General features: G+C 39.2%; 42 protein-coding genes (1 of these 42 cut by a window edge). 20 read left to right on the top strand and 22 right to left on the bottom strand.

Annotated elements, in window-relative coordinates; genetic code table 11:
- Both HMPREF3020_RS09510 and HMPREF3020_RS05600 read left to right on the top strand, forming a co-directional pair.
- On the top strand, nucleotides 1-219 hold a 219-nt coding region (locus HMPREF3020_RS09510), incomplete at its 5' end, for a hypothetical protein (RefSeq protein ID WP_218970519.1).
- Between the two features lie 2 nt (nucleotides 220-221).
- Nucleotides 222-1,043 carry a DUF5718 family protein gene (locus tag HMPREF3020_RS05600; protein ID WP_070775821.1) on the top strand — a complete coding sequence of 274 codons (822 nt, stop codon included), beginning with the start codon at nucleotides 222-224 and terminating at the stop codon, nucleotides 1,041-1,043.
- Nucleotides 1,044-1,085: 42 nt separating this feature from the next.
- Here HMPREF3020_RS05600 and birA read toward each other — a convergent pair whose 3' ends face one another.
- Nucleotides 1,086-2,000 (bottom strand): bifunctional biotin--[acetyl-CoA-carboxylase] ligase/biotin operon repressor BirA, encoded by a 915-nt coding sequence (gene birA / locus HMPREF3020_RS05595; RefSeq protein WP_083315436.1) that lies wholly within the window; start codon nucleotides 1,998-2,000, stop codon nucleotides 1,086-1,088.
- 133 nt (nucleotides 2,001-2,133) lie between these two features.
- Here birA and guaB point away from each other — a divergent pair, with 133 nt between their 5' ends.
- From guaB to HMPREF3020_RS05575, 4 genes are all read left to right on the top strand, one after another.
- Complete coding sequence (gene guaB, locus HMPREF3020_RS05590; RefSeq protein ID WP_070775819.1) at nucleotides 2,134-3,597, top strand: IMP dehydrogenase; 1,464 nt, start codon at nucleotides 2,134-2,136, stop codon at nucleotides 3,595-3,597.
- A 64-nt stretch (nucleotides 3,598-3,661) separates the two neighbouring features.
- The gene (locus HMPREF3020_RS05585) at nucleotides 3,662-3,991 is read left to right on the top strand and encodes a hypothetical protein (RefSeq protein WP_049365428.1); all 330 of its coding nucleotides are present in this window, start codon (nucleotides 3,662-3,664) and stop codon (nucleotides 3,989-3,991) included.
- 13 nt (nucleotides 3,992-4,004) lie between these two features.
- Complete coding sequence (gene guaA / locus HMPREF3020_RS05580; protein ID WP_070775818.1) at nucleotides 4,005-5,564, top strand: glutamine-hydrolyzing GMP synthase; 1,560 nt, start codon at nucleotides 4,005-4,007, stop codon at nucleotides 5,562-5,564.
- Nucleotides 5,565-5,640: 76 nt separating this feature from the next.
- Complete coding sequence (locus HMPREF3020_RS05575; protein ID WP_049384780.1) at nucleotides 5,641-6,573, top strand: AEC family transporter; 933 nt, start codon at nucleotides 5,641-5,643, stop codon at nucleotides 6,571-6,573.
- 21 nt (nucleotides 6,574-6,594) lie between these two features.
- On the opposite strand, the gene HMPREF3020_RS05570 is transcribed toward HMPREF3020_RS05575, so the two are convergent.
- The 9 genes from HMPREF3020_RS05570 to HMPREF3020_RS05530 all read right to left on the bottom strand — a co-directional run bounded on the left by HMPREF3020_RS05570 (nucleotide 6,595) and on the right by HMPREF3020_RS05530 (nucleotide 16,468).
- Nucleotides 6,595-6,840: a YgjV family protein gene (locus HMPREF3020_RS05570; protein ID WP_049384779.1), complete on the bottom strand. Its 246-nt coding sequence runs from the start codon at nucleotides 6,838-6,840 to the stop codon at nucleotides 6,595-6,597.
- A 121-nt stretch (nucleotides 6,841-6,961) separates the two neighbouring features.
- A complete protein-coding gene (locus HMPREF3020_RS05565) occupies nucleotides 6,962-7,291 on the bottom strand; it encodes a branched-chain amino acid transporter permease (RefSeq protein WP_014065151.1) in 330 nt (109 codons plus the stop codon).
- Nucleotides 7,288-8,013, bottom strand: coding sequence for an azaleucine resistance protein AzlC (gene azlC / locus HMPREF3020_RS05560; RefSeq protein ID WP_049362213.1), 726 nt, complete (start codon nucleotides 8,011-8,013; stop codon nucleotides 7,288-7,290). The genes HMPREF3020_RS05565 and azlC overlap by 4 nt, the downstream gene beginning before the upstream one ends.
- 9 nt (nucleotides 8,014-8,022) lie before the next feature.
- Complete coding sequence (locus tag HMPREF3020_RS05555) at nucleotides 8,023-8,952, bottom strand: LysR family transcriptional regulator (protein WP_005697769.1); 930 nt, start codon at nucleotides 8,950-8,952, stop codon at nucleotides 8,023-8,025.
- Nucleotides 8,953-9,066: 114 nt separating this feature from the next.
- On the bottom strand, nucleotides 9,067-11,022 hold the full coding sequence (locus HMPREF3020_RS05550) for a site-specific recombinase (protein WP_070775817.1): 1,956 nt from the start codon (nucleotides 11,020-11,022) through the stop codon (nucleotides 9,067-9,069).
- A gap of 146 nt (nucleotides 11,023-11,168) precedes the next feature.
- Nucleotides 11,169-12,221, bottom strand: coding sequence for a ferric ABC transporter ATP-binding protein (fbpC, locus tag HMPREF3020_RS05545; RefSeq protein ID WP_070775816.1), 1,053 nt, complete (start codon nucleotides 12,219-12,221; stop codon nucleotides 11,169-11,171).
- Between the two features lie 24 nt (nucleotides 12,222-12,245).
- Entirely contained in the window at nucleotides 12,246-14,303 is a 2,058-nt protein-coding gene (locus tag HMPREF3020_RS05540) for an ABC transporter permease (RefSeq protein WP_070775815.1), read from the bottom strand.
- Between the two features lie 11 nt (nucleotides 14,304-14,314).
- A complete protein-coding gene (locus HMPREF3020_RS05535; protein WP_070775814.1) occupies nucleotides 14,315-15,352 on the bottom strand; it encodes an ABC transporter substrate-binding protein in 1,038 nt (345 codons plus the stop codon).
- Nucleotides 15,353-15,427: 75 nt separating this feature from the next.
- A complete protein-coding gene (locus tag HMPREF3020_RS05530; RefSeq protein ID WP_070775813.1) occupies nucleotides 15,428-16,468 on the bottom strand; it encodes an ABC transporter substrate-binding protein in 1,041 nt (346 codons plus the stop codon).
- Nucleotides 16,469-16,653: 185 nt separating this feature from the next.
- Here HMPREF3020_RS05530 and udk point away from each other — a divergent pair, with 185 nt between their 5' ends.
- The 4 genes from udk to HMPREF3020_RS05510 are packed head-to-tail and all read left to right on the top strand — an operon-like array spanning nucleotide 16,654 to nucleotide 20,257.
- Nucleotides 16,654-17,295 (top strand): uridine kinase, encoded by a 642-nt coding sequence (gene udk, locus HMPREF3020_RS05525; RefSeq protein ID WP_049372428.1) that lies wholly within the window; start codon nucleotides 16,654-16,656, stop codon nucleotides 17,293-17,295.
- 8 nt (nucleotides 17,296-17,303) lie between these two features.
- Nucleotides 17,304-17,885 (top strand): dCTP deaminase, encoded by a 582-nt coding sequence (dcd, locus tag HMPREF3020_RS05520; protein ID WP_049370185.1) that lies wholly within the window; start codon nucleotides 17,304-17,306, stop codon nucleotides 17,883-17,885.
- A gap of 3 nt (nucleotides 17,886-17,888) precedes the next feature.
- Complete coding sequence (locus HMPREF3020_RS05515; protein WP_070775812.1) at nucleotides 17,889-19,079, top strand: AsmA-like C-terminal region-containing protein; 1,191 nt, start codon at nucleotides 17,889-17,891, stop codon at nucleotides 19,077-19,079.
- Nucleotides 19,079-20,257 carry a sugar transporter gene (locus HMPREF3020_RS05510; RefSeq protein ID WP_070775811.1) on the top strand — a complete coding sequence of 393 codons (1,179 nt, stop codon included), beginning with the start codon at nucleotides 19,079-19,081 and terminating at the stop codon, nucleotides 20,255-20,257. Before HMPREF3020_RS05515 ends, HMPREF3020_RS05510 begins: the two co-directional genes overlap by 1 nt.
- Before the next feature lie 49 nt (nucleotides 20,258-20,306).
- Here the strand turns inward: HMPREF3020_RS05510 and HMPREF3020_RS05505 are convergent, their stop codons facing one another.
- The 5 genes from HMPREF3020_RS05505 to uvrD form a co-directional block, all read right to left on the bottom strand.
- Nucleotides 20,307-21,290, bottom strand: a complete 984-nt coding sequence (locus HMPREF3020_RS05505; protein WP_070775810.1) for a peptide ABC transporter ATP-binding protein — start codon at nucleotides 21,288-21,290, stop codon at nucleotides 20,307-20,309.
- Nucleotides 21,283-22,266 carry a dipeptide ABC transporter ATP-binding protein gene (gene dppD / locus HMPREF3020_RS05500; protein WP_070775809.1) on the bottom strand — a complete coding sequence of 328 codons (984 nt, stop codon included), beginning with the start codon at nucleotides 22,264-22,266 and terminating at the stop codon, nucleotides 21,283-21,285. The genes HMPREF3020_RS05505 and dppD overlap by 8 nt, the downstream gene beginning before the upstream one ends.
- A gap of 8 nt (nucleotides 22,267-22,274) precedes the next feature.
- Nucleotides 22,275-23,171, bottom strand: coding sequence for an ABC transporter permease subunit (locus tag HMPREF3020_RS05495; protein WP_049370181.1), 897 nt, complete (start codon nucleotides 23,169-23,171; stop codon nucleotides 22,275-22,277).
- Nucleotides 23,172-23,183: 12 nt separating this feature from the next.
- Nucleotides 23,184-24,188, bottom strand: coding sequence for an ABC transporter permease subunit (locus HMPREF3020_RS05490; protein ID WP_070775808.1), 1,005 nt, complete (start codon nucleotides 24,186-24,188; stop codon nucleotides 23,184-23,186).
- Between the two features lie 108 nt (nucleotides 24,189-24,296).
- The gene (gene uvrD / locus HMPREF3020_RS05485; protein WP_070775807.1) at nucleotides 24,297-26,474 is read right to left on the bottom strand and encodes a DNA helicase II; all 2,178 of its coding nucleotides are present in this window, start codon (nucleotides 26,472-26,474) and stop codon (nucleotides 24,297-24,299) included.
- 146 nt (nucleotides 26,475-26,620) lie between these two features.
- On the opposite strand from uvrD, the gene HMPREF3020_RS05480 reads away from it, so the two are divergent.
- On the top strand, nucleotides 26,621-27,667 hold the full coding sequence (locus tag HMPREF3020_RS05480) for an ABC transporter substrate-binding protein (RefSeq protein ID WP_070775806.1): 1,047 nt from the start codon (nucleotides 26,621-26,623) through the stop codon (nucleotides 27,665-27,667).
- 55 nt (nucleotides 27,668-27,722) lie between these two features.
- Here the strand turns inward: HMPREF3020_RS05480 and HMPREF3020_RS05475 are convergent, their stop codons facing one another.
- The gene (locus HMPREF3020_RS05475; RefSeq protein WP_070775805.1) at nucleotides 27,723-28,643 is read right to left on the bottom strand and encodes a glycosyltransferase family 8 protein; all 921 of its coding nucleotides are present in this window, start codon (nucleotides 28,641-28,643) and stop codon (nucleotides 27,723-27,725) included.
- Between the two features lie 65 nt (nucleotides 28,644-28,708).
- Nucleotides 28,709-29,518, bottom strand: a complete 810-nt coding sequence (gene fdhD / locus HMPREF3020_RS05470) for a formate dehydrogenase accessory sulfurtransferase FdhD (RefSeq protein ID WP_070775804.1) — start codon at nucleotides 29,516-29,518, stop codon at nucleotides 28,709-28,711.
- Between the two features lie 275 nt (nucleotides 29,519-29,793).
- On the opposite strand from fdhD, the gene fdnG reads away from it, so the two are divergent.
- From fdnG to fdhE, 4 genes are read left to right on the top strand one after another with little or no spacing between them, the layout of a single operon-like run.
- Nucleotides 29,794-32,877 (top strand): formate dehydrogenase-N subunit alpha, encoded by a 3,084-nt coding sequence (gene fdnG, locus HMPREF3020_RS05460; protein ID WP_144049851.1) that lies wholly within the window; start codon nucleotides 29,794-29,796, stop codon nucleotides 32,875-32,877.
- Nucleotide 32,878: 1 nt separating this feature from the next.
- The gene (gene fdxH, locus HMPREF3020_RS05455) at nucleotides 32,879-33,814 is read left to right on the top strand and encodes a formate dehydrogenase subunit beta (protein WP_070775801.1); all 936 of its coding nucleotides are present in this window, start codon (nucleotides 32,879-32,881) and stop codon (nucleotides 33,812-33,814) included.
- Entirely contained in the window at nucleotides 33,807-34,523 is a 717-nt protein-coding gene (locus HMPREF3020_RS05450; protein WP_005696396.1) for a formate dehydrogenase subunit gamma, read from the top strand. The genes fdxH and HMPREF3020_RS05450 overlap by 8 nt, the downstream gene beginning before the upstream one ends.
- Before the next feature lie 60 nt (nucleotides 34,524-34,583).
- The gene (fdhE, locus tag HMPREF3020_RS05445) at nucleotides 34,584-35,492 is read left to right on the top strand and encodes a formate dehydrogenase accessory protein FdhE (protein ID WP_070775800.1); all 909 of its coding nucleotides are present in this window, start codon (nucleotides 34,584-34,586) and stop codon (nucleotides 35,490-35,492) included.
- 55 nt (nucleotides 35,493-35,547) lie between these two features.
- On the opposite strand, the gene rimI is transcribed toward fdhE, so the two are convergent.
- From rimI to HMPREF3020_RS05430, 3 genes are read right to left on the bottom strand one after another with little or no spacing between them, the layout of a single operon-like run.
- Nucleotides 35,548-35,988: a ribosomal protein S18-alanine N-acetyltransferase gene (gene rimI / locus HMPREF3020_RS05440; protein WP_014065130.1), complete on the bottom strand. Its 441-nt coding sequence runs from the start codon at nucleotides 35,986-35,988 to the stop codon at nucleotides 35,548-35,550.
- Between the two features lie 5 nt (nucleotides 35,989-35,993).
- Entirely contained in the window at nucleotides 35,994-36,398 is a 405-nt protein-coding gene (locus HMPREF3020_RS05435) for a DNA polymerase III subunit psi (RefSeq protein ID WP_014065129.1), read from the bottom strand.
- 3 nt (nucleotides 36,399-36,401) lie between these two features.
- On the bottom strand, nucleotides 36,402-36,992 hold the full coding sequence (locus HMPREF3020_RS05430; RefSeq protein WP_070775799.1) for a hypothetical protein: 591 nt from the start codon (nucleotides 36,990-36,992) through the stop codon (nucleotides 36,402-36,404).
- 87 nt (nucleotides 36,993-37,079) lie between these two features.
- On the opposite strand from HMPREF3020_RS05430, the gene rsmC reads away from it, so the two are divergent.
- Complete coding sequence (gene rsmC, locus HMPREF3020_RS05425; protein ID WP_070775798.1) at nucleotides 37,080-38,072, top strand: 16S rRNA (guanine(1207)-N(2))-methyltransferase RsmC; 993 nt, start codon at nucleotides 37,080-37,082, stop codon at nucleotides 38,070-38,072.
- Nucleotides 38,073-38,082: 10 nt separating this feature from the next.
- The gene (locus HMPREF3020_RS05420; protein ID WP_049362176.1) at nucleotides 38,083-38,580 is read left to right on the top strand and encodes a YbhB/YbcL family Raf kinase inhibitor-like protein; all 498 of its coding nucleotides are present in this window, start codon (nucleotides 38,083-38,085) and stop codon (nucleotides 38,578-38,580) included.
- 76 nt (nucleotides 38,581-38,656) lie between these two features.
- Here HMPREF3020_RS05420 and HMPREF3020_RS05415 read toward each other — a convergent pair whose 3' ends face one another.
- Entirely contained in the window at nucleotides 38,657-39,010 is a 354-nt protein-coding gene (locus tag HMPREF3020_RS05415) for a DUF496 family protein (RefSeq protein ID WP_005696407.1), read from the bottom strand.
- Nucleotides 39,011-39,188: 178 nt separating this feature from the next.
- Between HMPREF3020_RS05415 and serC the strand changes: the two genes are divergently transcribed.
- The 3 genes from serC (at nucleotide 39,189) to tpx (ending at nucleotide 41,951) form a co-directional block, all read left to right on the top strand.
- Complete coding sequence (gene serC / locus HMPREF3020_RS05410; protein ID WP_070775797.1) at nucleotides 39,189-40,271, top strand: 3-phosphoserine/phosphohydroxythreonine transaminase; 1,083 nt, start codon at nucleotides 39,189-39,191, stop codon at nucleotides 40,269-40,271.
- Nucleotides 40,272-40,335: 64 nt separating this feature from the next.
- Complete coding sequence (hisC, locus tag HMPREF3020_RS05405) at nucleotides 40,336-41,445, top strand: histidinol-phosphate transaminase (RefSeq protein ID WP_070775796.1); 1,110 nt, start codon at nucleotides 40,336-40,338, stop codon at nucleotides 41,443-41,445.
- Nucleotides 41,446-41,453: 8 nt separating this feature from the next.
- Nucleotides 41,454-41,951, top strand: coding sequence for a thiol peroxidase (gene tpx / locus HMPREF3020_RS05400; RefSeq protein WP_070775795.1), 498 nt, complete (start codon nucleotides 41,454-41,456; stop codon nucleotides 41,949-41,951).
- 38 nt (nucleotides 41,952-41,989) lie between these two features.
- Here tpx and HMPREF3020_RS05395 read toward each other — a convergent pair whose 3' ends face one another.
- Nucleotides 41,990-42,077: the 3' end of a Cof-type HAD-IIB family hydrolase gene (locus HMPREF3020_RS05395; protein ID WP_049385136.1), read on the bottom strand. It continues 698 nt past the right edge of the window; only the last 88 of its 786 coding nucleotides appear in the window; the start codon falls outside the window, past its right edge — the gene reads right to left on this strand; the stop codon is at nucleotides 41,990-41,992.

Genomic DNA, 42,077 nt, shown 5'->3' with positions numbered 1-42,077 from the left:
AAAGAGCAAAAAAGAACGACGCACTGGTTTTTCCTAAGATTCACAACAGCGCGTCGTTGCGTGGGGCGTATTATAGGACTTTCAGAATTCTTTGCAAGTGCTTTTTTACAAAAAAATTCAATTTTTTTATTGTCTGATGATTTAATCATCAAAGTGAATTGTCTTTGTTCAATATTCAAGGTAAATTACCACCAAAGAGTAAGCATTTTAATGAGGTAGTTATGAATTTTGAGCAAATGATTGGTTTCGGTGTAGCAGGTAATTTCGCGGGACATTTAGAACAAGCAGGTGAAGCAGCTGATTTCACTCAAGTTAAAACAGAAAATGCCATTCAACCAAAAGCGATTTTCCCTTTTTATGTGCCAAGCAAAAAGGCGGGCTTTCTTTCTACCTATCCTTTAAGTCACAATCAAATTAATTTTCCACAAGGCGCAGATAATCTGCAAATTGAACCTGAAATTGCACTTATTTGTGAGCTTATCTATGAAGGAAATCAAGTTGAGAAAATTATCCCACGCTATTTTGCGGCCTATAATGACTGCTCTATTCGTCGTCCTAATGCGAAAAAAATCTGTGAAAAGAAAAACTGGGGCGAGGCAAGCAAAGGTATTTCATCCAAACTGATTCCACTTTCTTCCTTTATTAAAGGAAGCGAAATTGATCAATATCGTATCGCTTGTTTCCATAAACGAAATGATGAACTGAATACTTATGGTATTGACAGCCCAGCGGTTGGTTATAGCTATTTCCACCAACAATTATTAGATTGGATCGTGGATAGAATGAATAATCAACCCGATGAAGGACCGATGAATCATATTACCTCTTTATTAGAGCAAGCAAACTATCCGAAACAAGCTATTATTAGTATTGGCGCCACTCGTTATACCGAGTTCGGTGAAACGCATTTCTTACAACCTAATGATCTCAGCATTGTTGTCGTGTATAACGGTGAAAAATATTCTGCTGAGGAAATTGAGCAAATGGCAAAAAATGAAAAATTTGCAGACGACATTTCAGCGCTTATTCAGAAAGTGGTTTAGCATACATATAAAAAGTGCGGTTAATTTTGACCGCACTTTTATTTACTTCCTTCTTAAAGAAACTTCTCCGGCATTAAAATACCGCTCGCCTTCATCAGTTATGACTTTTAAATAACCGCGTTTATCAATTCCCTGCTCTATACCTGAAATTGCGCCTTGTTCGGTAAAGATATTCACTTCATCACCAAAAAATTCATTATAGTTTATCCATTGTTGCATGAATTCCTCGTCAATGCCCTTTTCTTCAAATTGAGCTAATCGAGAATAAATGCGTTGAATCACTTTAACAAGGATCGTCTCACGATCTATATTTGGATCCTGTTCGTTTAATTGTGCATACGGCTGACTAATTTCGGTTGATTGTGGCAATTTTACATTGATCCCAATACCAACGACTAAATTAAGCTGCCCATTCTTGTGATTAATGATCTCTACCAAAATACCCCCTAGTTTTCGCCCTGAAAGCAAAATATCATTTGGCCATTTCACTTTCACATTTAACGCTTCTGCAATGGCTAAACCAATCACTAAACTTAATCCATCCAATACTTTTTTAGGATCGATAGTCCAATAAAAACTAAAAATTAACTGCCCTGCAAACGGTGAAAGCCATTGGCGACCACGACGCCCCCTTCCAGCCGTTTGATATTCTGCGAGGCACAAATCACCTTTTTTTAATTGGTTAATGTGATTCGTTATAAATTCATTTGTTGAAGAAATAGTTCGATGATAATGCACGGAATAAGGTGAAAGTGCGGTCGAAATTGCTTGCGGATTTAACAAAGGCATTTCTGGCACAAGCTGATAAACCTCATTTTCTTCTCGAATATTCAATCCCACTTCTCTCAATAATGCCATTTCTTGCGCCAATCCATTTGGCGTAATATTTAAAAACGACATCAAATCTGACCGCACTTTAGGTTGGCAATCCGATAAACACTCCAATAACGATGGCATATTCATTCCTTCTCATAAAAACCTTGGCAAATCTTACCATAAAAGCGAAAAAATTCATTTTCATCCACATGAAAAATCTGTATAATCCCGGCGCAATATTTTTTGACACAACTTTTAACAGCGAGATATTGCCATGCTTAGAATCAAACAAGAAGCGCTTACTTTTGACGATGTTCTACTCGTCCCTGCTCATTCAACTGTTCTCCCGAACACAGCCAACCTCTCAACTCAACTCACCAAAGAAATTCGCTTAAATATTCCTATGCTTTCTGCTGCGATGGATACTGTCACAGAAACCAAATTAGCAATCTCTTTAGCACAAGAAGGCGGTATTGGCTTTATTCATAAAAACATGACGATCGAACGCCAAGCGGATCGAGTTCGTAAAGTGAAAAAATTCGAAAGTGGTATCGTTTCTGAACCTGTCACTGTTTCGCCAGATTTAACCCTTGCAGCACTTGCCGAAATGGTGAAGAAAAACGGCTTCGCAGGCTACCCTGTTGTAGACGGTGAAAATAACTTGATTGGTATCATCACTGGCCGCGACACGCGTTTCGTAAAAGATTTAAGCAAAACTGTTTCACAATTAATGACTAAGAAAGAAGACTTGGTCACCGTAAAAGAAGGTGCAAGTCGTGAAACGATTTTAGAATTAATGCATAAAAACCGCGTAGAGAAAGTGCTTGTTGTAGATGATGCTTTCAAATTAAAAGGCATGATCACCGTTAAAGACTTCCAAAAAGCGGAACAAAAACCGAACGCATGTAAAGATGAATTTGGTCGTTTACGCGTAGGTGCGGCTGTAGGTGCGGGTCCAGGTAATGAAGAACGTATTGATGCATTAGTGAAAGCTGGCGTAGATGTATTGTTAATCGACTCTTCTCACGGTCACTCAGAAGGCGTATTACAACGTGTTCGTGAAACGCGTGCAAAATATCCAAACTTACCTATCGTTGCGGGTAACGTAGCAACAGCTGAAGGTGCTATCGCACTTGCAGACGCAGGCGCAAGCGCAGTGAAAGTAGGTATTGGCCCAGGTTCTATTTGTACAACTCGTATTGTGACTGGTGTAGGTGTTCCACAAATCACTGCTATCGCAGATGCCGCTGCGGCATTAAAAGATCGTGGTATTCCAGTTATCGCGGATGGTGGTATCCGTTTCTCTGGTGATATTGCAAAAGCTATCGCAGCAGGTGCGAGCTGTGTAATGGTTGGTTCTATGTTTGCCGGTACTGAAGAAGCACCGGGTGAAATCGAACTTTATCAAGGTCGTGCATTTAAATCTTATCGCGGTATGGGCTCATTAGGCGCCATGGCGAAAGGTTCATCAGACCGTTACTTCCAATCTGATAACGCAGCAGACAAACTTGTGCCTGAAGGTATCGAAGGCCGTATTCCATATAAAGGTTACTTAAAAGAAATTATCCACCAACAAATGGGTGGTTTACGTTCTTGCATGGGCTTAACTGGCTGCGCAACCATCGAAGAATTACGTACAAAAGCGGAATTTGTTCGCATCAGTGGTGCAGGCATTAAAGAAAGCCATGTTCACGATGTAACTATTACTAAAGAAGCACCAAACTATCGTATGGGCTAATTGATAAAAGAGCGGTTTATTTAACCGCTCTTTTGAAATATTTTAGGCAACTAAAAGGACTGAAATGAAAAAACTAGCATTACTCATTCCGTTTATCATATCAAGTTGTGCGCTTTTCGGACCAACTTATACGGGAGAAACAACGGCAAGTTCTTTACTAAAATCAGATACTGAACGTAATATCAATCTGGCTTTTAGAGCAATCCATAATTGTACGCCAAAACAAATTCATACTCAGATCAATGATGCAAAAATCAACCCTAAAACATCTACTGTTGATTCAGCATATGAAACTTGGACAGTAAAAGGCTGTAATCAAACTGAAGTATTTAAAATTAAATATATCAGCGATGGTCAAGGTGGAACCTACATCAATATGACCACGTCAAACTAACATAAGGTAAAAAATGACAAACATCCACAATCATAAAATTCTGATCCTCGACTTCGGCTCACAATATACTCAACTGATTGCGCGTCGTGTGCGTGAAATCGGTGTGTACTGCGAACTTTGGGCATGGGATGTAACTGAAGAACAAATCCGTCAATTTAATCCAGACGGTATCATTCTTTCTGGTGGCCCAGAAAGTACGACAGAAGAAAACAGCCCGCGTGCACCTGAATATGTATTTAACGCAGGCGTGCCTGTATTGGGTATTTGTTACGGTATGCAAACCATGGCGATGCAACTTGGCGGTTTAACTGAAACCTCTGATCATCGTGAATTCGGCTATGCCTCTGTTTTAATGGATAATCCAACCGCACTTTTCGCTCATTTAAATGATGGTGACAGCAAATTAGATGTATGGATGAGCCATGGTGATAAAGTAACTCGCTTACCTGAAAACTTCCAAGTTACTGGTACGACTCCAACCTGCCCAATTGCTGCGATGTCTGATGAAAGCCGTCGTTTCTACGGCGTACAATTCCACCCAGAAGTGACCCATACTAAAAAAGGCTTGGAATTATTAATGAATTTCGTGGTGAACATTTGTGGTTGCGAAACCAAATGGACAGCAGAAAACATTATCGAAGATGCAGTAGTTCGCATTAAAGAGCAAGTGGGTGACGATGAAGTGATTCTAGGTTTATCTGGTGGTGTGGACTCTTCTGTGGTTGCATTACTTTTACACCGTGCTATCGGCAAAAACTTACACTGCGTATTCGTGGATAACGGCTTACTCCGCTTACACGAAGGCGATCAAGTCATGGAGATGTTCGGTGATAAATTTGGTTTAAATATTACCCGCGTTGATGCGGAAAGCCGTTTCTTAGCCGAGCTTGCAGGCGTATCGGACCCTGAAGCAAAACGTAAAATTATCGGTAAAGTATTCGTTGATGTATTCGATGATGAATCGAAAAAACTCACTAATGTGAAATGGTTGGCACAAGGTACAATCTACCCTGATGTCATCGAATCTGCAGCAAGCAAAACTGGTAAAGCGCATGTGATTAAATCTCACCACAACGTAGGTGGCTTACCAGACTATATGAAACTTGGCTTAGTAGAACCGTTACGTGAATTGTTTAAAGACGAAGTACGTAAAATCGGTTTAGCATTAGGCTTACCGGCTGAAATGATCAACCGCCACCCATTCCCTGGTCCAGGTTTAGGCGTGCGTGTATTAGGCGAAGTGAAAAAAGAATACTGCGATTTATTACGCCGTGCGGATGCGATCTTTATCGAAGAATTACGCAATAGCGGTTGGTATGAAAAAACCAGCCAAGCCTTCAGCGTATTCTTACCAGTAAAATCTGTCGGCGTGATGGGCGATGGCCGTAAATATGACTGGGTAATCTCGCTACGTGCAGTAGAAACCATCGACTTTATGACCGCACATTGGGCACATTTGCCTTATGATTTATTAGGCAAAGTGTCTAACCGCATCATCAACGAAGTGAATGGCATTTCTCGCGTAGTATATGACATCAGCGGAAAACCTCCAGCAACTATCGAATGGGAGTAACCTAAATCAATTTAAAGGGCAAATTATTTGCCCTTTTCTTCTTTCATAGCACTAATTTCTCTCATCAATATTCACTATGGACATTGCATTTTTACTCGGCACTAAAATTATTGAACTGACACTTATTGTGCTTATTGGTTATGGGTTGGTTAAATCAAAATTATTAAAATCTGAAGATAGCAAGACGCTTTCCGTTATTGGGCTTTATGTCATCAGTCCTGCAGTGATGATTGAAGCCTTTCAAATTGATTACACGCCTGAAATTCTACAAGGTTTACAGCTTTCACTGTTTATGGCGGTGTTTCTTCAGGTTATTCTGATTATTATTGGCAGTCTGTTAAAGCACCTATTAAACCTTGATCCTATTGAACATGCCACTTCCATTTATTCCAATTCTGGTAATTTAATTATTCCGATTGTGATGTCGTTATTTGGCAAAGAATGGGTGATTTACGCCAGCTGTTTTATTGTGGTGCAAACCTTTCTATTTTGGACGCATTGCCGTTTGATTATTGTAGGAAAAGGAAATTTATCCTTGAAGATGATTGCCAAAAACATCAATATTTGGTCAATTCTCGTCGGAGCATTTTTATTTGCTTTTCAAATAAAATTACCAAGTATTATCAATGGCACACTCTCTTCCATCGGTTTGTTTATTGGCCCAAATGCCATGCTTGTTGCGGGTATGCTGATTGCGGCAATACCTTTACGGAGCATCGTATCATCCAAACGCATTTATTTAGTCACACTTTTGCGCTTGTTACTTATTCCGATTGCATTATTGGTATTAATAAAGTTGATTGGGTTTGTACGTTGGGCTGAAAAAGGGGAAATTATTGTGTTGATTAGCTTTTTAGCAACCACGAGCCCATCAGCTTCAACTGTCACACAAATGGCGGTGATTTATAACAACAATCCACAGAAAGCCAGCGCCATCTATGGTGTAACGACGCTGCTTTGTATGTTTACTATGCCACTGGTGATTGCGTTATATCAAATATGGGGGTAAATCGTGGAAAAGTGCGGTCAATTATTTAAGCACTTTTGATGCCGGCTGCTCTTTTTTCAAACGATAAAGTTGATATAAGTTAACGAAAACTAAGAATGCGTTTAGAAGCGCAACTGGATAAGATTTGATGATCAAACTGTAAATGACAAAAAGTACCGCTCCAATTGCATTAACAACTCTCAAGTGAACAATCGATTTAAATAAAAAAGACACAGCCACAAAGAATGTTGCCAAATAGCCTAATAATTCGATGAAATTAAATTCCATAAATCTCTCCGTCAACAATGATTGAGGCGGCATCATAAAAGATTTTGGAATCGAGGAAAAGAGGCGAAATAAAGGCAACCGATTGCAATATCAAGAAATTTTTATTTCGCTCAACATTCGCTTAGATAAAGACTTTTTGCACTAAAAACATATAAAAAATTGTGCCTGCCGAGATAGAAAGAAACATGTTCTTTTTCCAGAAATGTAACCCCAATACCAAAGCACCTGCAATGAAATCGGGCAAACCGTGATAACCACTCAATACATCCACATTTTTATAGCAATACACCACTAACATCCCAAACATCGCCGCAGGCAATACTTTGCCAAGGTAACGAATATAGTCTGGAATCGGGCGATTGGCGGGAAAGATCCAGAATGGCAATAATCGAGTAAATTGTACGCACACAATACAAATCACAATGGTGATAATTTGTTCCATCAATGTCATTTTAGTGCCTCCAATTTAGATGAAAGTTTCGGTCGTCTTACGGTTAATAGAATCCAAATACTAATGAGTGTTGGCACTAAAAAATGCTCTTTCCCAACAATTAATAGCGATGCAAAAGCCACACCTAAACCTAATAATGAGCTTTCATGAGATTTCTCTTTAAGCCAGTTTTCAGCAAAAATCACCAGGAAAAGTGCAGTCATACCAAACTCTACCCCTTTTAAATCAAAAGGAATGATTGAACCAAATAGATTACCTAATCCCGCTCCTACAACCCAATAAAGATGGAGATAAAAACTGACAAAGAACATATACCAGCCTTTATCTAAATGATCGGGAATCTTCGCCATATAGTTAAGGGAAAAACTTTCATCGACTAGGGTACTAATTAAATACCAACGTTTTTTTCCGAGTTGAGCACCATATTTTTCTAACATGGAAATGCCATAAAAAATTTGGCGACCACTTACCATCAGCGTAACCAACGCAACACTTAAAGGCGAAAAAGGCATAACTAAGGCGGCGGCTGCAATAAATTCCACGGAGCCCGCATAAATGAGTGCTGCCATTGCAACGGGGAACCAAACACCGAATCCAAGTGCTTTCATGTAAATGCCGTATGCTATGCCTAAAAATAAAAAGCCGGCAAGCATTGGCATGCTGTAAGGAAATGCCGCTTTTGCTGCGGCTTTGATGGGATTTTCTGTCACTACTTCTGACATATTGACCTACTACAACTCTAAAACAGACAAACCAGGTAAGGTCGAAAAACTTTGTGCTTTTACTGTTTGATGGAAATCTTCGATATAAGCTAAATTAGCATCTTCTTTACGAATCGCGGCATAGAGATTACTGTACAACCCTTCTTCTGTAATTTTACGCGCCACCACATACCCTTTTTCTAAATAAGGTAATGCCGCCCAATAAGGTACGGTAGCAATGCCTCGACGACTCGCTACTAATTGGATCAAGGCGATCGTTAGCTCCGTTGTACGACGTGGCGGATTAATACCTTTTGGTTTCAACACTTGACGATATAAATCTAACATATCATCAGGAACAGGATAGGTTACCCAAGTTTCTTCAGCGAAATCTTCCGCCTGCCAAACCTCTTTATTGGCTAATGGATGATCTTTAGAACAGATTCCCACCATTTCATAAGAAAATAACGGCTTAAATAAAACATCATCATTTTGTTCAACTTCAGACACGATAGCCCAATCTGCACGATGAGATAATAACAATCCAACCGGATCAGTGTGGAAACCAGACACAATATCCAATTCTACCAAGCTCCAATGCTGACGAAATTCATCCATCGCAGGCATTAACCAGTCGAAACAGGTATGACACTCCACTGCAATTCGCAACTGCCCTGCATCACCGTGTTTTACACGTGCAAGTTCACGTTCTGCATCTACCACTTTCGGAAGAATTTCATTGGCAAGACGAATCAAACGATCGCCAGCTGCGGTAAAACGCAATGGATTACTTTTACGCTCAAACAAAGGTAAGCCGAATTGCTCTTCCATTAACTTAATTTGATGAGAAAGTGCCGATTGTGTTAAATAAACACGTTTTGCCGCCATCGAAACGCTGCCTGTTTCCTTCAAAGCAAGCAAGGTTCTTAGGTGACGAAGTTCAAGAAATGTTGGTTTCATTAGAATAATTCATAAAGTTATCGCATTAGATGAGCAACATGATAACGCAAATTAAATTGTGCGAAAAGAAAGTGCGGTCAAAAACGTTGATATTTTTGACCGCACTTAAGTCGATTATTTATCTAATTGAACAGGAAGAAATAAGCTCAATGGTCGTTTTTTCACAATTTGGCAAACTTCATGCCAAATTGGCCACCAGCTCTCAATTTCCGCATTCAAAGAACGCAATGCAACCCAAAGCGTTAATGAAAAACTGACAATTAAATTCACTAAACCAATCAACAATACAAAAGCAATGCATTGTAAAAGCAATGAATAGGTAAAATGTCCGCTCACGGCAATATAGCCCACATTTGCAGATGAAAATGCCACATGACGAATATCTAACGGAAGATGCGTTAAGTACCCCACCACACCGGTAATCCCAAGCAGCATACCAAAGCAAAGGTTACCAATTAGCGAGCCATAATTCTCATGCATATAATTAGCAAATTTAACGCGAGTCTTCTCAGACATTAGTTTTTTCAATAACGGATGCTGAGTTAAACGCATACGCATATTCAAATAATTGCTACGGTTATCAAAATAGCCCGAAATAATCCCTGAACAGAATAACCATACCCCCGCAATGGCGGCAAACCATAAGGTTCCCGCAAAAGGATCAATACTATGTAATTGATACGCGATTTGATCAGCATTCATCAATGGTTCACCTGTTTTATATTGGTAACCAAACGCAATCAATGCGGCTAATCCCATCGCAATGAGCACATTACCTAGCACAGCAATACTTTGAGAACGAAATACATCCACTAATAATTGGGCTAATTTCATATTGACGGTTTTACCTTGAGGCGTTTTCTCAACAGCCTCAGCAAAACGGGCTGCAGTCATGGCTGGCTGTTTGGTTGCAACCGTGAAATGAAGCATAAAGATCACCATGAAACCTAAGCCGTAATTTAAGCCTTCTGCAATGCCTTTCCAGACTTTGTCATCAATGATACTGCCTAGATAGGTTTTAAATAGCGCCATCAATGCAATTAATACACCACCACCTGCGGCAGAATAAAACATTGCCCAATACTCTTTTTTATCTCGAGTAATGTAATGCTCACCATGATCGCCTGCATTCTGCGTAACACTACGAGCCATTAATCCTGAGCTTTGTTTCCATAGTCGCGAAATACTATGACGTTCCGCTGCCGCACGGGCAAAACAACCGGTTAATAATAAGATTCGACGCGGCAAATAGCGATTTGAAACAAAAATCGCCATCAAGGTTTCTAACCGTTCTAAAGTCTGTGAAAGACGTTCCAATAAATACGCTGTATTTAAGGATGATCCCACTACCGCCCCACGTTTCTGTAAGCCAATAATCAATGCCTTACATTGATCAAACATTACCTGCAAATGGCTATCATCAAAAACCGTTGCTTGGCGACGCGCCTCTACCCAATCAACCACTTCATGATGCAATGCCACGAAAGGTGAATCCGCATTCAACAAAGATGGCTCCATTCGCATCAACTCAGGATCCATGTCTTCAGCTGCAATCCAAATTGAAAGCATTTCAATGGCAAATAGCCCTTCACTTTCAATATGATTTTTTAAACGTTCACGATCTTTTTGTTCTGTATAACGTGTTAAAACGCCAAATACGCCTCGCCATGTTTTTAATGGAACAGCATCAATCCAGCGGGCATCATTTTTATCACTGAACAATAAATAAAAAATATCACGTAAATCATTAATATCTTTAAAAGATGGGTTAAAACGCTCATAAATACGCGTTTTCATTTCTTGCCCAAAACCGCCACGCGTAAGAATGCCACTACTAATAAACAAGGGATAAAGACGTAAATCACATAACCAACCGCATAATAATTTCGAAACAGAATAGCCTAATTCTTTATCGTTCTTTAAGATAAACTTAAATAAATGCAAGGTGGGAGAAATTTTTTCTGTAGGGCTGCTACGTAATAATTGGCACAAGCCCTCTACGAGACCAAAGGCATCGTTTTCCGCCACTTTGTTACGCAAAAATTGCGGTAAGATATCGGTTTTAATCATGAGCTTTCCCCCTTCTATCGTTTATATTCAAAAGCGAGACATTATACAGCTCTGTTAGATAAAGTAAAATGAGCGGAAAAGTGCGGTCAATTTTGAAAGGATTTTAAAAGAAAAGGCGTATGCTTCCATACGCCCTTAAATTGATATTATTTCTCTTTCTTCAACAAGAAAATACCTTGTTCAGAGAAGTTCACATAAGCTTGTTTGAGATCAGCATTGAAGTCTTCTGGTTTGGTGTTAATGAGCAATTCTTTGCCTGCCCAAATTGCCACTACTTCCCAGTGGTTACCCATATAGACTGCACTCTTGATTTCACATTGTTGTGCTGCCTCGCCTTCTGCTTTTAAGTAAATCGCTTCAGGACGTACGCCCACTAAGCACTCGCCATCCGGTAAATTGAATTGCGCCGCATTGCTTAATGGCAATTTGTAGCCATTCACGTCAATGGTGCCATTATCTAATTTACCTTCAAAGATGCTTGATTCGCCCATGAAGTTTGCAAGGAATAAAGAATTTGGACGCAAATAAAGCTCTTTTGCTGGCGCTTTTTGCATAATTTTACCTTTATTCATCACAATAACTTCATCGGATACCGCAAATGCTTCGGTCTGGTCGTGAGTCACATAAAGTGAGGTAATACCTAAACTTTGTTGTAATTCACGGATTTTTTCACGCATAGAACGACGTAAGTTGGCATCCAAGTTACTTAATGGTTCATCAAAAAGTAATACTTTTGGTTTTAGCACTAACGCACGTGCTAATGCCACACGTTGTTGTTGACCACCCGAAATCTGATCCACAAAACGATCCTCAAACCCCGCTAAGTCAACCAACTCCAACGCTTCTTTTACACGTTTAGCGCGTTCTTCTTTCCCTACGCCTTGCATACGTAAACCATAGCCTACGTTATCACCGATACTCATATGTGGGAACAATGCGTAAGACTGGAATACGATACAAATATCACGATTTTGAATAGATGATTTGGTTACATCTTCACCATCAATAAAAATTTGACCTGAAGTTGGGTTTTCTAAGCCTGCCACTAAACGTAACACAGTGGTTTTACCACAACCAGATGGCCCTAGTAAGGTCACCATAGTGCCACGTTTAATGGTTAAATCTAAATTATCAATGACTGTGGATTTACCAAAAGATTTAGTGATATTTTTTAATACTAAGAAATCATTATTACTCATAATATTTACCTACAACTTAACGAGTTAATTCATTTTTTTCGCTTTAGAACGGGAAATTCGGGTATCACCCACAATCCAGTCAAAGAATAAAATAATGGCCATCATAACTACTATCAGAATTGAACCATATGCAATTGCAATTCCGTATTCACCATCTTCTACGCGATTTAGAATATAAGATGTAGCAACACGGGTATCTGCTGTAACTAAAAATACAATTGCACTTACTGTAGTCATTGCTCTAACAAAGCTAGTTACAAGCGCTGAAAGCAAGGCTGGTTTTAATAAAGGGAAAACAATAAAACAAATAGTTTTAAAAGAGCTTCCTTTTAATGATAAAGAGGCCTCATCTAAAGATTTATCTAGTTGTCCTAATCCAGCAATAGCCGCTCGCATACCTACAGGCATATTACGCATAACCATTGATAAAATAACAATTAATGCCGTTCCTGTTATATAAATTGGAGCATCATTAAAGGCTAATATATAGGATACCCCTGCCACTGTACCTGGTACGGCAAAACATAACAAAGTTAGGAACTCTAAAGTTTTTTTACCTTTAAATTCCCGTCTTACGGTAATGTAAGCAATAAGCAAGCCAAATAATGCTGTTATTGGAGCTGCTGTTGCAGCAAAAATAACTGTTTGAATTAGAGATGGCCATGCACCATCACTAAAGCCTTGACCAAATAATGTAATATAATTTTTAAGTGTCAAGGTATAATCAACACCCCAGTTCACCGTAAAACTACCGTAAAAAATACTACCATACAGCAGAACATTAAATAGTATCCAGAATGCTAACACAAAAGTAATTGTGTACTTCATTGTTACAGGAAGATCTTGTACATCACCACGATAAGACTTACCCGACACAGTGGTATATGAGCGATTACCAATCCACCAATATTGAATAATAAAGATACCTAATGAGAAAATAAGAAGTATTGTTCCCAATGTACTTGCAGATGCATAATCTAACTGAGAACCGGCAATATAAAAGTAAATTTGTGAAGAAATAACGTCAAAGCTTCCCCCTAAAACTAATGGGGTACTAAAATCAGCTATAGACTGAATTGCAACAACTAAAAAAGAATTTGCTAATGCAGGTTTTAGTAATGGGAAAATGATATTGAAGAAAGTTTGGTAACGATTTGCACGCAAAGTATAAGAGGCTTCTTCAATTGATGGATGAATAGACTTTAAGGCCCCCTCTAATATCATAAAAGACATTGGTGTCAAAGCAAGTGTATGAGCAATAACAATTCCAGTAAAACCATACAACCAATTACTTTCAAATCCTAAATATTCAACTAAATAATGAGTAATATATCCTGAACGACCAAGCATCAATGTTACCCCTAAACCAACAACAAATGGCGGGGTCACAATTGGAAGAATAGAGAATATTTTACCAATAACTGCACTACGCTTTGCAATTCGGGTGGTATAAAGTGCAAATACTAAACCAAACGCAGTTGCAAGAACACCAATTGTTCCTGCTACAGCAAGTGAGTTTAAGATAATACGTATAACATAAGGCTGTTTAACAATATCGAATACTTGCCCTGGTACAAATTCATCTCCTTTGTAAAACATTGAGATAAAAATGGCTAAAGTAGGATAAACAATAAAGAAGAATATGAGTAATACAATGCTTAGCAATGACGCGATAACAAATTTATCGCTTTGCATTACTTTCATTTTAGCAAGAGCATTTGTTGAAATACCAATTAAAGCAATTGTAAGAATAAACTCGGAATAACCTAGACTGAATTTTGTAATACTTGCTGAAATCATTACAAAAGAAAAAATTAAGCAAGCTAAGAAAAATTCGATTTTACCTTGTTGTACCGTCCCTCTTCCTTTATATAAAAAAGAAAATATAGGAATAATAAATAAAGAACCAAACCAAAACCAACTAAAATTTATTGAGCTCCATCCCATAGCTGCGAGGAGCTCATCTTCTGTTGAATCAAAAATACCATAATATAATGCCATAGAAGGCAAAAGGGCAAAGCCTGCCATAGCAAGCATTACCCAAAATAGATTGGAATTGAGAAAATAATACTGCTTTCTCATAAAGCCTCCATTTATTTATTTAATTTAACTTCTCTCACCCAACGATCGATCAAGCCACTACGTACATCTGATGCGCCAAATTTGTTAAAATCATAATTAATTAAATTTAGTTCATTAGATTTCAATGCATAAGGTGAAGATGTTGCATTTACATTTGTAAGAATGTGATGTGATTGTGCTTCTTTCCAGGAAATTTCTTGTGCCTCTTTAGACATAACCCAGTCGACAAATAATTCTGCATTTTTTAAATTTCTAGCATTTTTTATTACACTCACTCCACCAAGTTCATAACCAGTCCCTTCACAAGGAACTACTACTTCAATAGGTGCTCCATTCTGTTTTTCAAAAGAATAGTTTTGTAAAAAACCAATGCCTATTGTTGTTTCACCTCGAGCTAAATTATGAGCAGGTGCAGTTCCAGCTTTAGGATACTGTGAAATATTTTTATCTAATGCTTTTAAATAATTAAATGCTTCATCCTCTCCCCAAAGCTGAACAAATGTTGCTATTGCGGTATATGCAGTTCCAGCACTTTGAGGATCTGAAATTTGAATTTCATTCTTAAATCTAGGATCGAGTAAATCTTTCCAGCATTTTGGAGTTTCAGTAATTCCTAATTTTTTCAATTTTTCTGTATTCACTCCAAAACCCAACACCCCCATATAAACTACGGAGCTGTAATTTCCTTTACGACGTCCAGGATCTTTAAATTGAGGCATAACTTCTGTCAGCATTGGTGATTGATATGCAGTTAGCAAATCCATCTCGGCAGCCTGAGAATGTGTATCAAATGTTCCACCATACCACACATCAGCTTGTGGATTATTTGTTTCAGCCTTTATTTTAGCTAGTGTACTGCCTGAACTATTACGAATAAAACTCGCATCTACATTGTATTTTTTCGCAAAAGATTGCACTTGTTTTTCACACACTGAGTTTTGTGCGCTGCAATATACTACTAACCGACCTTCAGCAATTGCTGAACTAGTAAAAAAGATCCCGCTAAACAAAACAGCTGACAGACTCAAAGATATAGTTGATTTTTTCATTGATTGACTCCTTTTTATGTTTTTAGCTACTGGCTAAAAAATTAGGCGGACATCCCCGCCTAATTCATCTATAAACTATTTCGCTAATTTAACGTCTTGAACCCATTTTTCAATTAAGGCTTTGCGTTGTTCGGTTGCACCGTATTTTTCAAAGTCATAATTGATCAGATTAAGTTTACTTGGATCAAACGCGGTTGGCGATTGTTCCGCTGTGGTGTTGGTTAAGATTTGTAAAGAATCACCTTGTTTCCATGCTAACTCTTGACCTTCTTTAGATAATGCCCAATCCACGAATAATTTTGCGTTATCGATGTTACGCGCACCTTTTAAGATACTCACGCCGCCTAACTCGTAGCCTGTACCTTCACAAGGCACCACTAATTCCAACGGCGCACCTTGACGTTTTTCAAGTGCGTAATCGTGTAAGAAACCGATACCTACCGCCGTTTCACCACGTGCTGCATTACGAGATGGAGTCACACCTGATTTGGTGTATTGCGATACGTTTGGATGTAATGCTTTTAAGAAATCAAAGGCTTTATCTTCGCCCCAAAGTTGAACGAAAGTAGCCAATGCAGTGTAAGCTGTACCCGCACTTTGTGGGTCAGCAATTTGCACTTCACCTTTTAAGCGAGGATCGGTTAAATCTTTCCAGCATTTTGGTACTTCTTTAATACCTAATTTTGCTAAACGCTCGGTATTCACACCAAAACCTAAGATACCCATGTAAATCGCAGAGACATAATGTCCTTTGGTTTTCGCTGGATCACGGAAACGCTCAACAATTTCATCAATGTGTTTAGATTTATAAGGTTCGATTAAACCTAACTCTGCAGCTTGTGCTTGAGGGTCGAATGTACCACCAAACCAAACGTCTGCTTGTGGGTTATTTTTTTCCGCTTCAACTTTTGCAAAAGTACTGCCTGAACCGTTGCGAATAAATGAGGTTTTCACATCATATTTTTCGCCAAAGGCTTTAGTTGTCGTTTCACAAAGAATGTTAGTCGCACTACAATACACCACTAAACGCCCTTGAGCATTAACAGCTGATGATGTCATGAAGCCTGCAGCTAAAAGTGCGGTTGAAATGGAGAGAGAAATTTTATTCATTTTCATCGTACACTCCTCATAAATAACACTGATGAAATAATAAAAACGAGCACATCGTAAGCGAAAACGAAAAAAAATTCCGTGAACTACTTCACAAATTTAAAAAATTTAAATAAAAAAGAAAGATGAATTTAAACTGATTTTTCTTTATAATCCTTGTAATTTTTACCTTCCGTTTTTGAGGACGTTCTATGTCAGACTCATCTTGTATTATCATCGCTATCACGGGGGCATCCGCTTCAGGAAAAAGCTCTATTGCTTCCACCGTTCATAAAGAACTTTGTAACGACTTAGGTTGTGAAGAAATCGGCATTATTGCTGAAGACAGCTACTATAAAGATCAAAGCCATTTAGAGATGAGTGAGCGAGTAAAAACCAATTATGACCACCCAAGTTCAATGGATAGAGATTTACTCATTCAACACTTAAAAGACTTAAAAAACGGAACTGCCGTTGATATTCCCGTCTATAGCTATGTTGATCATACCAGAACAGGCGAGACCAAACACTTCACGCCGAAAAAAATTGTGATTTTAGAAGGCATCTTATTGCTCACTGATGAGCGAGTTCGCCAATTAGCCGATATTTCTGTCTTCGTAGATACGCCATTAGATATTTGTTTTATCCGCCGTTTACAACGTGATATGGAAGAGCGTGGTCGTTCATTACAATCAGTCATTGACCAATATCGTGCAACTGTTCGTCCAATGTTCTTGCAATTTATCGAACCATCAAAACAATATGCGGATATCGTGATTCCGCGCGGTGGTAAAAACCGTATTGCGATCAATATGTTAAAAGCTCAAATTCTTCATTTGTTAAACCAAAAATAGGAAAAATCATGCGTCTTTGCGATACCGATATCGAACGCTATCTAGATGATGGCATTATTTCTTTAACGCCTCGTCCTGAAAATGACAAAATCAATGGTGCGACCATTGATGTGCGTTTAGGCAATTCATTTCGCGTATTTCGTGAACATTCCGCGCCTTATATTGATTTAAGTGGACCGAAAGAAGAAGTCTCTGCTCAACTTGAATCAGTGATGAGTGACGAAATTATTATCGGTGATGATGAAGCCTTCTTCTTACACCCTGGTATGTTGGCGTTAGCAACCACATTGGAGTCAGTGAAACTCCCTGCCAATATTATCGGTTGGCTAGATGGTCGTTCTTCACTTGCTCGTTTAGGTTTAATGGTTCACGTGACCGCTCATCGTATTGATCCAGGTTGGGAAGGTAAAATTGTGTTAGAGTTTTATAACTCAGGCAAATTACCTTTGGCATTACGTCCAAATATGGTGATTGGTGCTTTAAGTTTTGAAGTGTTAAGTGGCCCTGCTGCACGCCCGTATATAAGCCGAAAAGATGCGAAATACAAACATCAACAAAATGCGGTAGCGAGCCGAATTAATGAGGATTAATCTATGAAAAAGATCGCAATTAGCCTGTTGATCGTGCTGTTTGCGATCTTTGCTTTTTTTTATGTTCAACTTCAACAAGCTAAGAGTCTTTTGACCGAACAACTGACGAAACGAGATATTCAACTTGAAACGGTAAGTATTAGCCTCTTTCCACAGCCTGTTATTTCCTTAGAAAAGGTTAAATATCACGCGATTTCTGCACAAAAAATTGAAGGAAAATTACCTTTTATTTCACTCGTTTTTGGGAATCCAACGATTGATGAAATTCAAATTCAGCAAGCTCGCTTTACTGAAAATGCATTGAATTCAGCCAATATCCGCATGGCATTTTCAGATTTTGCACTCAAACAATTTTTAAAAAAAGATCTTACTTTTAATAGTAGCAACCATATTTGGGTGAACCTTGAAAAACCTATTTATGGCAACACCGCAACCTTTGATTTTCTTTTTAACAAAGGAAATATCGCCCTTCGTCAGGAAGGTGAATCGCTTATTCAATTTGATGACGTGCAATTCAATCAGCAAAAATTAGGCTATATTGAAATTCATGCTGATTTAACAAAACCACAGAAACTTGCCATTGGTTACATTCGACCAACATGCACCACGAATTGTCTTGCCGTACTCAAATTTAGTAGCTATCTGCAAAAAAGTGCGGTCAATTTTTCTGGTAAAAATTTTCCGTTAACACAGTTGTTAGCGTTACTTAATTTTCCTCAAACCATGACGGGCACAAGTGATTTTAATGTTCAATTAGCTTTTGCAAATTCAGAATTAGCTCAAGGGAAATTTGATTTTAATGCACGTGATGGTGAGCTTTTAGGGCTGAACCTACTGGATATGGCAGCACAGTATTTACCGATTAATTACAATAGTGATTTAACTGCAAGTAGAAATATGAATACGCCTTATGAGCGTTTTGAATCAAGCCTTTCATTCGAAAATCATTTACTCAAAGTCGATAAAATAAACTTAAAAACAACCGCACTTTTAGCTGAAGGTTCTGGAGCCATTGATTTAGATAATATACAATGTGATGTCAATTTAACCTTAAGATCCACTAACGAAAAATACAAAAAGCTAGCATTGCCTATTCGCTTTTTCGATAGTTGCTACTCACCACAGTATAAGGTGAATATTGACCAAAACTTTCGTCATCAATTGAAAGAATTAATTAAAGAGAAATTAAAATAATGTCATTTTATCTGAAAGCTGAAAGAACCCAATATTGGCGCGTAATCATCATGGCTTGCGCCGCTTTTATTTTTAACACCACGGAATTTGTGCCAGTTGCGTTACTCACTGACATCGGACAAAGTTTTGATATGCAAAGCTCCGATGTGGGTTTAATGATGACCGTTTATGCTTGGACGGTTATGATTATGTCTTTACCCGCCATGCTCGCGACAGGCGATATGGAACGTAAAGGCTTATTGCTGAAACTTTTCGTTATTTTTATCATCGGCCATATTATCTCGGTCATTGCGTGGAACTATTGGATTCTTCTTATTGCCCGTATGTGTATTGCGGTAGCGCATTCACTCTTCTGGGCGATTACCGCATCATTAGTGATGCGTGTTGCACCGAAGAATAAGAAAACACAAGCAATTGGTATGCTTGCTATCGGTACATCCCTTGCGACTATTTTAGGCTTACCATTAGGCCGTTTAGTCGGTCAATTAGTTGGTTGGCGTATTACTTTCGCCATTATTGCCGCATTAGCTTTGGTTGTGATGGTATTTATTATGCGTTTATTACCAAATCTACCAAGTAAAAATGCAGGCTCACTCTCTAGTCTACCGATTTTGGCAAAACGTCCATTACTGATTGGACTTTATGCCACAACGGTAATCATTGTTTCAGCACACTTTACCGCTTATACCTACATTGAACCCTTTATGGTTCAAATCGGCGAACTTGATCCAAATCTTGCGACAATAATTTTGTTAGTTTTTGGGGTTTCGGGTATTACCGCAAGTTTGATCTTTAACCGCTTATACCGTTTCGGTCCAACTCAATTTATCAGCGGCGCTATGATTTTACTGGCTATATCTTTAGCCTTTATGCTCGTCTCTGCGAGCTATATAGCCACGATGTTTACCCTTGCCTTTATTTGGGGTATTGGCATCTCTTGTATCGGACTTGCATTACAAATGCGCGTACTACAACTTGCGCCTGATGCAACGGACGTAGCAAGTGCCATTTATTCAGGTATTTTTAATGCGGGTATCGGTGCGGGTGCACTGTTTGGTAACCAAATCGCTCGCCATGTTGGTCTTGAATATATTGGCTTTAGTGGTGCAGCATTAGCGATTATTGCACTCGGCATCTTTGTTTTCTTCAATTTCCGCTATCGCGCTCAAAACGTCTAAAAAAATGACCGCACTTAATCAACAAGTGCGGTCATTTTCTTTTCTCTTTCTAATCGAGATGGAAACAAGCTATTAGCTTACCGTCAGGATATTTTTCCAATTTAGGCTGTTCATTTCGACATTTATCGGTCGCTTTCCAACAACGTGGATTAAATGCACAACCTTTTGGCGGATTAATCGGGCTTGGTAATTCACCCTTTAATTTAATCCGCTGACGACGTAATTCAGGTGATAACCTTGGTGTCGCTGAAAGCAAGGCTTGTGTATAGGGGTGCTGAGGATTCTTAAAGATCTGCTCTTTTGTGCCCATTTCAACACAGCGACCTAAATACATCACCATCACCTCATCAGCAATGTGCTCAACCACCGAAAGATCATGGGAAATAAACACATAAGATAAACCAAGCTCAGCTTGCAAATCCATCATCAAGTTCAGCACTTGTGCACGAACGGACACGTCTAACGCAGAAACGGGTTCATCCGCTACAACCACGTCAGGTTCAAGCATTAAACCACGAGCAATCGCGATACGTTGACGTTGTCCACCCGAAAACATATGTGGATAGCGATTATAAAACTCCGCACGCAATCCCACTTTTGCCATCATGGACAATACTTTTTCTTTACGCTCTTTTGCCGATAGATTGGTATTAATGACTAAAGGTTCTTCCAAAATTGTGCCAATTTTCTTACGCGGATTCAGTGAGGCATAAGGGTTTTGAAACACGATTTGGATTTTTTGACGACGCAATGCTTTCGTTTCGTGATCATTCTCTAAGAAATTTTGCCCATTGTAATACAACTCGCCTTCTGTTGGTTCTTCTATCATGGTTAAAAGACGACCAAGTGTCGATTTACCACAACCAGACTCACCTACCACGGCAAGGGTTTTACCACGTTCTAAGGAAAAAGACACACCATCTAACGCTTTCACTTGCTGTGTTTTCTCAAACATCCCTTTTTTAACAGGATAATATTTTTTCAGTCCAATGGCATTGAGCAATGGTGCATTTTCTTGTGCGACATTAGACATTGCTAGGTTCTCCTTGGGCATTTAATGGGGTATGACATTTCACTTGTCGATTTCCTATTTGACGCAATTCAGGTTCCACACTTAGACAAAGATCGGTCGCATACGGACAGCGTGGATTTAACAAACAACCTTGTGGGCGATCGTATTTACCTGGCACCACACCGGGTAAAGATTGCAAACGAGATTTACCTTCTGCGAACTCCGGTAAAGAACGCAATAACGCTTGAGTGTAAGGATGTTTTGGCTCACAGAAAATATCTTCCGCCCGCCCTTCTTCCACTACTTGTCCTGCATACATCACAATAATACGATGCGCCGCTTCTGCGACTAACGCAAGATCATGCGTGATCAGAATCAACGACATACATTCTTTTTGCTGTAACTCAAGTAACAAATCTACAATTTGTGCTTGAATAGTCACATCCAGTGCTGTGGTTGGTTCATCTGCAATGAGCAATCTCGGTTTACATGCAATCGCCATAGCAATCATAACGCGTTGACTCATCCCGCCAGAAAGCTGGTGCGGATAAACATCAATTCGCGATTCGGGATCAGGAATACCCACTAAGCGTAATAGCTCTAAGGTGCGCTCACGGCGTTCTTTTTTGCTGCCGCCTTGATGCGCTTTGATGGCTTCCATAATTTGGAAACCTACTGTATAAGCAGGATTTAAGCTTGTCATTGGGTCTTGGAAGATCATAGCTATATCAGCCCCAACTAATTCCCGCTTTTCTTTTGCCGGTAAGCTTAAGAGATCTTTTGCTTCAAATTCTAGGCCTTTCGCTGAAACACGTCCTGGAAAATCAATCAAACCCATCACTGCAAGGGAACTCACTGATTTCCCCGAGCCCGACTCTCCAACAATGCCTAATACTTCGCCTTGATTAACTTGGTAGCTAATACGATCCACCGCTTTAAAAGGTGCTTTTTCATCACCAAAGTGAACAGAAAGCTCTTTTACATCTAATAATGCCATTCTGCCCCCTATTGTTTTAATTTTGGATCGAGTGCATCACGCAACCCGTCGCCCATTAAGTTAAATGCTAAAACAAGCGATAAAATCACTAAACCTGGAATGGTAACCAACCAGTTTGCCGCCTGCATAAAGCTACGTGATTCAGATAACATAGTACCCAATTCTGGTGTTGGTGGTTTTGCGCCGATACCTAAGAAACCTAAAGTCGCTAATTCTAAAATCGCATTAGAAATCCCCATCGTCATTTGTACGATAAGCGGTGCAAGGCAATTCGGTAAAATCACAATAAACATTAAACGTAATACGCTTGCTCCTGCCACTCGTGAAGAGGTGACATAATCTCTGTTTTTCTCGTTTAATACTGCTGCACGTGTTAAGCGCACATAACTTGGAATCGAAACCACGGCAATCGCCAACGTCGCATTCGTTAAAGAGGGCTCTAAAATTGACACCACCACAATGGTTAAAAGCAAGTTTGGGATAGCCAACATGATGTCAATGAAACGAACAATTAATGTATCTAATGCTCCACCATAATAGCCTGCGAGCAAACCAAGACTCGTTCCTAAAATGCAAGATAAAATGACAATAATAAAACCTGCAAAAACAGAAATGCGCGTACCATAAATAATGCGAGAAAGAATATCTCGACCAATGTCATCCGTACCCAGTAAATAAGCTGAATTGCCGCCTTCATACCACGCAGGCGGTAATAATAGCGCTGAACGATTTTGTTCGATAGGATCAAAAGGTGCAATCCAAGGGGCAAAAATACTGATTAATGCGACGACAAGAATAAAAGTGAGCCCAATCACCGCCCCTTTATTTTGTTTGAAATAAAACCAAAACTCCTGCAACGGTGTGCGAGGCGCAATCGTTTCAATAGATAAAGTTTGTTCCGTCATTAATAAGGCTCCTTATTGATGGCGAATACGTGGGTTTACCACGCCATAAAGTAAATCGATCGTCAAATTCACTACAATAATAATTGTAGCAATAATCAACACGGCGCCTTGTAAGACGGGATAATCACGATTAGAAATCGCATCAATAATCCATTTACCAATACCCGGCCATGAGAAAATTGTTTCGGTTAAAACAGCACCGGATAATAACTGTCCTACAATCAATCCCACCACGGTCACAACAGGGATCAGTGCATTACGTAGCGCATGAACAATCACAATTCGGGTATAACTTAAGCCTTTGGCTTTTGCTGTACGAATATAATCTTCACCTAACACTTCTAACATCGAAGAACGTGTCATTCGGGTAATCACCGCAAGTGGAATGGTACCTAGCACAATAGACGGTAGAATCAATGACTTAATGGCATTCCCAAAGGCACCTGGCACGCCTGAAAGCCAAGTATCGATTAACATAAAACCGGTTGGTGTATCGATCCAGAAACTATCTTCTAAACGTCCCCCTTGTGGTAAATTTAACCAAGGTGAAACATATAAGATCAAAATTAATCCCCACCAGAAAATTGGCATGGAATAACCCGTTAAGGACATGGCTGTTACGGTATGAGAAATCCAACTATCTTTCTTGACGGCCGCAATCGTTCCGAGCGTAATACCCGCAATTAACGACCAAAATAGCGCAAAGAAAGCCAATTCAAACGTGGCAGGGAAAAGTGTGAAAAACTCCCTCAGAACAGGTTGTTGGGTGCGGAATGATTCACCGAAATCGCCTTGTATCACATTGCCAATATAATTGAAATATTGCTGATACAACGGTAAATCAAGACCAAGTTGCTTCATCATTTGTTGATGTACTTCTGGCGTTAAACCTCGCTCTCCCATCATAATCTCCACGGGATCACCCGGAATAAAATGAATGAGAGCAAAAGTCACAAAAGTAATGGCGATAAAGGTAGGAATCACCATTAAAATACGTTTTAAAATAAATTTAAACATCTACTTCCCACATGATAAAAGTGCGGTCGTTTCTTCGAACGTTTTCGCACTGGCATATTGAATATGAACACTAATATTCATACTCGTTGCAATAAAATCCTCCCGATTCTACCGCACTTTTTCTAATTTTGCCAAATGCGCAATCAGCCACTTAATGCCTTGAGCTTGGAAAGCGATTTGTAAACGGGTGTTATTGTCTGAGCCTTCAACGTTTATGATAGTGCCAAAACCAAACTTTTCATGTTTCACTTTTTGCCCCATTTTCCATTCATTTTCTGGCAAACTCATGCTTAAACTCCCTACTTTCGCTTGGTTTAATGCTCGGGTTACTGTTCCACGCAAACGAATTTCTTGAATGCATTCTGATGGTAATTCTGTAATAAAACGTGAAGGCAAATGGCGTTCTTCTTTCGTATAAACACGACGGCTTTCCGCATAACAAATCGTCAGTTTTTGCTTAGCTCGAGTAATGCCCACATAAGCAAGACGGCGTTCTTCCTCCAAACGACCAGGCTCTTCAAATGAACGGAAACTTGGGAATACTCCCTCTTCTACCCCCACCATAAATACGCGCGGGAATTCCAAGCCTTTTGCAGAGTGTAAAGTCATCATTTCCACACAAGATTGATGCGGCGAAGCCTGCTCTTCTCCCGCCTCTAAAGAAGCATGAGTTAAAAAGGCGGTAAGTTCGGTCATATCCTCTGCGTCATCAGGTTTGATAAATTCTCGGGTTGCCGTCACCAATTCTTCTAAGTTTTCAATACGCACTTCACCTTTCTCGCCTTTTTCCTGTTTATACATATCGTATAAGCCAGAATGTTTAATCACGAAATCAGTCTGTGCAAACAGTGGCATTTCGGCTGTATCAACCTGTAAAGAATTAATCAACTCTTGGAAACGAAGCAATGCGGTTGAAGCACGCCCCGTTAGCATATTTTCTTGTGTGGCTACTTGAACAGCTTGCCATAAGGTAATTTGACGTTCACGGGTTAAATTTCGTAACACATCTAAAGTACGATCGCCAATACCACGCGTAGGTGTATTAATCACACGTTCAAACGCGGCGTCATCTTGACGATTATTAATTAAGCGTAAATACGCCAATGCATCTTTAATTTCTTGGCGTTCGAAGAATCGCATCCCGCCATAAATCCGATAAGGAATTTGGCAACGAATCAAGGCTTCTTCAATAACACGAGATTGGCTATTACTACGATATAAAACAGCACAATCATCTAATTCCCCACCGTCATCTACCCAATTTTGGATTTGAGACGCCACAAATTTTGCCTCATCTAATTCATTAAATGCTGCATAAATACCTACTGGCTCCCCCATTTCACCGTCGGTCCATAAATTCTTACCGAGACGATCACTATTATTCGAAATAAGTTGGTTGGCACTTTTCAGAATATTGCCGGTAGAACGATAGTTTTGCTCCAAACGAATGGTTTCTGCATTGAAATCTTTTAGGAATTTTTGAATATTTTCGACTTGCGCACCACGCCAACCATAAATGGATTGGTCATCATCGCCCACAATCATCACTTTACCCGTATTACCCGCAAGAATTTTGATCCAGGCATATTGGATTTTATTGGTATCTTGAAACTCATCCACCAAAATGTGCTGAAAACGTTGCTGATAACGCTGCAAAATCACGGGCTTTTTAGCAAATAATTCATACGCACGAATTAACAATTCAGCAAAATCCACCAAGCCCGCACGATCACAAGTATCTTGATAAATTTGATAAATCTTAATCCACTCTTTTTCCTGACGATCACCAAAATCATTAATATCTTGCGGTCTTAAACCTTCATCTTTTTTATTATTGATATACCAGCACGCTTGTTTGGGTGGAAATGCTTTATCATCATAATTGTGCAATTTCATCAAGCGTTTTACTAAACGAAGTTGGTCTTCAGAATCCAAAATCTGGAAATCTTGTGGCAAGTTCACATCTAAATGGTGAGCACGTAATAATCGATGGGCAATGCTATGGAATGTGCCAATCCACATACCAAATAAATTGGATTGAGCATGTTTGGACAAGGTATCTTGAATACGATGACGCATTTCAGCAGCGGCTTTATTGGTAAAGGTGACCGCCATAATGCTGCCTTCAGAAATATTTTCTACGGCAATCAACCAAGCAATACGATGAGTCAAGACGCGAGTTTTACCACTTCCAGCCCCCGCAAGCACAAGGTAATTGCCAAGTGGTGCTGCCACTGCTTCACGTTGTTTATCATTCAAGCCATCAAGTAATTCTGAAATATCCATTGCTCTTATTTTAATCTGGTTAAATTTACAGGGATTATAGTGGGAATTATATTTTTAAACAACCTGATATTTACAAATTTACTCCGCCCCTTTATATTAGCAATATCAAATAATTACTAAACATTGACGAAGTTAAAGGAGACACAATGTCAATTAAAACAACGCTAAAATTAACCGCACTTTCAGCCCTAACCACCCTCGCGTACACTTCTCATGCTCAGGCTGAAGGAAAACTTACTGTCTATTGCAGCGTACAAAATGTTGTATGCGAAAAAGTCACTCAAGCCTTTAGTAAAAAATACAATGTAGATGCACAATTTGTGCGTAATAGTACAGGCGTTGTATTAGGCAAAATTAAAGCGGAAAAAGAAAACCCACAAGCTGATTTCTGGTTTGGTGGCACGATTGAACCCCATCTTCAAGCCGCAGAATTAGGCTTACTTGAATCCTATCGTTCCCCATTACAAAAAGACATCATGCCGCAGTTTAAATCTTTAATGGATCAACGCGGTAATTTCACTTCTGTGATTTACTTAATGGAACTTGGCATTGGGGTCAATACTAAAAAATTAAAAGAATTGAATATTCCTGCACCACAATGCTATGCAGACTTGATAAAACCAGAATATAAAGGTTACATTCAATACCCTGACCCTCGTGTTTCCGGTACTGGTTACTCGCTTATCAGTACGTTTTCCACATTATGGGGAGAAGAAAAAGCCTTTGACTATCTGAAGAAACTAGAACCAAATCTCATGCAACATACCAAAACAGGCCTTGCCAGCAACTATTTGGCTAACGGTACCGTGGCGATTGATTTAGGTTTTATGTTGGTTTATCCGCGTGAGAAGAAAAATGGTGCACCAGTTGAAGGCATTTTACCATGCGAAGGCGTGGGCTATTCTTTAGGCGGGGCAAGCATCATTAAAGGAGCTAGAAATCTTGATAATGCCAAACTGTTTATGGATTTCGTGCTAAGCAAAGAAGCCCAAGAAATTCCTTGGAAAGAATCAGACTCTTATCAACTTCCAACCAATATCCATGCAGAACCTGCACCAGGTTTCCTGCCAGCTAGCAAATTAAAACTGATAGATATTGATTTTATGAAATTTGGTACGGATCAAGAAGGCAAACGCCTGACTCAACGTTGGGTTTCTGAAGTACTCTTAGAGGGTAAATCGCCAAAAGAATAAAAGAAATAAACAAAAAGTGCGGTCAAAGATCATGGTGTTTTTGACCACACTTGTTTTATTCATTCTTAGATAAACAGTAGTTTTGAATATTTTGCCAAGTTAGATTCTTATAATGATGATAAACAGGATGGAAAATTGTTTCTTCTTTATATTCAGCTATCCAAGGCTTTCTATCTGTTATGTAGTGAATAATCCATGGAGATTCAGTTACTAATGGTAAAAATGTAAAGTTATAGTGCGCTTGAACATTATAACGAACATCAATTCTTAGCCAGCGATTAAATAGAACAAAGTTCAATATATCTTGATCTGCATAGAGTACATCTGAACAATATAACGCAATAGCTAGTAATTTTCTCGTCATATTTTCCTCTCGGCATTTCACTAAATCCCATAATATTACACCAGCATTAAAGTAAGGTTTGAAATCTTCTCCGCCTTTGTAAGAAAGACATGATTCTAATTCTTCAGGTGTATTTAAAACATACCAGTGAGGCGTATCTTTATTTGATAAATTATAGTCATCAATCGCCGCAATAGGACAGCCTTTCATATCAACATGAAATAAATTTGATAATGATGCATTTACAATAATATCGCTATCTAAATAAAGCACTCGCTCTTCTTGAATTAATTCTGGAATTAAGAATCGCGCATAAGTAAGCTCATTAACATGTTTTAATTTATTAGGTAGTTGTTTTATGATTTCATTGATAGCTAATGAATTGGGCATTATTTTTTGGTTTAAACGCTGAATAGCTGGATTAGCCTCATTAAGCCAAATAGGTGAAAGTTGATTATTAAACTTCGCTAGGTTCTGTGCTTGCAAAACAAGCCAATTTTCAGGAATGTCCGTATGAATAATATAAATATGCACCTGAGAGTTATGGTAGCAAATAGATTTTAATAAAGTTTCAAGTGGTTCTAAGTAATTTTTATCTGCACAAAGTGCGATATTAATTTTATTTGAATTCATATTTATTCCAACTTTATAGTTTAAGCCTAAAAAGTAAAGGGGACGGCTCTAATTCACTCTAAAAACTAAGCTAAAACCAACCGCTCTTTCCCTGCATAGATGTTCGCTTTTCCAGGACGAGCAAAGCCGATAAGGGAAAGATTATGCTGTTCAGCCATATTTACGGCAAGATCTGTCGCGGCAGAAATCGCAACAAGTAACTCGATGCCACAAGCCACTGATTTTTGAACCATTTCATAGCTGGCTCGGCTCGAAACCAGCACGAATCCCTGTGGTTGATTTTGTTTGGCATGCCAGCCGATTAATTTATCTAGTGCCACATGTCGCCCAACATCTTCTCGAATCGCTAGTAAATTACCCGATAAATCAAAAAAGGCGGCGGCATGTGTCGCCCCTGTTTCTTTTCCGAGTGTTTGATTAGCTTGTAATTGTTCTAAACAGCCATCTAATAAATTTAAATTAAATTGGAAAGTGCGGTCTAATTTGGGCAATTTTTTATAGACTTGTGAAATTTGTTCTGTACCGCAAATGCCACATCCTGTTCTACCCGTTAATGTACGGCGATGATCTTTTAATGCCATAAATTGACGGCTAGATAATTCAATTTGCACTTCAATGCCATTACACACTTCCACCACATCAATACCATAAATATCCGCTTTTTTCTCAATAATGCCTTCCGCTAATGAAAAGCCTAAAGCAAAGTCATCTAAATCTTGCGGAGAGCACATCATGACGGTATGTGCAATACCATTATAAACAAGTGAAACAGGCACTTCCGCAGCCAGACTATCTTGTTTTTCCACTAAAAGTGCGGTCGGATTTTCAGGTGTTTTTTTAAAAAAATTAATTGTTTTTTGGATTATCCAGTGCATTATTTTTTCCTAATAAAATGACTGTTGTAAAAATGTTACTTTTTTTTAACAAAAAATGTTTATTTTGTGATCTAGCTCAAGTTTTAAAGCGATTATAACAAGTTTTGATTATAGATTTTCGGTTAAAAAATAGTTAAAATCGGCTCCGTTTAAATTGGTCATTGTTATAATCAATTTAATGGTTGATGCGTTATTTTAACGAAATCAAATAAATTATCTATACGAATTTATACTATCGAAATATCTTAACGGTTCGCCGTTATGAAGGAGTGATTATGCAGGTCTCTAGACGTAAGTTCTTTAAGATCTGTGCAGGTGGTATGGCGGGGACGTCTGCGGCAATGTTGGGCTTTGCACCATCATCTGTTTTAGCGGCACCACGTGAATACAAATTATTACGGGCTTTTGAATCCCGTAACACCTGTACATATTGTGCAGTGAGCTGTGGTATGTTGTTATATAGCACAGGCAAACCTTACGATGCTTTAAGCAGCCATACAGGCACCAATACCCGTTCTAAATTATTCCACCTTGAAGGTGACCCAGACCATCCGGTAAGCCGTGGGGCATTATGTCCTAAAGGTGCTGGCGCATTAGACTATGTTAATAGTGAAAGCCGTGCATTATACCCTGAATATCGTGCACCAGGTTCTGACAAATGGGTTCGTCTTTCTTGGGAAGAAGCGATCAAACGCGTTTCTCGTTTATTAAAAGATGACCGTGATGCTAACTTCGTTGAAAAAGACGCTAGTGGCAAAACTGTTAACCGTTGGACCTCTACTGGTATTATGACCGCCTCCGCCATGAGTAATGAAGCCGCACTTCTTACTCAAAAATGGGTGAGAATGTTGGGCATAGTGCCGATGTGTAACCAAGCGAATACTTGACACGGACCAACGGTAGCAAGTCTTGCTCCATCATTTGGTCGCGGTGCCATGACAAATAACTGGGTTGACATCAAAAACGCCAATCTTATTATTGTTCAAGGTGGTAACCCTGCTGAAGCTCACCCTGTTGGCTTCCGTTGGGCGATCGAAGCGAAGAAAAACGGTGCGAAAATCATCGTGGTTGACCCTCGCTTTAACCGTACAGCTTCTGTAGCTGACCTTCATGCGCCAATTCGTTCCGGTTCTGATATCGCATTCTTAATGGGTGTGATCCGTTACTTATTGGAAACTAACCAAATTCAACACGAATACGTTAAACACTATACAAATGCTTCATTCTTAGTTGATGAAGGTTTCAAATTTGAAGATGGTTTATTCGTAGGTTTTGATGAAGAAAAACGCACTTACGATAAATCTAAATGGAATTACCAATTTGATGAAAATGGTAATGCTAAACGTGATATGACCTTACAAGATCCACGTTGTGTGATTAATATCTTGAAAGATCACGTTTCTCGCTATACCCCAGAAATAGTTGAACGTATTACCGGCGTTAAACAAAAACTCTTCTTACAAATCTGTGAAGAAATTGGTAAAACCTCTGCACCGAATAAAACCATGACGCACTTATATGCGTTAGGCTTTACTGAGCACACAATCGGTACACAAAATATTCGTTCAATGGCAATGATCCAATTACTCTTAGGTAATATGGGGATGCCAGGTGGCGGTATTAATGCATTACGTGGACACTCAAACGTACAAGGTACAACAGATATGGGCTTATTGCCGATGTCTTTACCGGGTTATATGCGTTTGCCGAATGATAAAGATACGTCCTACGAACAATACATTAATGCGATTACGCCAAAAGATATCGTACCAAACCAAGTGAACTACTATCGTAATACATCGAAATTCTTCGTGAGTATGATGAAAACGTTCTATGGTGATAAAGCAACCAAAGAAAATGGTTGGGGTTTCGATTTCTTACCAAAAGCAGACCGCTTATACGACCCTATCACTCATGTTAAGTTAATGAATGATGGCAAATTAAACGGTTGGATTTTGCAAGGTTTCAACGTATTAAACTCATTACCTAACAAAAACAAAACTGTTGCAGGTATGAGCAAATTGAAATTCTTAATCGTGATGGATCCGCTTCAAACTGAATCTTCTGAATTCTGGAAAAACTTTGGTGAATCAAACAATGTGAATCCAGCAGATATTCAAACTGAAGTATTCCGTTTACCAACCACCTGTTTCGCAGAAGAAGATGGTTCTATTGCTAACTCTGGTCGTTGGGCTCAATGGCACTGGAAAGGCTGTGACCAACCAGGTGAAGCGTTACCAGATGTTGAAATTCTTTCTATGATTCGTGAAGAAATGCATCACCTTTATCAAAAAGAAGGTGGTCGTGGTATCGAATCTTTCGAAGCGATGACTTGGAACTATGTTCAACCGCATTCACCAAGTTCTGTAGAATTAGCGAAAGAATTGAATGGTTACGCACTTGCTGATCTTCTCGATGCTGATGGCAACGTCATGTATAAAAAAGGTCAATTACTTAACGGATTCGCTCACTTACGTGATGACGGTACAACCTCATCAGGTAACTGGATCTATGTGGGTCAATGGACTGAAAAAGGTAACCAAACCGCAAACCGTGACAACTCTGATCCATCAGGTTTAGGTTGTACATTAGGTTGGGGCTTCGCATGGCCAGCAAACCGTCGTATTCTTTATAGCCGTGCTTCACTTGATATTAACGGTAACCCTTGGGATAAACACCGTCAATTAATCAAATGGAACGGTAAAAACTGGAACTGGTTAGATGTCGCTGACTATGGCACACAACCACCAGGTTCTGATGCAGGTCCATTTATTATGTCTGCAGAAGGTGTGGGGCGTCTATTCGCTGTAGATAAAATTGCGAATGGCCCTATGCCTGAGCACTATGAACCAATTGAAAGTCCGATTGACACTAACCCACTACACCCAAGTGTCGTCTCTGATCCGACTGTTCGTATTTATAAAGAAGACCGTGAATTTATCGGTTCAAACAAAGACTTCCCTTATGTGGCAACGACTTATCGTTTGACCGAGCACTTCCACAGTTGGACTGCTCAATCTGCGTTAAATATCATCGCCCAACCACAACAATTCGTGGAAATTGGTGAGAAATTAGCAGCAGAAAAAGGCATCCAAAAAGGTGATATGGTGAAGATTACTTCTCGCCGTGGCTACATTAAAGCCGTTGCAGTGGTAACAAAACGTTTGAAAGACTTAGAAGTCGACGGACGTACCGTACATCACGTGGGTATTCCAATTCACTGGAATATGAAAGCCTTAAATGGTAAAGGTAATCGTGGTTTCTCCACCAACACCTTAACACCATCTTGGGGTGAAGCAATCACTCAAACACCAGAATATAAAACATTCTTGGTAAACATTGAGAAAGCGGAGGCATAATATGGCAGGAAGTGGTCAAGGCGTTCAATCGCAAGACATTATCAAGGTCTCCGCTACGTCTGGTTTAACACCAGCACCTCAAGCGCGTGATCATAAAGTTGAAGTTGCAAAATTAATCGACGTATCCACCTGTATCGGTTGTAAAGCCTGTCAGGTGGGCTGTTCAGAGTGGAATGACATCCGTTCTGATGTTAATGCTCAGTGTGTGGGGATCTACGATAACCCAGTAGATCTCAATGCAAAAGCATGGACGGTAATGCGCTTTAACGAAGTTGAAGAAAATGATCGTTTAGAATGGTTAATCCGTAAAGATGGTTGTATGCACTGTTCAGAACCAGGCTGTTTAAAAGCTTGTCCTGCACCAGGCGCAATTATCCAATATGCAAACGGTATTGTGGATTTCCAATCTGATAAATGTATCGGTTGTGGTTACTGTATCGCTGGTTGTCCGTTCAACATTCCACGTATGAACCCAGAAGACAACCGTGTGTACAAATGTACCCTTTGTGTGGATCGTGTATCTGTGGGCCAAGAACCGGCTTGCGTGAAAACCTGTCCAACCGGTGCAATTCGTTTCGGTTCTAAAGAAGAGATGAAACTCTACGCAGAACAACGTGTTGCTGACTTAAAAGCACGTGGTTACGAAAACGCGGGTATCTACGACCCTGAAGGCGTCGGTGGTACACACGTAATGTATGTATTACACCATGCGGATAAACCTGAGCTTTATTCTGGTCTTCCAAAAGATCCAAAAGTTGACCTCACCGTCACCCTTTGGAAAGATGTATTGAAACCAGTAGCGGCTGTAGCAATGGGTGGTCTAGCACTTGCTGAAATCGCTCACTACTTAGCTGTAGGTCCAAACGTTGAAGAAGATGTAGAAGATCATCACGAAAAATTTGAAGAAGAAGATAAAAAAGGGGGCAAAGATGAGTAAGATTGAGATTAGCAATGATACTCGAATCATTCGTCATAGAACGCCTGCTCGTTTTAGCCACTGGCTACTCGTAATCTGCTTCTTTATGACGATGTTCACTGGTGTAGCATTCTTCTTCCCAGATTTTGCGTGGTTAACTGAGATTTTAGGTACCCCGCAACTGGCGCGAGCAATTCACCCGTTCACCGGTATCATTATGTTTGTTGCCTTTATTTTCCTTGGCTATCTTTACTGGGATCACAACATTCCAGAGAAAAACGATATCCGTTGGTTAAAAGGCATGCTTGAAGTATTGAAAGGAAATGAACACGCTGTTGCTTATAACGGTAAGTATAACCTTGGTCAAAAAATGTTATTCTGGACATTGAACTTGGCGATGGTTACCTTGCTTGTAACCGGCATCATTATGTGGCGTCAATTTTTCTCGCACTACTTCTCTATTCCGGTATTACGTTTTGCGATTTTACTTCACTCACTAAGTGCATTCATGTTGTTCACCGGTATCTTGGTACACATGTACATGGCATTCTGGGTGAAAGGCTCCATTCGTGGTATCGTGGAAGGTTGGGTAACCGTTCGCTGGGCGAAAAAACATCACCCGAAATGGTATAACGAAGAAGTACTTCCTAAGCTAGAAGAAGACCTTAAAAACGAAGCTGAAGGTAAAAAAGTAAAAACCAAAGCATTGTTCAAAGGTATCAATGGCTAAAATCAAAAAGTGCGGTTAAAATTGACCGCACTTTTTCTTATAAATACTTAAGAGACAATTATGAGTATCAAAATCTTATCTGCAGACGAAATCAAACAAAAAACGAATTCATTTGATATTCCGCCTGTTTTGTTTGCTAACCCTAAAAATCTTTATCAACGTCGTGCAAAACGTTTAAGAGAATTAGCGAAAGATCATCCATTGGCTGATTATTTACTCTTTGCTGCAGATGTTGTGGAAAGCCAATTAAGCGTATTTGAAAAAAATCCATTAGAAAAACAGCATTTCGATAATTTAAATGAACTTGAACCGTTAAATACTAAAACATTTAAACGCTCAAGCATTTGGATTGAATATCTCAAAGAAATTTTACATAGCATTAAACCAAAAGCGAATGAACAGGTTCTTGCTACGATTGAGAATCTTGAAAAGGCCTCTGATAAAGAGCTTGAAGAAATGGCTAGCCATCTTTTAAGCCAAGAATTTAATTTAGTGAGCACCGATAAAGCAGTATTTATTTGGGCTGCGCTTTCTCTTTATTGGTTACAACTGGCTCAACAAATTCCTCATAACAGTCGCCAAGAAGGAACTGACAATCTACATTACTGCCCTGTTTGTGGTTCTGCACCAGTATCAAGTGTTGTCCATATCGGTACTTCACAAGGTTTACGCTATTTGCACTGCAATCTCTGTGAAAGTGAGTGGAATTTAGTGCGCGCACAATGTACAAACTGCAATGAACACAAAAATCTTGAAATGTGGTCATTAAATGAAGAGCTTGCTCTTGTTCGTGCAGAAACCTGTGGCGATTGCCAAAGCTACTTAAAAATCATGTTCCAAGAAAAAGATCCGAATGTTGAAGCGGTAGCCGATGATTTAGCATCAATTTTCTTAGATATTGAAATGGAAGAAAAAGGCTTCGCACGCAGTGGATTAAATCCATTTGTCTTCCCAGCAGAAGAAGTGTAATGTCTTACTTTTCAAATAAACAAAGTGCGGCCAAAATTGACCGCACTTTTTCATGCTAGAGATAACATGCCATCACGACAGCATTTTCTCGTCCACCATCTGGTTTCGGATAATAATTCTTACGAATATCAACCTCATTAAATCCCAGCTTTTCATAAAGGAATCGAGCAGGATTCGATTCACGCACTTCAAGCCAAAGCGTTTGAATACCTTTCTCTTTAAGCTTATCCATTAAACCTTGCAATAAAAACGAACCGTAGCCCTTTCCTTGTTGAGCTGGTTCAATCGCAATATTAAATAATGTCGCTTCATCTAATACCGTTTGGCAAATAGCAAAACCAAGCACTTGCTCCTTCTCCACTAATTTCAAATTGAGATAACGCTCGCCGACATTATTTTTCAATGTTCCTAATGACCAAGGCACAAGGTGTGCTGCTTGTTCAATTTCATATAAGCGATTCATATCGCATTCTTCAATAGAAAAAAGAGAAGGCATAATGATTAAATTTGTTGGATTTGTTGCCAAAGCTCACGTTTAGCTTGGCTATCTTGCTGGAATTGTTGCCAATCAACAGAGCGATAAACTCGCTCTGCATTTAGGCAATAAGGCAAAGTGCGGTCGATTTCATCAGCATTTTCAGCCAATAACCAATACCGTACAGAATGTTGTAACGTGATATGTTGAATTTGATCGAAATTCAGGCAAAGGCAATCTTCTTTTTTGAGCTCTAGCGCAAGTCGAATATCTGCAAAAAGCGGTGAACTTGAGAGATTATCATTGACCACCACAATAAATTTCACTTGTTCTGAAACACTCACACCTACCGCCCCTTGCAATACTTCTGGGCGATAGAGCTGCCAACGGGTTATTCCCATTTCATTTAAAAGAAGATTGCGTCTATCCATAGATTAACGAGCGATAGTATCTAGCGGATAATCTCTTAAACCTTTAACAATTGCTTTTTCTTGCGCATCTGTTGGTTTTTCTTGATACGCTTTTAAGCTACGGAAAGAAAGAATGTTTTTTGCTTGATAAATCACGGCGATAAAACGTTGGAAATCTTTACCATCACAAGCATAGTAAACATCTGAAGCGTTACCAATTGTTTTTAACTCACATACTTTTTTGTTTGCATCAAGGTATTTTGTCGTTAATGCCGGAACATGTGAAACATCTTTTAGATAATAGGTTTCGCTCGTGATGAATTTACGATTGCTACGATCTACATTCGCTGCACCACTTAAGAAACGGGGATCTTCTGATTTATCAAAAGCTTTCGTTTGTTTATAGAATTTCTCGCCGTTGAATGTCACTTCTTGGTTACCTTTTTTGATACGCTCAAACTGCGCATCTAAGCTTTGCGCTTGTGCGGCTGGTAATTCAATTTTTGAGCTTGTTGGTAAGGTTGAAGGCTGTTGCTTAGTGCCTTGAAGTTGTTCGAGTAATTGACAGCCGGACAATAAACTTGCCATGGCGACGGCAGTAATGATTTTTTTCATAAATAATTCCTTAATAAATGCGTCTAAATCGTTATCTTTTGCTAGAATAACGCATAATTTTAACCAATAAACTACAGGATTTAAAGCGTGATTTCTCTCGAAAGCGAAGTTTTACAACGCCATCTTCCCTTTTTTAACGGTAAATCAATTCTTCTTGCCGGCGGCATTAATGATGATTTTCCTCAAATATTGCAAAAACATTGTCAATCTGTGCAAATTTGGAGCTGGTATTTTGATTATGCTAAAACCCAAAGTGCGGTCAATTTTGAGGTTGAATTTCAACCGCAAGCGGATTTGATTATTTATTATTGGACAAAGAATAAACAAGAAGTGAATTTTCAGCTGATGCAACTACTCGCCAAAAGTAAAATTGGTCAAGAAGTGTTGATTATTGGCGAAAATCGTTGTGGCGTCCGTTCAGCTGAAAAACTGCTTGAACCTTATGGTGAAATTGGCAAAATTGACTCAGCGCGTCGTTGCGGTTTATATCATTTTTCCTTACAAAAACAACCGCACTTTGATCTTCAATCTTATTGGAAGTGCTACCAAAATGATGCATTAGGCGATCTCCGTATTTACAGCTTGCCGGGTGTATTCAGTGCCAATGAACTTGATAGCGGAACATCACTTCTGCTTTCCACTTTAACCTCACCAATTCAAGGTAAAGTGTTAGACGTTGGTTGTGGGGCAGGTGTCATTGGTTCAATAATCAAAAAATATCATCCGAAAGCGGATGTAACAATGACTGATATTCATGCGATGGCAATTCAATCTGCTCGTCAAACACTGGCAGAAAATCAGCTTGAAGGCAATGTTATCGCAAGCGATGTGTTTTCCCATATTGAGGGAAAATTTGATCTGATTATTTCAAACCCGCCTTTCCACGATGGAATCGATACCGCTTATTGTGCGGTAAAGGAGCTTATTCAACAAGCAAAATGGCATTTAACAGCAGGCGGAGAACTGCGTATTGTTGCTAATGCATTTCTGCCCTATCCCGATTTATTAGCACAACATTTCGGTAAGTTTGACGTACTTGCTCAAACCACTAAATTTAAAGTGTATTCCGTGAGAAATTAAGGAGAAAACAATGTTTGTAACCAGTTCAGCCATTCAAAATGGTGCATTTGAAGACAAATATGGCAAACGCGGCACACAATTTAGCCCAAATGGCATGCCAACCTACTCTATTCCATTTGAAATTCACGATGCCCCTCAAGGCACTAAATCCTTTGCGGTTGTCTTAGAAGATAAAGATGCGATTACAGCAAGTGGCTTTGTGTGGATTCATTGGCTTATCGCAGATCTTGAACGTACCGTTATACACGAAAATGAAAGCCAAACTGCAACAGATTATGTACAAGGTGCAAATACTTGGGCGAGTAAATTAGGTCAATTTGATATTGAAGAAGCCTCATTCTATGGTGGTATGGCACCACCAAACTGCTTACATCGTTACGAGCTTATTGTGTATGCGCTCGATACCAAACTTAACCTTAAACCAGGATTCCGTTTCAATGATCTACATTTTGCGATGCAAGGGCATATTCTAGATCAAGCTGTGGTGATGGGCACTTATGATGTTTAATCATTTATAGTTCATCCTAAAAACACCATAAAAAATGACCGCACTTCAACAAAGTGCGGTCATTTCTCTTAGGATTTTATAACGTGATTTTATTTGATGAATCTTTCACTAATTTCGCGTGGGCTTTTTTCTGTTCTTTCATCTTATTGCTCGTTTCACGGCGTTGAGTAGAAAGTTCCGCATTGCGAATGTTGTAATCATCTACACGACCTTCATAGTCATCACGCATATTTTCAATAATTGCACGAACATCTTCAATACTCATATCATCACGAATATATTGATTTAAGTTATCTAATAATAAGACACGTTTTTGGTTATCACGAATTTTGCGGTTGTTGTCTTCAATGTCGCGCTTAAGTTTATTTTTTAAACGATATAAACGCACATACTCTAATACTTCTTGGAAGGATTTATTTACATTTCCCATGATCGACTCTCTCAAAGTTAAAAATAAACTTCGAGTAATGTAGCCTTTTTTTTCGTCCCCGTCAAAAGCTTAAATTTAAATTGATGGATTAGATCAAAAAACTGTTTGATTTAGTTGATTATCCTATTCGGTAGTGGTAAAAATGAAGAATCTATTCAAAATAAAATAAGGAAACACAATGTCAAGAGTCTTTAATTTTAGTGCTGGTCCAGCGATGATTTTCCCTGAGGTACTACACAAAGCACAATCTGAGCTAACTAACTGGCTTGGTCAAGGTGTGTCTGTGATGGAAGTCAGCCACCGTGGCAAATATTTTATGGAATTGATTACTCAAGCAGAAAAAGATCTGCGCGAAGTGTATAACATTCCAGATAACTATCGTGTGTTATTCCTACAAGGTGGCGCTCGTGGTCAATTTGCAGCCTTACCAATGAACTTAATCGGTAAGAAAGGCAAAGCACTTTACTTAAATAGCGGTCATTGGTCTGCAACTGCAGCGAAAGAAGCGCGTAACTTTGCTGAAATTGATGAAATTACTATTGTAGAAAATGGTGATCATACACGCATCACCAACCTTGATTTCAGTGACATTGCGGAACAATACGATTACGTTCACTATTGTCCAAATGAAACTATCAGCGGTGTGGAAATTTTTGATGTACCGAATGTGGGCAATGCGGTACTTGTAGCAGATATGTCATCTAATGTGCTCTCTCGCGAAATTGATATTAGCAAATTTGGTGTCATTTACGCCGGTGCACAAAAAAATCTTGGTCCAGCAGGGATTACACTCGTAATTATTCGCGATGATTTAATTGGTCATGCTCGCCAAGCGACACCATCAATTTGGAATTACGCCACACAACGTGATGCTGACTCCATGATCAATACCCCACCAACCTTTGCTTGGTATCTCTGTTCATTAGTTTTCAAACACATTCAAGCGATTGGCGGCTTAAAAGAAATTGCAAAACGTAACGCAGTGAAAGCGCAAACCCTTTATGACTACATTGATAGCAGCAAACTCTATCGTAACGTAGTGGCTAAAGAAAACCGTTCAACCATGAATGTGACATTCGTAACCGGTAACCCTGAGCTTGATGCTAAATTTGTCGCAGAGTCTACAACTGCAGGTCTTCAAGCCTTAAAAGGTCACAAAGTGCTAGGTGGTATGCGCGCCTCTATCTATAACGCGATGCCATTAGAAGGCGTACAAGCACTCATTGAATTCATGAAAAAATTTGAAGCTGAAAATAGCTAATTATCTGATTTATTAAACTCAACGTGCGGGCTGAAAGGCCCGCTCGTTTTTATAAGGAAAGCATATGCAATACATCAACGTCGCCAATCAAGGCGTGAAATCTCTTTCACCTTACCAAGCCGGAAAACCAATCGAAGAACTCGAACGTGAATTAGGTATTACTAATATTGTTAAACTTGCTTCAAATGAAAACCCTTTCGGTTTTCCTGAAAGTGCGAAAAAAGCCATTCAAGCCCAACTTGATCATCTAACTCGCTATCCTGATGCGAATGGTTTTGAACTTAAAGCGGCTATTGCGAAAAAATTTGGTGTGCAACCAAACCAAATCACCCTTGGCAATGGTTCTAACGATTTATTAGAGCTCTTTGCTCATACCTTTGCGGGTGAGCATGATGAAGTGATTTATTCACAATATGCTTTTATTGTTTACCCTTTAGTGACGAAAGCTATTAATGCTGTCGCAAAAGAAATTCCCGCTAAGAATTGGGGACATGATTTAAACGGATTTTTGACCGCACTTTCAGATAAAACCAAGCTGATTTTTATTGCTAATCCAAACAACCCAACAGGGAATTTCTTAACGGAAGCAGAATTGGATGCTTTCTTGACCAAAGTACCTGAAAATGTGATTGTGGTATTAGATGAGGCTTATACCGAATTTACTCATCCAAGCGAACGCGTTAATTCTTTTGCATTACTAGATAAATACCCTAACCTTATCGTTTCACGCTCGTTATCAAAAGCTTATGGGTTGGCGGGGTTACGTATTGGCTACGCAGTCTCTAATCCTGAAATCGCAGACTTATTAAACCGTGTTCGTCAACCGTTTAACTGTAATAGTCTTGCTTTGACTAGTGCAATTGCAGTGATGAACGATGATGCCTTTGTCGAAAAAGTGGCTGAGAACAACCGCCAAGAAATGAAACGTTATGAGGCCTTCTGCCAACAATATGGATTAGACTTTATTCCGTCTAAAGGTAATTTTATTACCATTGATTTTAAACAGCCTGCAGCATCAATTTATGATGCATTATTACGTGAAGGCGTCATTGTTCGCCCAATTGCAGGCTATGGCATGCCAAATCACTTACGTATCAGTATTGGCTTACCACAAGAAAATGACAAGTTTTTTACTGCACTTAAAAAAGTGCTTAATTTAGGAAATGAAAAATAGGAGCATTTATGACTCAAGTAACAATGATGGGTAATCCCATTGAAGTAAGCGGCAACTTTCCCAAAAAAGGAGAGAAAGTGACCGCACTTACGCTCACCAATAAAGAACTCGCTGACGTCACGCTTGATACTTATGCAGGAAAACGCAAAGTTTTAAATATTTTCCCAAGTATTGATACAGGTGTATGTGCAACTTCTGTTCGCAAATTTAATCAACAAGCAGCTAATTTAAAAAATGCTGTGGTACTTTGCATTTCAGCTGATTTACCTTTTGCACAAGCACGATTCTGCGGTGCAGAAGGTATTGAGAACGTAGAAACGCTTTCTACTTTTCGTCATAAAGAGGTCCATGAAAACTTAGGGGTAAACATCACAACTGGTCCAATCACGGGTTTGACTGCTCGTTCAGTGATTGTCTTAGATGAAAACAATAACGTGTTACATAGTGAATTGGTGTCTGAAATTAAAGATGAGCCAAATTATGAAGCTGCGCTAGCCGCACTATAATGAATAAGGCGCTTTTTTCATAGAAAGCGCCTTTTTATTTATTCAGGGAAAATCTCATTCAATATCAATGCAATCCCATCATCATTATGCGAAGCGGTGACACGATTAGCAGCTTGTTTAATTTCA

Origin of the sequence: Haemophilus sp. HMSC068C11, from assembly GCF_001815355.1 — a bacterium.
Classification (GTDB): domain Bacteria; phylum Pseudomonadota; class Gammaproteobacteria; order Enterobacterales; family Pasteurellaceae; genus Haemophilus_D.
The sequence above is the reverse complement of the archived record's forward strand: the minus strand, read 5'-3'. Positions and strand labels throughout refer to the sequence as shown.

Excerpts from the sequence above, each read along its gene's own strand:
- HMPREF3020_RS05530 (WP_070775813.1), bottom strand. The coding sequence starts at position 16,468 with ATGAAAATGAATAAAATTTCTCTCTCCATTTCAACCGCACTTTTAGCT.
- HMPREF3020_RS05510 (WP_070775811.1), top strand. The coding sequence starts at position 19,079 with ATGTCATTTTATCTGAAAGCTGAAAGAACCCAATATTGGCGCGTAATC.
- HMPREF3020_RS05600 (WP_070775821.1), top strand. The coding sequence starts at position 222 with ATGAATTTTGAGCAAATGATTGGTTTCGGTGTAGCAGGTAATTTCGCG.
- dcd (WP_049370185.1), top strand. The coding sequence starts at position 17,304 with ATGCGTCTTTGCGATACCGATATCGAACGCTATCTAGATGATGGCATT.
- HMPREF3020_RS05495 (WP_049370181.1), bottom strand. The coding sequence starts at position 23,171 with ATGACGGAACAAACTTTATCTATTGAAACGATTGCGCCTCGCACACCG.
- HMPREF3020_RS05585 (WP_049365428.1), top strand. The coding sequence starts at position 3,662 with ATGAAAAAACTAGCATTACTCATTCCGTTTATCATATCAAGTTGTGCG.
- guaB (WP_070775819.1), top strand. The coding sequence starts at position 2,134 with ATGCTTAGAATCAAACAAGAAGCGCTTACTTTTGACGATGTTCTACTC.
- fdhD (WP_070775804.1), bottom strand. The coding sequence starts at position 29,518 with ATGCACTGGATAATCCAAAAAACAATTAATTTTTTTAAAAAAACACCT.
- udk (WP_049372428.1), top strand. The coding sequence starts at position 16,654 with ATGTCAGACTCATCTTGTATTATCATCGCTATCACGGGGGCATCCGCT.
- HMPREF3020_RS05535 (WP_070775814.1), bottom strand. The coding sequence starts at position 15,352 with ATGAAAAAATCAACTATATCTTTGAGTCTGTCAGCTGTTTTGTTTAGC.
- HMPREF3020_RS05480 (WP_070775806.1), top strand. The coding sequence starts at position 26,621 with ATGTCAATTAAAACAACGCTAAAATTAACCGCACTTTCAGCCCTAACC.
- HMPREF3020_RS05420 (WP_049362176.1), top strand. The coding sequence starts at position 38,083 with ATGTTTGTAACCAGTTCAGCCATTCAAAATGGTGCATTTGAAGACAAA.
- guaA (WP_070775818.1), top strand. The coding sequence starts at position 4,005 with ATGACAAACATCCACAATCATAAAATTCTGATCCTCGACTTCGGCTCA.
- HMPREF3020_RS05505 (WP_070775810.1), bottom strand. The coding sequence starts at position 21,290 with ATGTCTAATGTCGCACAAGAAAATGCACCATTGCTCAATGCCATTGGA.
- HMPREF3020_RS05570 (WP_049384779.1), bottom strand. The coding sequence starts at position 6,840 with ATGGAATTTAATTTCATCGAATTATTAGGCTATTTGGCAACATTCTTT.
- HMPREF3020_RS05555 (WP_005697769.1), bottom strand. The coding sequence starts at position 8,952 with ATGAAACCAACATTTCTTGAACTTCGTCACCTAAGAACCTTGCTTGCT.
- HMPREF3020_RS05450 (WP_005696396.1), top strand. The coding sequence starts at position 33,807 with ATGAGTAAGATTGAGATTAGCAATGATACTCGAATCATTCGTCATAGA.
- HMPREF3020_RS05575 (WP_049384780.1), top strand. The coding sequence starts at position 5,641 with ATGGACATTGCATTTTTACTCGGCACTAAAATTATTGAACTGACACTT.
- tpx (WP_070775795.1), top strand. The coding sequence starts at position 41,454 with ATGACTCAAGTAACAATGATGGGTAATCCCATTGAAGTAAGCGGCAAC.
- fdhE (WP_070775800.1), top strand. The coding sequence starts at position 34,584 with ATGAGTATCAAAATCTTATCTGCAGACGAAATCAAACAAAAAACGAAT.
- HMPREF3020_RS05415 (WP_005696407.1), bottom strand. The coding sequence starts at position 39,010 with ATGGGAAATGTAAATAAATCCTTCCAAGAAGTATTAGAGTATGTGCGT.
- HMPREF3020_RS05515 (WP_070775812.1), top strand. The coding sequence starts at position 17,889 with ATGAAAAAGATCGCAATTAGCCTGTTGATCGTGCTGTTTGCGATCTTT.
- rimI (WP_014065130.1), bottom strand. The coding sequence starts at position 35,988 with ATGCCTTCTCTTTTTTCTATTGAAGAATGCGATATGAATCGCTTATAT.
- HMPREF3020_RS05435 (WP_014065129.1), bottom strand. The coding sequence starts at position 36,398 with ATGGATAGACGCAATCTTCTTTTAAATGAAATGGGAATAACCCGTTGG.
- HMPREF3020_RS05475 (WP_070775805.1), bottom strand. The coding sequence starts at position 28,643 with ATGAATTCAAATAAAATTAATATCGCACTTTGTGCAGATAAAAATTAC.
- fdxH (WP_070775801.1), top strand. The coding sequence starts at position 32,879 with ATGGCAGGAAGTGGTCAAGGCGTTCAATCGCAAGACATTATCAAGGTC.
- HMPREF3020_RS05430 (WP_070775799.1), bottom strand. The coding sequence starts at position 36,992 with ATGAAAAAAATCATTACTGCCGTCGCCATGGCAAGTTTATTGTCCGGC.
- HMPREF3020_RS05565 (WP_014065151.1), bottom strand. The coding sequence starts at position 7,291 with ATGACATTGATGGAACAAATTATCACCATTGTGATTTGTATTGTGTGC.
- HMPREF3020_RS05490 (WP_070775808.1), bottom strand. The coding sequence starts at position 24,188 with ATGTTTAAATTTATTTTAAAACGTATTTTAATGGTGATTCCTACCTTT.
- HMPREF3020_RS05540 (WP_070775815.1), bottom strand. The coding sequence starts at position 14,303 with ATGAGAAAGCAGTATTATTTTCTCAATTCCAATCTATTTTGGGTAATG.
- birA (WP_083315436.1), bottom strand. The coding sequence starts at position 2,000 with ATGCCATCGTTATTGGAGTGTTTATCGGATTGCCAACCTAAAGTGCGG.
- fbpC (WP_070775816.1), bottom strand. The coding sequence starts at position 12,221 with ATGAGTAATAATGATTTCTTAGTATTAAAAAATATCACTAAATCTTTT.
- dppD (WP_070775809.1), bottom strand. The coding sequence starts at position 22,266 with ATGGCATTATTAGATGTAAAAGAGCTTTCTGTTCACTTTGGTGATGAA.
- HMPREF3020_RS05550 (WP_070775817.1), bottom strand. The coding sequence starts at position 11,022 with ATGATTAAAACCGATATCTTACCGCAATTTTTGCGTAACAAAGTGGCG.
- serC (WP_070775797.1), top strand. The coding sequence starts at position 39,189 with ATGTCAAGAGTCTTTAATTTTAGTGCTGGTCCAGCGATGATTTTCCCT.
- uvrD (WP_070775807.1), bottom strand. The coding sequence starts at position 26,474 with ATGGATATTTCAGAATTACTTGATGGCTTGAATGATAAACAACGTGAA.
- azlC (WP_049362213.1), bottom strand. The coding sequence starts at position 8,013 with ATGTCAGAAGTAGTGACAGAAAATCCCATCAAAGCCGCAGCAAAAGCG.
- hisC (WP_070775796.1), top strand. The coding sequence starts at position 40,336 with ATGCAATACATCAACGTCGCCAATCAAGGCGTGAAATCTCTTTCACCT.